The sequence below is a fragment of the Tateyamaria sp. syn59 genome (assembly GCF_007995245.1).
In the GTDB taxonomy this organism is placed as follows: Bacteria; Pseudomonadota; Alphaproteobacteria; order Rhodobacterales; family Rhodobacteraceae; genus Tateyamaria.
Map to the genome: position 1 here is coordinate 97256 of NZ_VCBA01000003.1, position 57671 is coordinate 154926.

52 protein-coding genes, 1 tRNA gene and 1 rRNA gene (1 of these 54 cut by a window edge) are annotated in these 57671 nt (G+C 61.8%); 29 read left to right on the top strand and 25 right to left on the bottom strand.

The features are described 5' to 3' along the window. The first annotated feature begins 194 nt into the window (after window positions 1-194). The 4 genes from rrf (at window position 195) to FD715_RS06575 (ending at window position 3425) form a co-directional block, all read left to right on the top strand. Window positions 195-309, top strand: a 5S ribosomal RNA gene (rrf, locus tag FD715_RS06560). Window positions 310-429: 120 nt separating this feature from the next. Beyond that, window positions 430-1209 carry an Fpg/Nei family DNA glycosylase gene (locus tag FD715_RS06565; protein ID WP_147107010.1) on the top strand — a complete coding sequence of 260 codons (780 nt, stop codon included), beginning with the start codon at window positions 430-432 and terminating at the stop codon, window positions 1207-1209. Window positions 1210-1350: 141 nt separating this feature from the next. Further along, entirely contained in the window at window positions 1351-3267 is a 1917-nt protein-coding gene (locus FD715_RS06570) for a calcineurin-like phosphoesterase family protein (RefSeq protein WP_189799429.1), read from the top strand. Between the two features lie 81 nt (window positions 3268-3348). Continuing rightward, window positions 3349-3425, top strand: a tRNA-Met gene (locus tag FD715_RS06575). A gap of 34 nt (window positions 3426-3459) precedes the next feature. Here FD715_RS06575 and FD715_RS06580 read toward each other — a convergent pair. Beyond that, window positions 3460-4356 carry a hydrogen peroxide-inducible genes activator gene (locus FD715_RS06580; RefSeq protein WP_223274786.1) on the bottom strand — a complete coding sequence of 299 codons (897 nt, stop codon included), beginning with the start codon at window positions 4354-4356 and terminating at the stop codon, window positions 3460-3462. A gap of 227 nt (window positions 4357-4583) precedes the next feature. Here FD715_RS06580 and katG point away from each other — a divergent pair, with 227 nt between their 5' ends. Then, window positions 4584-6758: a catalase/peroxidase HPI gene (gene katG, locus FD715_RS06585; RefSeq protein WP_147107019.1), complete on the top strand. Its 2175-nt coding sequence runs from the start codon at window positions 4584-4586 to the stop codon at window positions 6756-6758. Between the two features lie 53 nt (window positions 6759-6811). Here the strand turns inward: katG and pcaG are convergent, their stop codons facing one another. The 3 genes from pcaG to pcaC are packed head-to-tail and all read right to left on the bottom strand — an operon-like array spanning window position 6812 to window position 8479. Continuing rightward, entirely contained in the window at window positions 6812-7381 is a 570-nt protein-coding gene (gene pcaG, locus FD715_RS06590; RefSeq protein WP_147107022.1) for a protocatechuate 3,4-dioxygenase subunit alpha, read from the bottom strand. Continuing rightward, complete coding sequence (gene pcaH, locus FD715_RS06595) at window positions 7381-8124, bottom strand: protocatechuate 3,4-dioxygenase subunit beta (RefSeq protein WP_147107024.1); 744 nt, start codon at window positions 8122-8124, stop codon at window positions 7381-7383. The genes pcaG and pcaH overlap by 1 nt, the downstream gene beginning before the upstream one ends. Continuing rightward, the gene (pcaC, locus tag FD715_RS06600) at window positions 8096-8479 is read right to left on the bottom strand and encodes a 4-carboxymuconolactone decarboxylase (protein ID WP_147107027.1); all 384 of its coding nucleotides are present in this window, start codon (window positions 8477-8479) and stop codon (window positions 8096-8098) included. The genes pcaH and pcaC overlap by 29 nt, the downstream gene beginning before the upstream one ends. A gap of 118 nt (window positions 8480-8597) precedes the next feature. Between pcaC and aspS the strand changes: the two genes are divergently transcribed. From aspS to FD715_RS06620, 4 genes are all read left to right on the top strand, one after another. Beyond that, the gene (gene aspS, locus FD715_RS06605) at window positions 8598-10544 is read left to right on the top strand and encodes an aspartate--tRNA ligase (protein ID WP_147107030.1); all 1947 of its coding nucleotides are present in this window, start codon (window positions 8598-8600) and stop codon (window positions 10542-10544) included. Between the two features lie 67 nt (window positions 10545-10611). After that, a complete protein-coding gene (locus FD715_RS06610; protein ID WP_223274758.1) occupies window positions 10612-12030 on the top strand; it encodes a DUF1800 family protein in 1419 nt (472 codons plus the stop codon). A gap of 9 nt (window positions 12031-12039) precedes the next feature. Further along, window positions 12040-13212, top strand: a complete 1173-nt coding sequence (locus FD715_RS06615; protein WP_147107033.1) for a DUF1501 domain-containing protein — start codon at window positions 12040-12042, stop codon at window positions 13210-13212. Window positions 13213-13263: 51 nt separating this feature from the next. Next, complete coding sequence (locus tag FD715_RS06620) at window positions 13264-13992, top strand: GNAT family N-acetyltransferase (RefSeq protein ID WP_147107035.1); 729 nt, start codon at window positions 13264-13266, stop codon at window positions 13990-13992. Between the two features lie 7 nt (window positions 13993-13999). On the opposite strand, the gene FD715_RS06625 is transcribed toward FD715_RS06620, so the two are convergent. Further along, window positions 14000-14719, bottom strand: coding sequence for a response regulator (locus tag FD715_RS06625; RefSeq protein ID WP_147107038.1), 720 nt, complete (start codon window positions 14717-14719; stop codon window positions 14000-14002). A 129-nt stretch (window positions 14720-14848) separates the two neighbouring features. On the opposite strand from FD715_RS06625, the gene mce reads away from it, so the two are divergent. Together mce and FD715_RS06635 are read left to right on the top strand one after the other, a co-directional pair. Further along, window positions 14849-15253 (top strand): methylmalonyl-CoA epimerase, encoded by a 405-nt coding sequence (gene mce / locus FD715_RS06630; RefSeq protein WP_147107041.1) that lies wholly within the window; start codon window positions 14849-14851, stop codon window positions 15251-15253. Beyond that, complete coding sequence (locus tag FD715_RS06635; RefSeq protein ID WP_147107044.1) at window positions 15253-15528, top strand: DUF1467 family protein; 276 nt, start codon at window positions 15253-15255, stop codon at window positions 15526-15528. The genes mce and FD715_RS06635 overlap by 1 nt, the downstream gene beginning before the upstream one ends. Here the strand turns inward: FD715_RS06635 and FD715_RS06640 are convergent. The 6 genes from FD715_RS06640 to trpS all read right to left on the bottom strand — a co-directional run bounded on the left by FD715_RS06640 (window position 15479) and on the right by trpS (window position 20529). Continuing rightward, the gene (locus tag FD715_RS06640) at window positions 15479-16204 is read right to left on the bottom strand and encodes an EI24 domain-containing protein (protein ID WP_147107047.1); all 726 of its coding nucleotides are present in this window, start codon (window positions 16202-16204) and stop codon (window positions 15479-15481) included. The two genes, FD715_RS06635 and FD715_RS06640, sit on opposite strands and share 50 nt — an antisense overlap. Next, window positions 16201-16779 (bottom strand): nitroreductase family protein, encoded by a 579-nt coding sequence (locus FD715_RS06645; RefSeq protein WP_147107050.1) that lies wholly within the window; start codon window positions 16777-16779, stop codon window positions 16201-16203. Before FD715_RS06645 ends, FD715_RS06640 begins: the two co-directional genes overlap by 4 nt. 61 nt (window positions 16780-16840) lie before the next feature. Continuing rightward, window positions 16841-17947, bottom strand: coding sequence for a class II histone deacetylase (locus FD715_RS06650; protein WP_147107054.1), 1107 nt, complete (start codon window positions 17945-17947; stop codon window positions 16841-16843). Between the two features lie 277 nt (window positions 17948-18224). Next, window positions 18225-18713: a VOC family protein gene (locus FD715_RS06655; protein ID WP_147107057.1), complete on the bottom strand. Its 489-nt coding sequence runs from the start codon at window positions 18711-18713 to the stop codon at window positions 18225-18227. Between the two features lie 184 nt (window positions 18714-18897). After that, entirely contained in the window at window positions 18898-19419 is a 522-nt protein-coding gene (locus FD715_RS06660; RefSeq protein WP_147107060.1) for a 2'-5' RNA ligase family protein, read from the bottom strand. A gap of 87 nt (window positions 19420-19506) precedes the next feature. Then, the gene (gene trpS, locus FD715_RS06665) at window positions 19507-20529 is read right to left on the bottom strand and encodes a tryptophan--tRNA ligase (RefSeq protein ID WP_147107062.1); all 1023 of its coding nucleotides are present in this window, start codon (window positions 20527-20529) and stop codon (window positions 19507-19509) included. 72 nt (window positions 20530-20601) lie between these two features. On the opposite strand from trpS, the gene FD715_RS06670 reads away from it, so the two are divergent. Then, window positions 20602-21285: a rhomboid family intramembrane serine protease gene (locus tag FD715_RS06670; RefSeq protein ID WP_147107064.1), complete on the top strand. Its 684-nt coding sequence runs from the start codon at window positions 20602-20604 to the stop codon at window positions 21283-21285. Here the strand turns inward: FD715_RS06670 and murJ are convergent. Next, window positions 21282-22820: a murein biosynthesis integral membrane protein MurJ gene (murJ, locus tag FD715_RS06675; protein ID WP_147107067.1), complete on the bottom strand. Its 1539-nt coding sequence runs from the start codon at window positions 22818-22820 to the stop codon at window positions 21282-21284. The two genes, FD715_RS06670 and murJ, sit on opposite strands and share 4 nt — an antisense overlap. A 129-nt stretch (window positions 22821-22949) precedes the next feature. Continuing rightward, the gene (locus FD715_RS06680; RefSeq protein WP_147107070.1) at window positions 22950-23450 is read right to left on the bottom strand and encodes a hypothetical protein; all 501 of its coding nucleotides are present in this window, start codon (window positions 23448-23450) and stop codon (window positions 22950-22952) included. A gap of 285 nt (window positions 23451-23735) precedes the next feature. Between FD715_RS06680 and FD715_RS06685 the strand changes: the two genes are divergently transcribed. The 7 genes from FD715_RS06685 (at window position 23736) to FD715_RS06715 (ending at window position 35041) form a co-directional block, all read left to right on the top strand. Then, window positions 23736-24650, top strand: coding sequence for a jacalin-like lectin (locus FD715_RS06685; RefSeq protein ID WP_147107073.1), 915 nt, complete (start codon window positions 23736-23738; stop codon window positions 24648-24650). A 159-nt stretch (window positions 24651-24809) separates the two neighbouring features. Continuing rightward, window positions 24810-26399 carry an alpha-glucosidase gene (locus tag FD715_RS06690; protein WP_147107076.1) on the top strand — a complete coding sequence of 530 codons (1590 nt, stop codon included), beginning with the start codon at window positions 24810-24812 and terminating at the stop codon, window positions 26397-26399. Window positions 26400-26419: 20 nt separating this feature from the next. Continuing rightward, window positions 26420-28591: a 1,4-alpha-glucan branching protein GlgB gene (glgB, locus tag FD715_RS06695; protein ID WP_147107079.1), complete on the top strand. Its 2172-nt coding sequence runs from the start codon at window positions 26420-26422 to the stop codon at window positions 28589-28591. Window positions 28592-28603: 12 nt separating this feature from the next. Next, the gene (glgC, locus tag FD715_RS06700) at window positions 28604-29863 is read left to right on the top strand and encodes a glucose-1-phosphate adenylyltransferase (protein WP_147107082.1); all 1260 of its coding nucleotides are present in this window, start codon (window positions 28604-28606) and stop codon (window positions 29861-29863) included. Further along, on the top strand, window positions 29860-31284 hold the full coding sequence (gene glgA / locus FD715_RS06705; protein WP_147107085.1) for a glycogen synthase GlgA: 1425 nt from the start codon (window positions 29860-29862) through the stop codon (window positions 31282-31284). The genes glgC and glgA overlap by 4 nt, the downstream gene beginning before the upstream one ends. Next, entirely contained in the window at window positions 31281-33413 is a 2133-nt protein-coding gene (gene glgX, locus FD715_RS06710) for a glycogen debranching protein GlgX (protein WP_147107088.1), read from the top strand. Before glgA ends, glgX begins: the two co-directional genes overlap by 4 nt. Next, window positions 33410-35041, top strand: coding sequence for an alpha-D-glucose phosphate-specific phosphoglucomutase (locus FD715_RS06715; protein WP_147107091.1), 1632 nt, complete (start codon window positions 33410-33412; stop codon window positions 35039-35041). The genes glgX and FD715_RS06715 overlap by 4 nt, the downstream gene beginning before the upstream one ends. 15 nt (window positions 35042-35056) lie before the next feature. Here the strand turns inward: FD715_RS06715 and FD715_RS06720 are convergent, their stop codons facing one another. Both FD715_RS06720 and FD715_RS06725 read right to left on the bottom strand, forming a co-directional pair. Continuing rightward, on the bottom strand, window positions 35057-37810 hold the full coding sequence (locus FD715_RS06720; protein ID WP_370455359.1) for a [protein-PII] uridylyltransferase: 2754 nt from the start codon (window positions 37808-37810) through the stop codon (window positions 35057-35059). 28 nt (window positions 37811-37838) lie between these two features. After that, complete coding sequence (locus tag FD715_RS06725; RefSeq protein WP_147107094.1) at window positions 37839-39026, bottom strand: penicillin-binding protein activator; 1188 nt, start codon at window positions 39024-39026, stop codon at window positions 37839-37841. A 90-nt stretch (window positions 39027-39116) separates the two neighbouring features. Between FD715_RS06725 and rsmI the strand changes: the two genes are divergently transcribed. The 4 genes from rsmI (at window position 39117) to FD715_RS06745 (ending at window position 42348) form a co-directional block, all read left to right on the top strand. Further along, window positions 39117-39995: a 16S rRNA (cytidine(1402)-2'-O)-methyltransferase gene (gene rsmI, locus FD715_RS06730; RefSeq protein WP_147107097.1), complete on the top strand. Its 879-nt coding sequence runs from the start codon at window positions 39117-39119 to the stop codon at window positions 39993-39995. Next, the gene (locus FD715_RS06735) at window positions 39995-40408 is read left to right on the top strand and encodes a YraN family protein (RefSeq protein ID WP_147107100.1); all 414 of its coding nucleotides are present in this window, start codon (window positions 39995-39997) and stop codon (window positions 40406-40408) included. The genes rsmI and FD715_RS06735 overlap by 1 nt, the downstream gene beginning before the upstream one ends. Window positions 40409-40507: 99 nt before the next feature. Beyond that, entirely contained in the window at window positions 40508-41443 is a 936-nt protein-coding gene (gshB, locus tag FD715_RS06740; RefSeq protein WP_147107103.1) for a glutathione synthase, read from the top strand. Then, on the top strand, window positions 41440-42348 hold the full coding sequence (locus FD715_RS06745) for an alpha/beta hydrolase (protein ID WP_147107106.1): 909 nt from the start codon (window positions 41440-41442) through the stop codon (window positions 42346-42348). Before gshB ends, FD715_RS06745 begins: the two co-directional genes overlap by 4 nt. Here FD715_RS06745 and FD715_RS06750 read toward each other — a convergent pair. The 4 genes from FD715_RS06750 to cobU form a co-directional block, all read right to left on the bottom strand. After that, window positions 42318-43829 carry a YifB family Mg chelatase-like AAA ATPase gene (locus tag FD715_RS06750; protein ID WP_147107109.1) on the bottom strand — a complete coding sequence of 504 codons (1512 nt, stop codon included), beginning with the start codon at window positions 43827-43829 and terminating at the stop codon, window positions 42318-42320. The two genes, FD715_RS06745 and FD715_RS06750, sit on opposite strands and share 31 nt — an antisense overlap. Before the next feature lie 123 nt (window positions 43830-43952). Continuing rightward, complete coding sequence (locus tag FD715_RS06755) at window positions 43953-44630, bottom strand: glutathione S-transferase (protein WP_147107112.1); 678 nt, start codon at window positions 44628-44630, stop codon at window positions 43953-43955. 60 nt (window positions 44631-44690) lie between these two features. Then, window positions 44691-45263, bottom strand: coding sequence for a histidine phosphatase family protein (locus FD715_RS06760; RefSeq protein WP_147107116.1), 573 nt, complete (start codon window positions 45261-45263; stop codon window positions 44691-44693). Next, window positions 45260-45856, bottom strand: a complete 597-nt coding sequence (gene cobU / locus FD715_RS06765; protein ID WP_370455360.1) for a bifunctional adenosylcobinamide kinase/adenosylcobinamide-phosphate guanylyltransferase — start codon at window positions 45854-45856, stop codon at window positions 45260-45262. The genes FD715_RS06760 and cobU overlap by 4 nt, the downstream gene beginning before the upstream one ends. A 15-nt stretch (window positions 45857-45871) precedes the next feature. On the opposite strand from cobU, the gene FD715_RS06770 reads away from it, so the two are divergent. From FD715_RS06770 to FD715_RS06795, 6 genes are all read left to right on the top strand, one after another. Next, a complete protein-coding gene (locus FD715_RS06770) occupies window positions 45872-46750 on the top strand; it encodes an RNA polymerase factor sigma-32 (protein ID WP_147107122.1) in 879 nt (292 codons plus the stop codon). A 20-nt stretch (window positions 46751-46770) separates the two neighbouring features. Beyond that, window positions 46771-47544, top strand: a complete 774-nt coding sequence (locus FD715_RS06775; protein WP_223274759.1) for a ChaN family lipoprotein — start codon at window positions 46771-46773, stop codon at window positions 47542-47544. A gap of 149 nt (window positions 47545-47693) precedes the next feature. Beyond that, a complete protein-coding gene (gene coaBC, locus FD715_RS06780; protein ID WP_147107130.1) occupies window positions 47694-48887 on the top strand; it encodes a bifunctional phosphopantothenoylcysteine decarboxylase/phosphopantothenate--cysteine ligase CoaBC in 1194 nt (397 codons plus the stop codon). 46 nt (window positions 48888-48933) lie between these two features. Beyond that, window positions 48934-49395, top strand: coding sequence for a dUTP diphosphatase (gene dut, locus FD715_RS06785; RefSeq protein ID WP_147107133.1), 462 nt, complete (start codon window positions 48934-48936; stop codon window positions 49393-49395). Continuing rightward, window positions 49395-50453, top strand: coding sequence for a molybdopterin-synthase adenylyltransferase MoeB (locus tag FD715_RS06790; protein WP_147107135.1), 1059 nt, complete (start codon window positions 49395-49397; stop codon window positions 50451-50453). The genes dut and FD715_RS06790 overlap by 1 nt, the downstream gene beginning before the upstream one ends. Before the next feature lie 37 nt (window positions 50454-50490). Next, window positions 50491-52503, top strand: a complete 2013-nt coding sequence (locus FD715_RS06795; protein ID WP_147107139.1) for a M3 family metallopeptidase — start codon at window positions 50491-50493, stop codon at window positions 52501-52503. Here the strand turns inward: FD715_RS06795 and FD715_RS06800 are convergent. The 6 genes from FD715_RS06800 to mrdA form a co-directional block, all read right to left on the bottom strand. Beyond that, window positions 52500-53216, bottom strand: a complete 717-nt coding sequence (locus FD715_RS06800; RefSeq protein ID WP_147107142.1) for a class I SAM-dependent methyltransferase — start codon at window positions 53214-53216, stop codon at window positions 52500-52502. The two genes, FD715_RS06795 and FD715_RS06800, sit on opposite strands and share 4 nt — an antisense overlap. A 72-nt stretch (window positions 53217-53288) precedes the next feature. After that, window positions 53289-54221: a glyoxylate/hydroxypyruvate reductase A gene (locus tag FD715_RS06805; RefSeq protein WP_147107145.1), complete on the bottom strand. Its 933-nt coding sequence runs from the start codon at window positions 54219-54221 to the stop codon at window positions 53289-53291. Continuing rightward, complete coding sequence (locus FD715_RS06810) at window positions 54218-54628, bottom strand: VOC family protein (protein ID WP_147107148.1); 411 nt, start codon at window positions 54626-54628, stop codon at window positions 54218-54220. The genes FD715_RS06805 and FD715_RS06810 overlap by 4 nt, the downstream gene beginning before the upstream one ends. A 102-nt stretch (window positions 54629-54730) precedes the next feature. Beyond that, a complete protein-coding gene (locus tag FD715_RS06815) occupies window positions 54731-55201 on the bottom strand; it encodes a hypothetical protein (protein ID WP_147107151.1) in 471 nt (156 codons plus the stop codon). Further along, entirely contained in the window at window positions 55201-56349 is a 1149-nt protein-coding gene (gene rodA / locus FD715_RS06820) for a rod shape-determining protein RodA (protein WP_147107154.1), read from the bottom strand. Before rodA ends, FD715_RS06815 begins: the two co-directional genes overlap by 1 nt. Beyond that, window positions 56346-57671 carry the 3' portion of a penicillin-binding protein 2 gene (gene mrdA, locus FD715_RS06825; RefSeq protein ID WP_147107156.1) on the bottom strand. 618 nt of this gene lie beyond the right edge of the window, so only the last 1326 of its 1944 coding nucleotides appear in the window; its start codon lies beyond the right edge, outside the window — the gene reads right to left on this strand; its stop codon occupies window positions 56346-56348. The genes rodA and mrdA overlap by 4 nt, the downstream gene beginning before the upstream one ends.

Consider the following 57671-nt stretch of genomic DNA (forward strand, 5'->3'; position numbering starts at 1 on the left):
TGAGGGCCGTGGTAGACCACCACGTCGATAGGCCAGAGATGTAAGCGCAGTAATGCGTTCAGTTGACTGGTACTAATTGCCCGATAGGCTTGATTTGATCCAGTAGAAGCAAGACTTCACTGATCAAAGCATACACATCACAAAGTCGTACGCGACTTGGACACATTGTTGATCGTTCTGAGCGGTTTTTTCGGTTTGGTGGTCATAGCGCAAGCAAAACACCCGGTCCCATCCCGAACCCGGCCGTTAAGTGCTGTAGCGCCGATGGTACTGCATCTTAAGGTGTGGGAGAGTAGGTCACTGCCAAACCTAAAAAGCCGCTCGAGAGTATCTCTCTTACGATGACACACTCCCTACAGTTCAGCCTTTAATCGCAGACACTTCGCGTTATGTCGCTGTGTCTGAGCAAGACTGTTTTGTGAGACTTCCATGCCCGAAGGCCATACGATCCACCGCGCTGCGCAAGACCAGCGCCCCATGCTCGTAGGCAAGCGCATCGCTGCGACGTCACCCCAGGGCCGGTTTGCAGATGGCGCCGCGATGATTGACGGGCGGACATGCGTCGCGATCGACGCTTTGGGCAAGCATTTGCTTTATCACTTCGACAGTGGTGAGCACCTGCACATCCATCTTGGGCTTGCCGGGCGCATTTATCGCAGTGCGCAACCGGCTGATCCGCCGCGTGACGTGGTTCGGATCCGCATGGAATCCTTGTCGCATGTGATCGACATCACGGGCCCGGCCATTTGTGAGATTTTAACTGACGCGGAACTTGCTGCATTTCGGATGAAATACGGGCCCGATCTGCTGGCAGAACCGGACGAGCCAGAACGCGCTATTGCCCGCATCCGCAAGAGCCGCTCGCCGATTGCCACGCTCTTGATGAACCAACAGGTTATCTCCGGGATCGGGAATATCTATCGCACTGAAATCCTTTGGCTTTTGGGTCTGAACCCGTTTATGCGAGGGTGTGACGTGCCTGAGGAGACGTTGCATAAGCTGTGGGCCGAGATGCGTGCGCTTATGCAGATTGGCGTCAAATACAACTCCATCATCACAAACGGAGAGTTGCCCGCTGCCGGTCAGGACATTCAGGAGCGGGTGAATATCTACGCGGAAGCGGCTTGCCCGACCTGCAAGTCCGAGATTGGTGTCACCAAGATTTCAGCCCGCACGTTGTACTACTGCGCCCGCTGTCAGAGCGTTTGACCGCGTCGGTCGGCAAGCCGCCGCCTGTCACGAATCTGTCGTTCAAAATTCACGCTATGATTGAAGGCCCGTCACCGACTCAGTGCACGGTGTCCGTCGCACGTTTCAGCGAAAGGCTTTCTGATGCATCGACTTCTGACCATGACTGCCATTTGTACCCTCGCAGGGGCCGCGATGGCCAAGGACCCTACTTATATCGGTGGCGTTCACGTCGTCCGCGGCGACGCGGACGGCGCCGATATGGCGCGGGGAACTGTATTTCTGGATGAAAACCGGAATGCGCAGTTCGATGAGGGCGAACCTGGGCTACCTGATGTCATGGTTTCGAACGGACGGGAGGTTGTTCTGACGGCCGAAGACGGCAGTTATGAGTTGCCCGCCTATGATGATATGAACCTGATGATCACGAAGCCAGCGGGTTATGCGACACCGCTGAATGCCCAGATGGTTCCGCAGTTTGCTTATATCCATAAGGAAGCTGGGTCGCCTGAGTTGCGTTTTGGCGGGCTCGAACCCACTGGACCACTGCCAGAGGCCGTCAACTTTCCGCTTATCGAAGATGAAGTTGGGTCCGAGTTCAATTGTCTCATCTTTGGCGATGCGCAGGCCTACACCAACCGTGAGATTGGCTATGTCCGCGACACGGCGGGGCAGATGCTGGCCACTGCTGACCTGTCGGATACCGAATGCCTGATCTTTGTTGGCGATGTGATGGGGGATGATCTGACCCTGTATCCCCGATTTCAGTCGATCATCGCCGTGGGCCGGACGCCGCAATACTTTGTGGGCGGCAACCACGACATTGATTTCGATGCGGCTGAGGACAAGGATAGTTTCGATACGTTCCGCCGCGCGTGGGGGCCAGAATACTATTCCTTTGAGATTGGTAACGTGCATTTCGTTGCCTTGGACAACGTACGCTACCCCTGTAACGGCGTGGACACCCATGACTTTTGTGCGCTAGAGGCGCGGACCACATATAACGGGATGGTCACCGAACGGCAGTTGGAGTGGCTGGCGAACACGCTGGAGAACGTGCCCGAGGACAAGCTGATTGTTCTGAGTGCGCATATCCCCTTCCAGACCTTTACCGACAATACCGCGGCCAAGCACCAGACCGACAACCTTGATGAGCTGGTTGCTATCTTGAGTGATCGGCAGGTGGTGAGCTTGGCGGGGCACACGCATACCACTGAAAACATTGAAGAAGGTGAGTATTTCGATGGGTGGGAAGCGGCCACGAATGTCGGTCCTGCGCCGTTTCATCACATCATTGCGGGGGCCTTGTCCGGCAGCTGGTGGGCCGGTGATCTGAACGCTCAAGGGGTGCCGCATGCCACGCAGCGGCTGGGCAGCCCGCGCGGTTTTTATGAGTTGGCGTTCAATGGGCCTGAGTTTGTGGAAACCTTTCGGACCTTTCATACGGATGCGGACGAGCAGTTTCATGCCTCGTTCAACACACCGCGTTTTCGCGACTGGGCAGAGCGTTTGCTGACCTATCGCGCGCTCTATGATCGGGAGTTTGATCAGACCCCACCGGTCGTGCGTCGCGATTTGGGTGACATGCTGATGTTGACGACGGATGATCTAGCCGAAGGCACGTGGCTAGCGGTGAATGTGTGGGGTGGATCGGCCTCATCCACTGTCGTTGCAAGCATCAATGGCGGGGATGCAATGGAAGCGACGCGGACCCAATCCGGCACCGGCGAAGAGAAGCGCGAGGGCGTCGAATATGCCGATCCGCTGGCGCTTGCCGTGCAATCGACCCAAGGGTCCATTGCGGCGCGATCCGTGGATGGCGGGGATGAGACGGCGGGTTTCAGCACATGGCAGGGCACATCTTGGACTGGGAAAGTTAACCCGTTTCAGGGGTGGATGCTGACCGACAACAGCAGCCATTTGTGGCGTGTCGACATGCCAAGCGACCTGCCCGTCGGTGTGCATAAGATTGAGATCACCGTGACCGACCGCCATGACCGTGTGTTCCGTGACACGATTGCGTTCGAGGTGGTCGAGGAATTGCCGAACCTGGAGTGGCAGGCGGAATTCTGGGAGTAGCTGCGCGAATTTATGACGGCAAATGTGGGGGATGGTCTTGCGGTCCCCCGCGACTTGGCGTACATCACCCGAACCAATTGGCGCGGGATGGAGCAGCCCGGTAGCTCGTCAGGCTCATAACCTGAAGGTCGTAGGTTCAAATCCTACTCCCGCAACCAAAAAACGCCGTCCTTCGGGGCGGCGTTTCCCGTTTCAGCCCTTGTGCCCGGCGGCCTGTTGCACCAGCGGAACGAGGTCTTGCAAGGCGGGTCCCATGGGGTTGGTTGCGCGCCAGACCATGCCGATAGATCGGCTGGGCGCGGTCCCCGCGAAACGGTTGATGCATACGGGTGCGGAGCGTGTTTCCACATCAATGGCCATGTCCGGGATCAGCGTCACACCGATGCCCGCGCCCACCATCTGAACCAGAGTGCCCAACGAGCTGCCGTCCAGTCCACCGCGCGGGCGGTTCGGGTTGATGTTGCAGAACGACATGGCCTGATCGCGGAAACAGTGCCCTTCCTCCAGCAGGAGCAGGCGCAACTGCGCCAGTTCGTCCACGGTTACGGGCGGTGCAGCCGCGTCGGTCTTGGGGCGGATCAGCACCATTTCTTCGGAAAATAGAGGGGTTTCGACGAGGCCCGGTTCGTCGAGGGGTAGGGCGACGATGGCGGCGTCCAGTTGCCCGTCTATCAGCTCGTCGATCAGCCGAGGTGTCACCGTCTCGCGCACGTGTAGGTCGGTTTGTGGGTGCGCCTTCGTCACCTGACTGATCAGGTTGGGCAGCAGATAGGGCGCAATGGTTGGGATAATGCCAAGGCGCAGGCGGCTAAGCGTGGTGCCGCGCGCCGATGTGGCCCAGTCGCCCAACTCGTCCATGGCGCGCAGGATGGCTGTCGCGCGGATTTCAAAGTCTTCGCCCTTTGGCGTCAGCCGCAGAGCGCGGGGTTGCCGCTCGAACAATTCAAGGCCAAGGGTTTGCTCCAGATCGCGGATTTGCACGGACAACGCGGGCTGGGAAATGGCACATCTGTCCGCTGCCCGACCGAAGTGCAGGTCCTGCGCGAGCGCCTTGAAGTATCGCAATTGACGGAGGGTGATATTCATAATTTTTACTTATGAACATGATTTAAAAATGCAACTTCTATTAATCTGAACTGCACCTTACTTTGCCGTTACACGCGGACGGTTCGGCAAATGCAAATCCGAATCGAAGGCATCCAGATGCTTGGCACCGGGACGGCAAATGAATCTGAAGACAAGTCTAGAATGATTCTTAACTGGCCTTAGATGTGCAAGCAGCATCGACACCAACGCAGCAAAGAACGGAGACTGACATGGACGGCAACGATATTGGCAAATGCCCCGTCATGCATGGCGCAAGCCTTGCCAGCACATTCGGCGGACGCACCAACAAGGATTGGTGGCCAAACGCCCTGAAGGTCGAGGTGCTGCACCAGCACGGCGCACGGATTGATCCGATGGACGCCGATTTCGACTATCGCGAAGCGGTGAAGGGACTGGATTTCGACGCTGTCAAAGCCGACCTGCACGCCCTGATGACAGACAGCCAGCCATGGTGGCCCGCTGACTGGGGTCACTACGGTGGCTTCATGATCCGGATGGCGTGGCACGCGGCCGGTACTTATCGGATGCAGGATGGTCGCGGCGGCGGCTCGGCCGGTGACCAGCGCTTTGCCCCGCTGAACTCGTGGCCGGACAACGCCAGCCTCGACAAAGCCCGCCGTCTGCTGTGGCCGGTGAAGAAGAAGTACGGCAACGCTCTGTCCTGGGCGGACCTGATGCTGCTTGCGGGCAATATTGCTTATGAATCCATGGGCTTGAAGACGTTTGGCTTTGGCTTTGGCCGTGCCGATACGTGGGCACCGGGCATCGACATCAACTGGGGGGAAGAGACCGAGTGGCTCGCTCCGTCCGAGAACCGGTATGAGGATCTGGACGATGCATCGACCATGGCCAATCCTCTGGCGGCTGTGCACATGGGCCTGATCTATGTGAACCCCGAAGGTGTGAACGGCAATCCGGACCCGGCCCGCAGCGCGCTGCACGTGCGCGAGACATTTGCCCGGATGGCGATGAATGACGAAGAAACCGCGGCTCTGACCTGTGGTGGCCATACAGTTGGCAAGGCCCACGGCAACGGTGATGCAGAAGCGCTGGGAGCCGAGCCCGAAGGCGCTGGTATCGTGGATCAGGGCATGGGCTGGACCAACCCGAACCAGACCGACAAGGCGGATTCGCTGGTCACATCGGGCATTGAAGGTGCCTGGACAACCGAGCCCACCAAGTTCGACATGGGCTATTTCAAGCTGCTCTTCGGCTATGAGTGGGAGCTGACCAAGTCGCCTGCCGGCGCGCATCAGTGGAAGCCCATCGACATCAAGGAAGAGGACATGCCCGTTGATGCCGGTGACGGCACGACCCGCACCATGCCCATGATGACGGACGCTGACATGGCGATGAAGGTCGATCCGATCTATCGCGAGATCTGCGAGAAGTTCATGGCGGACGAAGAGTACTTCCGCGACACCTTTGCCCGCGCATGGTTCAAGCTGACCCACCGCGACATGGGTCCGCGCGCCAATTACATCGGCCCCGATGTGCCTGCCGAGGATCTGATCTGGCAAGACCCGATCCCTGCTGGCAACACCGGCTATGACGTGGATGCGGTGAAGGCGAAGATCGCGGCGAGCGGCGTTTCGCATGCTGACCTGATCGCGACCGCCTGGGACAGCGCCCGGACCTTCCGTGGTTCGGATAAGCGAGGGGGTGCCAATGGCGCGCGCATCCGTCTGGCCCCGCAACGCACTTGGGAAGGAAACGAGCCCGAGCGTCTGGATGCCGTGCTGGCAGTGCTTGAGCCGATTGCGGCAGAGACCGGTGCCTCGGTCGCGGACGCGATCGTGTTGGCGGGCAACGTGGGTGTTGAAGCGGCTGCGAAGGCGGCTGGTTTCGACGTCACCGTGTCGTTTACGCCCGGTCGCGGCGATGCCACGGACGAGATGACAGACGCCGATAGCTTTGACGTGCTGGAGCCTCATGCCGATGGTTTCCGCAACTTTGCCAAGGATGGTCTGGCCATCAGTGCCGAGGAAATGACGCTCGACAAGGCGCAGCTTCTGGGTCTGAACGCGCAGGAGATGACTGTGCTGCTGGGCGGGATGCGTGTGCTGGGCACGAACCATGGCGGGTCGAACCACGGTGTGTTCACCAACCGCGTGGGCCAGTTGACGCAGGACTTCTTCGTCAACCTGACCGACATGGCCTACAGCTGGCACGCGATCGACGACGGCACCTATGAGCTGCGGGACCGTGCGACGGGCCAGATCAAGTTCACTGCGACGAGTGCTGATCTGGTCTTTGGCTCCAACTCGATCCTGCGTGCCTATGCTGAGGTTTATGCTCAGGACGACAATGCCGAGAAGTTCGTGAAGGACTTTGTCGCCGCATGGACTAAGGTGATGGACAACGACCGTTTCGATCTGCTGTAAGCGGTTGTAAATGATCTGAGACGCGGGTCCATTGTGGCCCGCGTTTTGCGTTTTCAGGCGTCGAAGAAGACGGTTTCGTTTGGGCCTTGTAGGTGGATGTTGAACTGGAAATGCCCGTCCGCGACCTGTTTGGCGATGAGGGTGTCGCGTCGCGTATTTTCAACAAGTGACAGCCACGGATCGCTTGGCAGCAGTGGGTCGTCAGGGAAGTACATGCGGGTGTGCAGGCCGACATTGATGCCGCGCGCGACGATCCAGAACGTGATCTGTGCCGCGCCATCGCCGGTTACGCCGGGGCGGATCGTGTCAAACCGCCAAGCGCCTGTTTCCTGATCCGCAGGGCATCGACCCCATCCTGTAAAACCGTTGTTTGTCGCATTGAAACGCCCGGTGGCGTCCGCTTGCCAGATCTCGATCAGTGCATCGGTCAGAGGCGCACCCTCTCCGTCAAACACGGTACCCGTGACAGTGATCCGCTCTCCGATCACACTGTCACTTATCATCACCGTGCCGGGGTCACTGTCGTAAACGCCCGTGATGCCAGCAAAATTGGGTGTGCAACCGATATGCACGTAAGGCCCGGCCGTTTGCGATGGGCTTTCCTTGCGCCGTTTTGCTGTCATCAATTCCCCTCCATTCGGTTTTCGAACGGGGTCGACCCGCGCCCGCGCAGGATGATGTCGAAGCGGTAGGCGAGTGCGTCCATTGGGGCCGTTGCGTCCATGTCCAGACGGGCGGTCAACTGGTCGATGGCGGCGGGGTCAGAGATGGCGCGGACGATGGGACAGAGGGGGATCAGTGGGTCCCCTTCGAAATACATCTGGGTGATCAGGCGCTGGGCAAAGCTGTGGCCGAAGACGGAGAAGTGGATGTGGGCGGGGCGCCATGAGTTGGGGCCGTTGGGCCACGGGTAGGGGCCGGGCTGGACCGTTATGAAGCGATATGCGCCGTCGTCATCGGTGACCATCCGCCCGCAGCCACCGAAGTTCGGGTCGAGGGGGGCGAGGTATCCTTCCTTGGCGTGGCGATAGCGTCCGCCTGCGTTGGCCTGCCAGACCTCGATCAGTACGCCGGGCATTGGCCGGGCGTTTTCGTCCAAGACACGCCCTTTTACGATCATGCGCGGGCCAATCGCCATTTCGTCCAGTGCGGCGAAGTTGCGGATCAAGTCGTTATCAAGGGGGCCGAGCATGTCATGGCCAAAGACCGGGCCATGGTCCTCGCTAGGGGACGGCGGCGCCTTGACCAGCGGTTTTTGCGGGGATCGGAGGAGGCTGGATTTATACTCGGGGAAGTATGCCGCCGGGTGCCAGTTGCGGTCCCTTGGGTAAAGGGGGTCAGCCACTCTCGGCCTCCATCTCAGCATATGTCTCCTTCGCGATCTGCAATGCGCGGTTGGCGCGGGGAACGCCAGCATAGATCGCGACGTGCTGGAACGCTTCGGCCACGTCGCTCGGCGTGGCGCCCGTTCGGGCCGTGGCGCGGATGTGCATGGGGATTTCGTCGAAATTCCCGGTGGCGGCGAGCAGGGCGAGGGTGAGCATGGACCTTTCCCGCAGGCTGATCGCGTCGCTGGCCCAGACGGTGCCCCAGGCCCCTTCGGTGATCAGCTCCTGAAAGGGCGCGTCGAACGCGGTTTTCACCGCTTGTGCCCGGTCCACATGTGCATCGCCGAGCACGGTCCGGCGCACGCCCATGCCCTTGGCCCATTTATCGTCCATCGCAGCCTCCCTTTTCATCGGTGATAGCATGGCCCAAACCGCGTTGTCGCCTTGACTTTCCACCCCCTGCCCGGTGTATCTGCGCCGATCAAAACCGCAGCCCCGAAGGGACACGACCATGCATGCTTACCGCTCTCACTCCTGCGCCGCTCTGACCTCGGCCAATGTGGGTGATAACGTGCGTCTGTCGGGCTGGGTCCACCGGGTGCGCGACCATGGCGGCGTGCTGTTTATCGACCTGCGTGACCATTACGGCGTGACGCAGGTACTGTGCGACCCCGACAGCCCGGTGTTCTCGGACGTCGAGAAGGTGCGCAGCGAATGGTGCATCCGCATCGATGGCAACGTGAAGGCGCGGGACGAGAGCCTGATCAACCCCATGCTGCCCACGGGGGAGATTGAGGTCTATATCCGCGACATGGAAGTGCTGGGCCACGCGGCGGAACTGCCGCTGATGGTGTTTGGCGATCAGGAATACCCGGAAGAAACGCGCCTGACCTACCGCTACCTCGACTTGCGTCGCCAGAAGATGCAAGAGAACATGAAGCTGCGGTCGGACGTCGTTTCGTCGATCCGCAAGCGCATGTGGGATCAGGAATTCCGCGAGTACCAGACGCCGATCATCACGGCATCCTCGCCCGAAGGCGCGCGCGACTTCCTCGTGCCGTCGCGTCTGCATCCCGGCAAGTTCTATGCGCTGCCGCAGGCGCCGCAGCAGTTCAAACAGCTGTTGATGGTGTCGGGCTTTGACAAGTATTTCCAGATTGCGCCGTGCTTCCGGGACGAAGACCCGCGCGCCGATCGCTCGCCCACCGACTTCTACCAGTTGGACATCGAGATGTCTTTCGTTGAGCAGCAGGACGTGTTCGACACGATTGCCCCCGTGCTGGCCGGTGTGTTCGAAGAGTTCGGTGGCGGCAAGAAAGTCGATGCGCCCGAGACGTGGGAGCAGATCAGCTACCGCGATGCGGCACTTTGGTACGGCTCGGACAAGCCCGACCTGCGCAACCCGATCAAGATGCAGGTGGTGTCCGACCACTTCCGGGGTTCTGGTTTTGCGATCTTTGCTAAGTTGTTGGAGCAGGACGGCACGGAAATCCGCGCAATCCCGGCACCCACCGGCGGCAGCCGCAAATTCTGTGACCGGATGAATGCTTATGCGCAGAAAGAAGGGCTGCCTGGGATGGGCTACATCTTCTGGCGCGCCAGTGGTGGTAATAAAGAGCTGGAAGCGCTTCTAATCCAAAAGAAGAATTTGGCCACAAGTTATGCGCCTGGGGACAACGTTTCTTTCCGATTTGATTTGACCGGGGAGAAGGTCTCTGGCGAGCGTGATGAAGTTCTTGCTGACTTGGACGCAAGGATCAGTGCTCTGGATTTTGAATTGGAGGCCGCCGGCCCGCTGGCCAAGAACATCGGCCCGGAACGCACCGAGGCTATCCGCCAGCAACTGGGCCTTGGCGTGGGCGACGCTGCGTTCTTCCTTGGCGGCAAACCCAAGGCGTTTGAGGCAATCGCAGGCCGTGCCCGCAACGTGATCGGCGAAGAGCTCAAGTTGATTGACGAGGACCGCTTTGCCTTCGCCTGGATCGTGGATTTCCCGATCTATGAGGCGGACGAGGAAACCGGCAAGATCGACTTTGAACACAACCCGTTCTCCATGCCGCAGGGTGGTATGGAGGCGCTGGACGGCGATCCGCTTAAGGTGTTGGGCTATCAATACGATCTGGCGTGCAACGGCTATGAGCTGGTGTCTGGTGCCATCCGGAACCACCGGCCCGAGATCATGTTCAAGGCGTTCGAGATCGCGGGTTATGACGAGACCGAAGTCCGCAAGCGGTTCGGCGGTATGGTGAACGCGTTCCAATACGGTGCCCCGCCCCACGGTGGCTGTGCGGCTGGAATCGACCGGATCGTGATGCTGCTGGCGGGCGAACAGAACATCCGCGAGGTGATCCTGTTCCCGATGAACCAGCGGGCCGAAGATCTGATGATGGACGCGCCAAGCGATCCGACGAGCGACCAGCTGATGGAACTGGGTCTGCGCATCATTCCGCAAGACTAGGCAAAGAAACGCACATGTTATTGCGGGCGGCGGTGCAAAAGGACGCCCGCGATGCTATCTTTGTCCGGTGAATCCACAGCACCGGGTGATTGTCGTGCGGTCCTTCGACCCTCAGCTTGCGGAAATTCGTTTTGGCTACGGCGTGTCGCCGGAATATCCAGCGCCACCGGATGTACAGGCCATGCTGTCGGGACTGACAGAGCCAGACGTGATAGCCGAAAGGTTTCCGATCCAAAGCTTTCATGACTTTCGATCCCGCATGGTCGAAGTCAGTGAACAGGTCACAATTCGCAGGAAAAACAGGGGCACACCGCTGGCGGCCGAAGCGCGCAAGCGCCGGAACGTGCTGAACAAGGAAGCGCGCGAGGATGTGGCCGTCTGGCTGGGCCACACGATGCTGCGCCGTGCCCATACCGAGACCGCATTCCGCGAGAGGATCGTGGCCTTTTGGGCCGATCATTTCACGGCCATGGGCAAGCGCGGCGTGATCCGGCGTGGTACATCGCCCTACATCGAAGACGCCATTCGCCCCTTTATCGCGGGCAAATTCGAAGAGCTGCTCACCGAGGCCGTGACGCATCCGCTGATGGTGGACTACCTCGATCAACGTGTCTCCATTGGGCCAAACAGCCAGCGTGCGGAGCGGATTGGCGAAAACCGTAAGGTCGGTCTGAACGAAAACCTCGCCCGCGAATTGCTCGAACTGCATACGCTGGGCGTGGATGGACCCTACAGCCAAACCGACGTAACCGAACTGGCTGAATTGCTGACCGGGCTGACCTTTGACGCGCGCAACGGGATGAAGTTTCAAAAGCGACTGGCGGAACCGGGGGCAGAGACTGTTCTGGGTGTCACCTATAGCGAGACCGCGAATTTGGACACAGTTCGCAGCGTCTTGGCGGATCTCGCACGTCATCCTGCGACGGCCCGCCATATCGCGACCAAACTGGCCGTACATTTCGGCAGCGACACACCTGATCCGGCGTTGATTGATGCGATGGAGGCGGCGTTCATTGCACATGATGGCGCCTTGATGCCCGTGTATGAGGCGCTCCTGTCGCATCCGTCCGTATGGACGCGCGAGTTGTCCAATATCAAGCCGCCCATTGATTTCATGTCCTCTGCGATCCGGGCATTGGCCGTGCCGCCAGCAGCATTCGCTGATCGTGAGCAGCGGTGGATCAGACGCATTTTCATGCAGCCGCTATTTAACATGGGACAGCGGTGGGAAACCCCAAGCGGTCCTGACGGATGGGCCGAAGAAGATCCGGAATGGATCACGCCGCAAGGGCTTGCCCTGCGCGTGACGTGGGCGATGGCCTTTCCAGGCGAGTTGGTGGACCCGCTGCCCGATCCGCGCGATTTTGTGGACCATGCGCTTGGTGATTTTGCTACAGAGCCGGTGCGCTTTGCGGCTGCTGCTGCGGAAACACGTTCCGAAGCCATCGGCCTTGTCCTGATGTCCCCGGCATTTCAGCGCAGATAGGAGAACGTGATGCCCTCTTCCGTCTCTCGCCGCGACTTTCTGGCCCGGACCGGGCTGATCGGCTGTTCACTGGCGGCCAGTCCCCTGCTGACGCCGGTCAGTTTCGCGGCGGCGCCTTGGGACACCCGCTTTGTTGTGATTATTCTGCGTGGCGGGATGGACGGGCTGGACGTGGTCAGGCCCTATGGCGATCCCGCGTTCCGCGCGCTGCGGCGTAATATGTCCCCGGGTCCGGAGGGTGGTGCCCTGGATCTGGATGGTTACTTTGCCCTGCATCCCAGCCTCGCGCCGTTGATGCCGATGTGGGATGCGGGCCAGTTGTCGTTCGTGCATGCCGTGTCGACCCCCTACCGTGACAAGCGCAGCCACTTCGACGGGCAGGACCTGCTTGAGGCCGGAACGACCAGTATGGCAGGCGTGCGGGACGGGTGGTTGAACCGCATGTTGCAAGCGGTGCCGGGAGTGACGTCGCAGACTGCGTTTGCCCTTGGCCACAGCGACATGCGTCTGGTCCAAGGTAGCGCAGAGGTCGCGAATTGGTCGCCGGACGCTGATCTCGACATCAGCCCGCAAGCCGTTCGCTTGCTGGAACTTGTCACAGAAAGCGATCCGGCACTGCATGCAGCGCTGGCCGAGGCACAGGTTTTGTCACAGGTCAGTGGTGGCGACACTGAACAGTTGAAGGGCGAGCATCTGGAGATTGCGCAATTCGCTGCGGCTCGTCTTTCAGAGGATGCGCGCATCGCCGCGTTCTCGCTCAATGGCTGGGACACGCATGCCGGGCAGGAAAGGCATCTGGACAGGGCTTTGACACGGTTGGCTGAAACGCTTGTGACCCTGCGCGGAAAGATGCGCGGCAATACGTGGAGTAAGACGGCCGTTGTGGCGATGACTGAATTTGGCCGCACCGCCCGCCAGAACGGCACCCGAGGTACGGATCATGGCACCGGCGGTCTGATGGTCCTTGCCGGTGGTGCGATCAAAGGCGGGCAAGTCTTTGGCCAATGGCCGGGTCTGGGCGATGGTGACCTTTATCAGCAGCGCGATCTGATGCCGACCGGCGATGTCCGCGCCCATGCGGCCTGGATCATGCGTGGGCTGACGGGTCTGGACCGCAGCGTTCTGGAAGGTGCGGTTTTCCCCGGCGTGGATATGGGGGGCGATCCTGGCCTTCTGCTCTGAACCGCGACAATCGCTCTTGGCCTTCTCCAAAACCTTGCCTACCGTCCCGGCATGACTGCGATCTATTCCGTGAATGCTGCGCCGGTTCCAAACTGGACGCCGCCAACCGTGCCCGACGACACGCTGGTTTTGAAGGGTCGCCACGCGCGCCTTGAACCCTTGTTTGCGGACACGCACGCGGCATTGCTGTACCGCGCTTATGTCGGCCACGATACCGTGTGGGATTTTCTGCCTTACGGACCGTTTTCCTCGTCATCCCAGTACCACCGCTGGGTGCGCGACATGGAGCAGGACCCGTCCCTGCAGTTCTACGCGGTCTTCAACATTGAGACAGCATGCTATGAAGGTGTCGCGAGTTTCCTGCGCATCGCACCGGAGGCAGGCAGCATCGAGGTTGGGCACATCAATTTCAGCCCGGGCCTCCAAAAAACACGGGCCGCGACAGAGGCGTTGTACCTGATGATGGGCTGGGCGTTCGAGGCCGGGTATCGCAGGTTCGAATGGAAGTGCGATGCGTTGAATGCGGGATCCCGCCGGGCCGCTCAACGGCTGGGGTTGAGTTACGAAGGGATTTTCCGGCAGGCTACAGTCGTCAAAGGGCGCAACCGGGACACGGCCTGGTTTGCCGCAATTGATGCGGAATGGTCCTCGCTCAAGGAAGCCTTTGGCGCCTGGCTGGCTGACAGCAATTTCGACGCGGACGGAGCGCAGCAGGAACGCTTGTCGGACTTGACCCGGTTGGTGCGGGTGGCCGATGATCCGATGGGCGCAGCAGAGTAAGTCGCGATCAGATCGCGATCTTTTCGGCCAGACGCGCCTGTACCAATCCGGCAATCACCGCCGTCTCCGATGCTGCGGCATCGCCGCGTGCGCGCTTTGCTGCCAGCGCATCGGTTGCGTGTAAGAGTTCGGTGTCTTGCGCGCTGCGTGCAACGCCCGCCAGGAATTGCACGATGTAGTCCAGCGCTCGCGTGTCCTGCGCATCCTCAAGGACGTCAGCCACATGGACCATGTCGTCGCGGTAAGCAATGGGATCGGGTTCAACCTCTCCCTCAGGCAAAGCGCGCGGGCCAAGCGGCTGGCGATCGTCCGGCAGGTGGCTCAGGATCGCCTCCTGAAACAGGGCGAGTGACACAACCGGCTTTTCCATGAAACCGTCGGCCCCGGCATCAAGTGCACGATGTTCGCTGTCGGCATCCCCTGAAATCCCAAGAATCACATCTGGGCGTTGCGCGGCGCCTGCAAGCTCATGGATCAGATCGGCCCCGTTCCCATCGGGCAGGCCCAGATCGACAATCACCACTGACGGGCGATAAACCTGCAAGTGTCGCCGGGCAGCGCGCATCGTATCGGCCCGCCGGATTCGGGCACCGCTGCGCAGGCACAGCAACCGCATCGCCTCACAGGCATAGCGGCTGTCTTCGATCACCAGAACCGTGAGGCCCAGCAGGGGACGCAAGGGCGTAGGGGCAGGGTAGTTTGGCTTGAACGGGTCCGTCGTGTCCATCAGATCCTCCGAAACTCTCTTGCGACTCATCGTTACGTGCCCATGCCTAACAGCGCGTTAACGTCACATTGCACCTCGCCCGATGCTTGGCGATAAGGGCGCACACGCGAGCCAAAGGAGCCCCAGAACATGATCGGTCGCCTGAACCACGTCGCCATTGCCGTCCCGGACTTAGACGCTGCCGCTGCGCAGTATCGCAGCGCGCTGGGCGCCAATGTGGGTGAGCCGCAGGATGAACCCGACCACGGTGTCACCGTCATCTTCATAGAGTTGCCGAACACCAAGATTGAGCTTCTGTACCCTTTGGGCGAAAACTCCCCCATCCAAGGTTTTCTCGACAAGAACCCGGCCGGTGGCATCCACCACGTCTGCTATGAAGTCGAAGATATTCTTGCCGCTCGCGACCATCTGAAGGCCAGCGGTCTGCGGATTCTGGGCGATGGAGAGCCCAAGATCGGCGCGCATGGCAAGCCGGTTTTGTTCCTGCATCCCAAGGACATGAACGGCACCCTGACCGAGCTTGAGCAGGTCTGATGGGCATCACATCGGCCCTTGTTCTCTATGCGGTGATCTGGTGGCTGTGCTTCCTGATTGCCCTGCCTATCAAGGTGCAGACCCAAGGCGATCTGGGGGAGATCGAGCCGGGCACTCATGCAGGTGCGCCCGAGCATCATCATACTCGCCGCAAGGCGTGGATCGTGACCTGGGTTGCGCTGGTTTTGTGGATCATCATCGCCGGCATCATCTTTTCCGGCTGGATCAGTCTGGACGATATGAACTTCTTTGATCGGGCGCTGCAGCCGCTGTAACCCCATGGAATATATGGGTGAACGTGGCTGCCCCGATGATCGGGATCAACAGGTTCACGAGCGGCACCGACAGCGGGATCGCCATCAGCGTGCCCGCCAGCCAGATGGTGCCGTTGTGGGCGCGGCGTAGCTCTTTGGCGCGCGCGCGCCCTACGCGGCGCATGGCTGCGAGGGTGAAGTATTCACGGCCCAGAAGGAACCCGTTCAGCCCCCAGAAGATGAAGGGGGCAGCAGGGGCGAAGATCACATAGAGGATCAGCGCCAATATGTTGGCGCCGATCAGCACGCCAAGGAAGTTGATTGTGTCCACGATGGCGTCGCCGATGGGCACATTCCGTGCCGGTGGCAGGCGTGGATAATGTTTGTCTTCAACGGCTTGCGCGACTTCATCGAGGAACATCGACGTGATGGCCGAGGCGACCGGCATCATCAGGAAGATGGACAGCACGAAGAACAGGAAGAACGAGCTCCATGTGATGATGTCGCCCAGCCATGTGATGGTGCCGATCCATGGGACGGACACGCCATCGGCTGTGAGCCAGCCGATGAACCATACAAGGCCCGATGTTGCTGCGATGAGCAGGGCGATCGTGAGTGCTATGCCGAGCAGCAGTACACGGCGGAAGCGCCGGTCGCTGATCTGGCCGAGGGCCGTGAAGAAGGCGGTGAGGATCATGCGTCGACCCATGTTGTGATGGCGGGCACGTCCGGTCTTGGGCGTTCCGGCGGGGCAGAAGTTTCGGTTCCGATGTGGATGAAACCGGCGATGCGTTCGTTGTCGGCGAGGTTCAGGGCGTCGGTCATGAAGCCTCGGTCATGACTCGGCCAGCCGCTGAGCCAATTGGCGCCCCAGCCTGCGGCAAGGGCGGCGTTCAGGAGGGAGAGGCAGACGGCGCCTGCTGAGTAAGTCATTTCCAGTGTTGGGATTTTCTCGACATCACGGGTGATTTCGATAACGGCAACGGCGAGGTGCCCTTGGTCAAATTGGCTGCGCCCTTTGGTGATTTGATCGGGGTCGAGGTTCAGCGCGTGGCCGCGTTTTTCGGCGGTCTCTGCGAGACGTGGCATGGCGCCTTTGCCCAGCACGATGAAGCGCCAGGGTTCGAGCTTTCCATGGTCTGGCGTGCGGGCGGCGGCGGTTAGAAGCTGTTCGAGGGTTGCCCGGTCTGGGATGGGTTCGGAGAGCGTCTTGGCGGGGCGGGACCGGCGGGTGAGCAGGAAATCGAGGGCGGCTTGGTTTTTCGCGGGCATATGTTACGCCTTTTTACATGTTGAGGGTCATGTCGTGGCGTTGTGCTGCGACGTCAAGGGGTTAGAGGTTAAGTTGTTGCGCCATATGGTCAATTTCGGCGCGCAGGAAAGCGTCGAACCTTGGGCCCGGTTGGCGGTTGTTCAAGGCGCGGGCCATGGGGTCTGGCGCGGTGATTTTGCTGCCGGAGAGGGCTTCGAGCGTGGCGTGCCCGCAGAAGGGGACGTAGATTTCGGAGTAGCCGCCCTCGTGGCTGAGGACGAGTTTGCCGTCGCAGATCCTCTCTGCTAACGCTTTGATTTTGAGCGTCATTTCGCGGAAGGTCTCGGCCGTGGCGAGCATACGGGCGAGGGGGTCAACGGCGCCTGCGTCGAAGCCGCAGGCGACGATGATCAGGTCGGGGTTGAAGGCTTCGATGGCGGGGGCGACAACCCGGTCGATGGCGTGGAGATAGGCGGTGTGACCGGTGCCTGCGGGGAGCGGAAGGTTGAGGTTTGTGCCCTCTCCTGCGCCTGTTCCGCGGTCAGTTAAGTATCCGGTTTCTAAAGGATAATTGCCTGCCTGGTGGAGCGAGATGGTGAGCACATCTGGGCGTTCACGAAAGATGGATTCCGTGCCATTGCCGTGGTGGACGTCCCAGTCGAGGACGGCGACGCGCAGGTCGGGGCGGGTGGCTTTGGCGGCCTCGATGGCGATGCCGATGTTGGCCATTAGACAGAAGCCCATTGGAGTGGCCGCTTCGCAATGGTGGCCCGGTGGGCGGGCGAGGGCGTAGGCGTTCTCGTAGGCGCCTGTCAGCACGGCCTCGACAGCGGCGGTGGTGAGGCCCGCGGCGAGGGCAGCGATCTCGTAGCCGCCTTTTGCAAAGGGGGCGTGGTGGCCGATTTCGCCGCCCTGATCATCGGACATCGCTTTGAACTTGCTCAGGTATTCTTGCGGGTGGACGCGCAGGAGTTGTTCGGTTGTGGCCGCGTCGGCAGAGGTCACGTGCAGGTCGTTTGTAAGGCCGGTGACGTCCATCAGGTTCTTCATCCGGCGCTTGGTTTCGGGGCTTTCGGGCAGGCCACCAGCAGCCAGCGGTTGCACCAATCCGCCCAAGGGAACGGTGAAAGCATAGTTGCCGCCGCCGTGCCACATGGTGCGTTCGTCCCAGAAAAATGCGGTGCTCATCCGACCCTCCGATTTGGGGACAAGGTGGCGGAGGGACGGGGTGTTGTCCATGGCAGCGTGCGGTCTGTTAACCGGGGTTTTGGGCGCTGATTTCGGGCGGTGGCGCGGCCCGGAAATTGGCAAACTGCACATTTTGCCGGTGAAACTGCGTGTTTTCGGGCCGTGACATCCGGGCCATTTCGGCCTGATTTGGCAAAACTGCATATTTTGCGCCCGAAACTGCGCGTTTTGGCATTTGAGCGGGCAAACTAGCCCGGAAAAGGGTTAACGCAGGCAATTATGCCGCACCTTCGGCGCGCAGGGCGTTGATGTCGAGCGGCTGGTTGATCATTGCAAGCGCGCCGTCCGGGTCGCGGGGCCAGTCGGCCTCGGGCCGGTCGCGGTAAAGCTCGATCCCGTTGCCATCGGGATCGCGGAAGTAGACCGCTTCTGAGACGCCGTGATCGGCGGCGCCTTCGAGCGGGGTGCCGTGGTCGAGCACCCGGTTGAGGGCGGCCCCAAGCGAGGCGCGGTCAGGGAAGAGGAAGGCCACGTGGTAGAGACCTGCCGCCCGATCCGGCGCGGGGCCTGCGCCACGGGAATGCCAGGTGTTGAGGCCGATGTGGTGGTGATAGCCGCCTGCGGACAGGAACGCCGCCTGATCGCCGTAGCGCTGGGTAAGGGTAAAGCCGAGCACGTCGCCGTAGAATGCGATGGCGCGGTCGAGGTCGGTGACCTTGAGGTGGATGTGGCCGACGCTTGTGTCGGCGGGGACTTTTGCGGGCATGGTGCGGCTCCTTTGCTTGGGAAGCTAGGGAGTGCGGGTTTTGGTTGCTAGGCGCAGGGGTGCACAGGGGTGGTGCAGTTGTACGGGCAAGCTTGTGTTGTGCTCGATCAAGGATCTGCTCGTGGTCAGGGGGGTGTTCAGCTGCAATGACCACCCGAGGCTCCGGCAAGCTTCGAGTCCATATCTACGTGATCAAGGATGCTGTTTTTAGCGTTGTCAGCTCGCCGTCTTCCAATTGAACCAGCGCCAATGAGCATACCTGTCCTTTGATGGGGAAGTGTCCGAGAGCGGAAATATCGACCTGCTCTGCCTCCGTTTGTGCGGTATAGGAGCCAATAGTCATATGCGGTGTGAACGGATACGCGGCGTTGAATTCCGAGCGATGCGGGCCGTCATAAAGTTTGTCGTGCAGCGCGGTTATCGCGGCACAGCCCTCATCACATAGCAGGAAAGTTTTGTATGTCTTTTCAAAGGGGTCCAACTCAGTCACATGTCCGTCAAATGTGACCGGGAGTGTACTGGTTTGCTCACAAACGACGTCGACCAGCCGGGATAACCTTTCAAGATGCGTCTGCGCAACGCCAAAGACCAAGGTGATGTGGGGCGCGACCAACCGAGCTCTTTGCGCCTCATGGGTCTCTCTGAAAGCGCGGATCAGCACGGTACTGCGTTCGTCGAAAACGGGATAGACCAGGACGTAGATCATGCGGCGATTGTGTCGTGCCGATGCGAGTTATTCAAAGGCTTCGTCCCGCACAGCTGACGTTGACACGTCGCCAATGGAGTTTCTCCCCTACGCGCCGACCATGCCCACGATTTCGTAGGTTTTCTTCAGGATTGGCTGTGTGATCTCGCGTGCTTGTTCTGCACCACGGGCGAGCAGCCTATCGATCTCGGGGACGTCGTTCAGAAGCCGGGTCATTTCGGAGGCGATGGGGCTGAGTTTTTCGACCGCTAGCTCAGCCAGCGCCGGTTTGAAGGTGCCGAATTGCGCGCCGCCGTGGTCGGCCAGCACCTGGTCCACGCTGATGTCGGCCAGCGCCGCGTAGATGTTGACGAGGTTGCGCGCCTCGGGCCGGTCGTCGAGGCCCTTGTATTCGGAGGGCAGGGGCTCGGGGTCGGTTTTGGCCTTGCGGATTTTCTTGGCGATCGTGTCGGCGTCGTCCGTCATGTTGATGCGGGAGGCGTCGGAGGTGTCGGATTTCGACATCTTCTTGGACCCGTCGCGCAGGGACATGACGCGCGTGGCCGCCCCCTTGATCACCGGTTCGGTGATGGGGAAGAAATCGACGCCGTAGTCGTGGTTGAACTTGGTCGCGATGTCGCGCGTCAGCTCAAGATGCTGTTTCTGGTCGTCACCCACCGGCACATGGGTGGCGTGGTAGACGAGGATGTCTGCCGCCATCAGGGCCGGGTAGGCGAAGAGGCCGAGCGAGGCGTTTTGCGCGTTCTTGCCCGCCTTGTCCTTGAACTGCGTCATGCGCTGCATCCAGCCCATGCGCGCGACCGTGTTGAAGATCCACGCAAGCTGCGTGTGCTCGGGCACCTGGGACTGGTTGATCAGGATGGACTTTTCCGGGTCCACGCCTGCGGCGATGTAGGCGGCGGCGAGTTCGCGTGTCTTCGACGCAAGCTCGGCAGGATCCTGCCAGACGGTGATCGCGTGCAGATCGACCATGCAGTAGATCGTCTCGTATGTGCCTTCGTTCTGCATTTCCACGTAGCGCTTGAGCGCGCCGAGGTAGTTGCCCAGCGTCAGACCGCCCGAGGGCTGCATGCCCGAGAACACGCGGGGTGTGAATTGGCTGTCTGACATTGTGGAACCTCTGGGCAAATTTGCGTGGTTGGCTTACCCATGGGGGTAACAAGCGTCAAGCAGGCAGGCCCCATGTCAGAGCAGTATGATCCGAGCCCCGTGAACCCTTTGCCGCCCGCGGTGTGGCTGCTGTTTGCTGCCATTGCGTTGCCGGAGTTGGCGTTTTCGCTGGGGGAGGCGAATTTGATTGGCGGGCCTGCCGCCGTGGGCTGGCGGTTGCAGGCGTTGAACGACTACGGGTTTTCGGGGGAAGCCTTTGATTTCATGCTGGGCAATGGGGTGCTGTTGCCGGAGCACATGCTGCGGTTTTTGACCTATCCATTCGTGCATGGGGCGTTCACCTCGACCCTGTTTGCGGGGGTGATCCTGCTGGCGATGGGCAAGATGGTGGCGGAGGTGATGGGCGGCTGGGCCGTGATCCTGCTGTTCGTGCTGTGCGGGGTGTTCGGGGCGCTGGTCTTTGCCCTCGTGACCGATCAGGCGTGGCTGTTTGGGGCGTATCCCAGTGTGTATGGGCTGATTGGCGTCTTTACCTTTTTGTTGTGGCAGAAGTTGGCGGCGACGGGTGGGCCGCAGGCGCGGGCCTTTACCTTGATTGGCGTGCTGATGGGGCTGCAGCTGCTGTTCGGCATGTTTTTTCAGGTGGGCTATGCCTGGGTGGCGGAGCTGTCGGGGTTTTGCGCGGGCTTTGCGCTTACGGCCTTTGTCATGCCCGGTGGATGGACGCGGGTTTTGGCGACCCTGCGCAAGCGTTAGCCGCGCCGCACCGCGCCTTTGATGTCCGAGAGGCGCATGGCCCCGATGGCGTGAGCGATGCCGAAATAACCTGCGCCGCCGACGGCGATGAGTGCCAGAAGTGCGATGTAGCGGACGCCGTCGGTGCCGAGGGCGGGTTTTAGCACGGTGGCGAGGACGCCTAGCAGCACGCCCATGGCGACAGAGGCGGCGATGATGCGGGGCAGGCGCTTGCGGTAGCGGTCGTCGGTTTTGACCACGTCGCCCATGCCGCGCACACCGACGTAGAGAAGCCCGAGCATGGCCCAGCCTGCCGCCGTCGTTGCGATGGCCGGGGCGATCCAGCCGAGGATGGGGGAGAGGCCGATGGCCGCGGCGGCGTTGATGACCATAGCGACGAGCGCGAAGTAGAACGGCGTTTTCGTGTCGCCGCGCGCGAAGTACTGGGGTTGCAGCACCTTTTGCAGAACGAAGGCCGGCAGGCCCGCGCCGTAGATTGCGACGGCGGTGGCGATGGCGGCGGCGTCATCCGCGCCTGTTGCGCCGCGCTGGAACAGGACCGACACCAGCGGCAGGGGGATCACCATGAGCGCCACGGCGCTGGGCAGTGTGAGCGCCATGGAAAACTCGGTCGCGCGGGAATAGGCGTTGCGGGCGCCTGCCATATCCTCGGCCTTGAGCCGTCGTGACAGGTCGGGCAGCAGGACGATGCCCACGGCGATGCCGACGACGCCAAGCGGCAATTGATAGAGACGGTCGGCGGCAAATAGCCAGCTGACCGCGTTGTCGTAGTTTGAGGCTACAAGCTGGCCCACGACGAGGTTGATCTGCATGACCCCTGTCGCGAGCGCGGCGGGGACGGCTGTGCGGACCATCTGGGACATGTCCGGCGTCCAGCGGGGCAGGGCGGGTTTGAGGGCGAACCCGGCTTGCGCGGCAGCGCCCCATGTGAGGGCCAGTTGCGCGACGCCTGCGACCGGGATGGTCCAGATCAGCCAGGTGATTGCTTCGGCCCCCGTGGCCCAGGCGAGGGTCATTGCGGTGATCACCAGGACGTTCAGCAGGACGGGGGCGGCGGCGGCGGCGGCGAAGCGGCCGGTGGCGTTGAGCACGCCCGAGAACAGCGCCGAGAGCGACATGAAGAATATGTAGGGGAACATGATCCGCCCATAGCCCACGGCGAGGTCGAAGCGTTCCTGTCCGAACCCACCCGCTGTGGCCCAGACCAGCGCGGGCATGAAGATCATGGCGAGGGCTGTGAGCAGCATGGTGACCAGCGCCAGCCCGTTCAGGGCGTCGCGGCCAAATTTCGCCGCGTCCTCTCCTCCTTCGAGCTTGCCCGAGAACATCGGCACAAAGGCGGCGTTGAACGCGCCCTCGGCAAAGAAGCGGCGGAACATGTTGGGCAGGCGGAAGGCGGCGACAAAGGCGTCCATCACCGGGCCCGGGCCGATCAGCGACAGGAGCATCACCTCGCGCACGAAGCCGAAGATACGGCTGAGCAGCGTCCAGACGCCCACGGTCAGGAAGCCGGTGATGAGACGGATCGGTTTCATTTGGGATGGGGTAGCGGGCGGCGCGCGCGCGCGCAATGGGCGCTGTTACGTGCAGCGCGTTAGCGTGTCGGCTGTGCCGCGCCGGGAGGCAAGGGCCAGTGACCTGACCCTTGCGTGGTTTTCATCGGATCAGAACAGGAAGCCGTCCCCGAGGCCAAGATCGGGGCCCGGATCGAAGGAGGGTGCCTGCGTCTGGCCATAGCTGCCGTCCCCGTTGGAGTAGAAGGTGAACGTGTCGCCATCGCCTGTGGTGTAAGACCCTGAATAGGCATCAGGGTCGCTTACGTCGCTTGAGACGAAGTACGTCATGTTTTGATCTGCCTCAGCAGCGGCTTCCAGCCACGCCTCGACCGTTTGCAGCGTGGGCGCTTCGCCGTCGTTGAAGGGATCACCGTCTTCGGCAAAGTCTTCCTGTCCTTCGGACGGTTCCTTGGGCTGATCAGAGCGTACTTTTGGCGGCTCGCTGAACGGGTCCGTGACGGTGCCCTGGCCCCAGACCGGCTGGGGGGCACCAAATATGGCGGCGTGCAGGTCAAACTGGCCGACCGCATAAAGGTCGTCGGGGGAAATGCTTTGCACCCATGGGTCTTGCGGGCGCGATCCTGTGACGATGATGTTGTTGTCGGTCATAAATTTCTCCAAAAATCAGTTAACGATGCGGGGACGGTAACTTGACGCTGCGTCAGGGCAATCTGCGGCCGGATTGCTCGCGATTTTCTGCCATTTGAGGGTGTCCAGGGCGGCAGCGTCCCGCCGTTTTGGGGTGGGGCGCGATTTTCTTCAAAGCACCATCGGCAAATTTTTTCCCGTACCGCGCGAATAAACCCCGGGGGTCGGTCGTTACCTTTGTGCAAGGCCGACACGGTGTCGGTGCTGACAACACCAAACGCAGATTACGCAAAAAGGAGACTTGAAATGAGCATTCAGACAGTTGCCATCGGTGGAGACCACGGCGAGGATTTCGACATTGAGCACATCAACTCCATCGGCTTTCGCGGCGACGATATGGTGGAAGGCGTGCGCATCAACGGCACGTATCATGGCGATGTGCAGGGCAAGGAAACCGTCGTTCTGAACTTTCAGCAGGACGAATACATCAATGAGCTTGTCGTTTACGAAAGCCACGACAAGAAGAAGAAAGAGGACCGCATTCGCGGGGTCGAGCTGACGACCAACCTAGGCCGGAGCATCAAGTGCGGTACATTCGCGGGCCCCAAGCGTGTTCTGAAGAACATCCGGGTTCTGGGCATCGGCGGCAATGCGGGCCACATGCTGTTCAAGCTGCGCGTCTATCACATCGCGGACTATGTGGAATCGTCTGTGGTCGAGACCGGGGTGTTCGCCGTGACTAATGTCATTCCGCAAGGCCAGACCTTTGAACGGATGGTGTCAAGCCGGGTGGCCCGGATGGACAGCACGCGCCTGTTCTTTGAAACGGTGACAAGCTTGACGCAGACCAACGAGGCGGGTGCGGCCATGGGGGAGTTTTCTGCAAAGGCCAGCACGACCTTTGGCTTGACGGTGACCACACAGGCCGAGTTCAACTCGGTCGTGGAAGAAGAGCGGAAGCAGAGCGAAACGATCACATATGCGCCGCCAGCCAATCATGTGGGCATCGAGGTGGTTGTGATGGACGTGTTCGAGGCGAAGGACGGGACCATCTGGTTCTTTCCGACATCCGAGCCGAACATCATTTCTGCCGCCGTGTCGGGTGACAGTGTGATCACCGCCGATCTCTATGACATGACCGGGGTGCTGGAGCTGCACCTGCCGTACATGTCCCAGCAGACCTTTGACTACGACAGTTTCGCCAAACGTATTGCGGCGTGACCTGAGCCTTTTTCACCATTTCATTTCAGCACTTTCGAGGCCCCTGCTGATGGCGGGGGTCTTTTTTCGTGTGCGTGAATCATTTGCGTTATGGGCGGCTGGCCCGTAACAAAGCGCTTTGAGTGTTAGTGCTAACATCTGGCAATAGGGGCTTTGACGATGGCAGACGGACAAGACTGGTGGCGCGGGTCGGTGACGTATCAGATCTATCCCCGGTCCTTTATGGACGCGGATGGGGATGGCATTGGCGACATCAGGGGCATCATGGACCGGTTGGAGCATGTGGCGTCGCTGGGTGTCGATGCGATCTGGCTGAGCCCGGTGTTTCCGTCGCCGATGGCGGATATGGGGTATGACGTTTCGGATTATCTGGACATTGATCCGTCTTTCGGGACGCTGGCCGAGTTTGATGCGATGGTGGCGAAGGCGCATGATCTGGGCCTGAAGGTCATTATTGATCAGGTGCTGAGCCATGCGTCGGATCAGCATGCGTTGTTTGCCGAGAGCCGTGCGAGCCGGGATAATGCCAAGGCTGATTGGTTTGTCTGGGCTGATCCGAAGCCGGACGGCACGCCGCCAAACAACTGGTTGTCGATCTTTGGTGGCCCGGCCTGGACCTGGGATTCGCGGCGGCGGCAGTACTACATGCATAACTTCCTGAAGGAGCAGCCGGATTGGAATTTCCATAACCCGGAGGTTCAGGATTACTTGCTGGATTGCGTGCGCTTCTGGTTGGAGCGGGGTGTGGATGGGTTCCGGTTGGATACCGTGAACTTCTATTTCCACGACGATCTGTTGCGCGACAATGCCGCCAACCCGTCGGATTGGGCGCAGGATGCCGTGCGTCCGTTCGAGATGCAGTACACGCTGTTTTCGAAGAACAGGCCGGAGAACCTGGTGTTCCTGAAGCGGTTGCGGGCGTTGCTGGATGAGTATGATGCGCGGACCATGGTGGGTGAGGTGGGGGATAGCCACCATGCTATTGATATCATGGGGCAATACACCTCCGGCCATCGTCTGCACATGGCCTACAGTTTCGAGATGCTTGGGCCGGATTTCAGCCCCAAGCACTTCCGTGAGCGGATCGAGGCGTTTTTCCGCGATGCGCCGGAGGGGTGGCCGTGCTGGGCGTTTTCGAACCATGACGTGCCGCGCCATGTGGGGCGCTGGCTGGAGCATGGGGTGGATCAGGATGCCTTGGCCAAGCAGGCGGCGGCGCTGCTCTTGAGCTTTGAAGGGTCGATCTGCATCTATCAGGGCGAGGAGTTGGGGCAGGTTGATACTGTGCTGAGCTTTGATGAGTTGACCGACCCCGAGGGCATCAATTTCTGGCCCGAGAAGACGGGGCGTGATGGATGCCGGACGCCGATGGTGTGGGAGGCGGATGCGCCGAATGGTGGGTTTTCGCAGGCGAACCGGACGTGGTTGCCAGTGAAGGAGCCGCAGCGGGCGCGGGCGGTGTCGGCGCAGGGCGAGAATTCGGTGCTGGCTTTCTATCGCGAGATGCTGGCGCTGCGCCGCGGGTCGGAGGATTTGCGGGCGGGCAAGACGGTGTTTCTTGATCTGCCGGAACCCGTGTTAGGGTTCAGGCGTGGAGAGAATATGATGTGTGTTTACAACCTTTCGCCTGAGCCTGTGAGCGTGGAATTGCCCCATTCGGTGACGTCTGTTCTGGATCAATCGGCGGAGGTGGATGGTGCGCAGGTGACGTTTGGCGGCAGCGGGTTTTTGATCGGGCGCATCGCCTGATGGGTGGGGCGGAGAACAAGATGCTGCCGCCCCATATGACCCAAGGGGACGTTGATGCGTTGCTGGAGGCGCGGCATGACCGCCCCTTTGACGTGCTTGGTGTCCATAAGACCGGTCGCGCCGCGTGGTGCGTGGCGTTGGTGCCGGACGCTGCTGAGGTTGTGGCCGTTGTTGGCCGCAAGTCTATCCCGCTGGACCGGGTGGAGGGGCCGCTCTTTGCCGGGCAGGTGCCCAATTCGAAGTTTGCGCATTCTTTGAAGGCGCGTTTTTCGGACGGGGCCGAATGGTCCTTTTACGACCCCTATCGCTTTGGTCCGGTGCTGACGGATGTGGATCAGTATCTGATCGGCGAAGGCTCGCACCGGCAGTTGTGGCAGGCGCTGGGCGCGCATGTCACAGAACTGGATGGCGTGGCCGGTACGCATTTTGCGGTCTGGGCGCCGAATGCTGTGCGTGTGTCTGTTGTCGGGGACTTCAACGTCTGGGACGGGCGGCGGCATCCGATGCGGCGCATGGGCGAGACGGGGGTTTGGGAGATATTCCTGCCGAGTCTGGGTGAGGGTGATCTCTATAAGTATGAGATTGCGCCGCGCGACGGGGCGCCATTCTTGAAGGCTGATCCGGTGGGGTTTGGGGCGCAGCATCCGCCTGAGACATCGTCGGTTGTGCGGGACATTTCGGGCTATGGCTGGGACGATGCCGACTGGATGGCGTCGCGGGGTCAGGCGCAGAGCCGGGACAAGCCGATTTCGATCTACGAGGTGCATCTGGGGTCTTGGCGGCATACCGCAGACGGGCGGCGGCTGAGCTACAAGGAGTTGGCTGTCGAGTTGGTGGACTATGCCAAGTGGATGGGCTTCACCCATCTGGAGTTTCTGCCGATCAGTGAGTTTCCCTTTGACGGGTCATGGGGCTATCAGCCGCTTGGTCTTTACGCTCCGACCATCCGATTTGGTCCGCCGCATGAGTTTCGTGATCTGGTGGAGGCGGCGCATAAGGCGGGGCTGGGGGTTATCCTCGACTGGGTGCCGGGGCATTTTCCATCGGATGCCCATGGGCTGGCGCAGTTTGATGGCACGCATCTCTATGAGCACGCCGACCCGCGGGAGGGGTTCCATCAGGACTGGAACACGCTGATCTACAATTACGGGCGGCGTGAGGTGAAGAACCACCTGACTGCCAATGCGCTCTATTGGTTTAAGGAATACCATATCGACGGGCTGCGCGTGGATGCGGTGGCGTCGATGCTCTACCGCGATTACTCCCGCGCCGATGGCGAATGGGTGCCCAACAAGGATGGTGGGCGTGAGAATTACGAGGCGATTGATTTCCTCAAGGAGATGAACACCGTCTGCTATGGCGAGGTTGAGGGGATCATGACCGTGGCCGAGGAAAGCACCGCCTTTCCGGGCGTGTCGACGCCGGTGGACGCGGGCGGCCTAGGGTTCGGGTACAAGTGGAACATGGGGTGGATGAATGACACCCTGCGGTACATCGAGAAGGACCCCATTCACCGGCAATACGATCATCATCTGATGACCTTTCCGATTGATTACTCGTTCTCGGAAAACTTCGTGCTGCCGATTAGCCATGACGAGGTGGTGCATGGCAAGGGGTCGATGATTGCCAAGATGCCGGGCGATGAGTGGGAGAAGTTTGCCAACCTGCGCGCTTACTATGGCTTCATGTGGGGGCATCCGGGCAAGAAGCTGCTGTTCATGGGCTGCGAGTTTGGGCAGTGGGCGGAGTGGAACCATGATGCGGCTTTGGATTGGGACGCGCTGCACGAGGACCGGCAGAAGGGGTTGCAGGCGTGGGTGCGCGATTTGAACCACGTCTATTGTGACACGCCTGCACTGCATCGGCGCGATTGTGATCCGTCGGGGTTTGCGTGGATAGCCAATGATCCGGAGCACTCGCTGACTGCCTTTGTGCGGATGGGGGACGAGGGCGATGCGCCTGCGGTGGTGGTCTGCAACTTCACGCCGGTGGAGCGTCAGTGGCGCATTGGTGTGCCTGCTGCCGGGGCATGGGCGGAGGTTCTGAACAGTGATGCTGCTGTTTATGGCGGCGGGAACCGGGGCAATGGGGGCGCCGTTCACTCTCAGGCGGGGGAGTGGGACGGGTTGCCGCAATTTGTGGACGTCACCGTGCCGCCCTTGGCGACGGTGATGTTCCGACATGGAATTTAGGGAGGATTGGATATGGTGGACACGACACGGCTGTCGCAGCGGTCAATGGCCTTCGTTTTGGCGGGCGGGCGCGGGTCGCGGCTGAAGGAGTTGACCGACCGGCGGGTGAAGCCTGCGGTGTTTTTTGGCGGCAAGACGCGGATCGTGGATTTTGCCCTGTCCAATGCGGTGAACTCCGGCATTCGGCGCATGGCGCTGGCGACGCAATACAAGGCGCATTCGCTGATCCGTCATTGCCAGCGCGGGTGGAGTTTTTTCCGCGCCGAGCGGAACGAATTTCTGGATATTCTGCCTGCATCTCAGCGGGTGTCGGAAGAGATGTGGTATCGGGGGACTGCCGATGCGGTGACCCAGAACATTGATATCGTGGACAGCTATGACATTGAATATATTGTCATTCTGGCGGGCGATCACATCTACAAGATGGATTACGAGGTGATGCTGCGCCAGCATGTGGAGCAGGGAGCGGATGTCACTGTCGGTTGTCTGACTGTACCGCGTGAGGAGGCGAGTGCCTTTGGCGTGATGGCGGTGGATGAGACCAGCCGCATTACGTCGTTCCTGGAAAAGCCGGCTGATCCGCCCGGCACGCCTGAGGATGCGACCAAGGCGCTGGCGTCGATGGGGATTTATGTCTTTAGCTGGAAGTTCCTGCGCGAGTTGCTGATCAAGGATGCGGAGGATCCAAATTCCAGCCATGACTTCGGCCATGATCTGATCCCGGACATCGTGAAGAATGGGAAGGCAGTGGCGCATCGGTTTGATGACTCTTGCGTGCGGGCGGAAGGCGCGCCGAGTTATTGGCGGGATGTGGGGACGCTGGATGCGTTTTGGGAAGCCAACATTGATCTGACCGATTTCACGCCGGAACTGGACTTGTGGGATCAGCAGTGGCCGATCTGGACCTATTCGGAAAGCGCGCCGCCTGCGAAGTTTATCCATGATGAGAAAGACCGGCGCGGGGTTGCGATCTCGTCCATGGTGTCGGGGGGCTGTATCATTTCGGGGACGGAGGTGCGCAACTCCCTCCTGTTCACGCAGGTGCATACCAATTCCTATGCGGTGCTGGATCATTCCGTGGTGCTGCCAAACGTGGTCATCAACCGCTCGGCCCGGTTGCGGAAATGCGTGATTGACCGGGGGGTGGAGATTCCCACCGGGCTGGTGGTCGGTGAGGACCCGGCGGAGGATGCCAAGTTTTTCCGTGTGAGCGAGAAGGGGACGACCCTGATCACCAAAGAGATGATCGACGCCTGGCAGGCGGCCCAATGACATGTGTGCTGTCCGTTGCGTCCGAGTGTGCGCCCTTGGTGAAGACCGGGGGCCTTGCGGATGTGGCGGGCGCGTTGCCGGGGGCGCTGGCGCCTTTGGGGATGGACATGCGCACGTTGTTGCCGGGCTATCCAGCCGTGATGGCGGCGTTGGAGGGCGCTGAGAGCGTCGCCGAGTTTACCAGCCTTTTTGGCGGGGATGCGCGGCTTTTGTCGGGCGAGGCGGCGGGGCTGGACCTGTTCGTGCTGGACGCGCCGCATTTGTTTGATCGGGCCCCCGGGATTTACCTGAATGACGAAGGCGTTGATTGGCCGGACAACCCGGAACGGTATGCGGCGCTGTGTCAGGTCGCCAAAGATGTTGCGGCGGGGACGCTCGGCACCTGGCGCCCGGACGTCGTGCACTGCCACGACTGGCAGGCGGGGTTGGTGCCATATTACCTGAAGCGTGGTGGCGTTGATGTGCCCAGCGTGCTCACAATTCACAACATCGCATTTCAAGGGCTGCTGCCGATGGCGCGCGCGAAGGCGATGGGCATTGCCAAGGCGGACCTGACACGTGATGGCGTGGAATACTGGGGACAGATTTCGGCGCTGAAGGCGGGGCTCGTCTGGGCGGATCGGTTGACCACCGTGTCGCCCACCTATGCCCGCGAGTTGATGACGCCGGAGTTTGGCATGGGTCTGGATGGCGTGTTGCAGATGCGGAAGGCGGACCTGTCAGGCATTCTGAACGGTATTGATCTGGATGTCTGGTCGCCAGAGGTGGATGACCATATCCGGACGTACAAGACGCCAAAGGGGAAGGCGGCGAACAAGGCCGCGCTGCGGGCGGAGTTTGGCTTGCCTGAGGCCGATGGGCCGCTCTGTGTGGTGGTGTCGCGGTTGACCGAGCAGAAGGGTCTCGACCTGCTTCTGGATGCTTTGCCAGCGCTTTTGGATCGCGGTGGGCAAATGGCGCTGCTTGGCTCTGGTGATCTGGCGCTTGAGGGGGCCTTTGCCAGCCATGCGCATCCCGGCGTGGCGGTTCGGATCGGCTATGACGAGGCGTTGTCGCATCGGATGATGGCGGGGGGCGATGCGATTCTGGTGCCGTCGCGGTTTGAACCCTGCGGTCTGACGCAGCTTTACGGCCTGCGCTATGGGACTTTGCCCGTAGTTGCGTTGACCGGGGGGCTGGCCGACACCGTCATTCCGGCCACGCCTGCCACCATGGCCAAAGGCGTCGCGACAGGCCTGCAGTTTCATCCGGTGACGGCGGATGCGCTCTCAAACGCCTTGATCCAGCTTTGTGACCTTTTCGCCGCGCCCAAGCTGTGGTCAAAGATGCAGCGAAATGCGATGGCGCAGCCCGTGGGGTGGGCGCCGTCGGCTGCGGCCTATGCTGCGCTGTACGACGACCTGGTGAAGGCTGCTGAATGACACCATTCCAACTGAGCGCCGGGCGCCCCCATCCCTTGGGCGCTACGTTCGACGGCGAGGGCGTGAACTTTGCCGTGTTCTCGCAGCACGCGACCCGCGTGGTGCTGTGCCTGTGCGACGATCAGGGGCGCGAGGTGTACCTCGTCGATCTGGCCGAGCGGGAGGGACATATCTGGCATGGCTATATCGCGGGCCTGCGTCCGGGGCAGCAATACGGCTACCGGGTGCACGGGCCCTACGCCCCGCGTGAGGGGCATCGGTTCAACCCCTATAAGCTGCTCATGGACCCCTATGCCAAGCGGTTGACGGGCCATGTGCAGTGGCATGACGCGCTTTACGGCTACGAGATCGGGCACAAGGACAAGGATCTGAGCTACGACACCCGCGACAGCGCGGAATACATGCCGCGCTCGGTTGTCGTCGATCCGGCCTTTACCTGGGGGCGGAATGAACAGATGCGGTTGGAGACGCGGTGGTCTGACACCGTCATCTACGAAGCGCACGTCAAAGGGCTGACCGCGCAGCGCAAGGATGTGCCCCATGCGGGCAAGTTTCTGGGAATGGCGTCGGATCAGATGCTGGAGCATTTGACTGATCTGGGAGTGACGGCCATTGAGCTGTTGCCCGCGCAGGCCGCCGTCGATGACCGGTTTCTGGTCGACAAGGGGCTGAGCAACTACTGGGGCTACATGACCTACGGGTTCTTTGCACCTGAACCCAAATATCTGAGCGACCACGATGTTTCCGAGTTCCAGCAGATGGTGGCTCGGTTCCACTCAGCCGGGATCGAGGTGATCATGGATGTGGTTTACAACCACACAGCCGAAGGCGATCAGCACGGGCCGACCCTGAGTTTCCGTGGTTTTGACAATGCGAGTTATTACCGGTTGGCGGATGACCGGCGTTACTACGTGGACGACACCGGGTGCGGCAATACGCTGGATCTGGACCATCCGTTTGTGCTGCGCATGGTGATGGACTCGCTGCGCTATTGGGTCGAGGTCATGCATGTGGATGGGTTCCGCTTCGATCTGGCGTCGAGCCTTGCACGGACCTCGGGCGGGTTTGACCGGGATGGGCCGTTTTGTCGGGCCATTCGGCAGGACCCGGTGCTGAACAAGGTGAAGATGATTGCCGAGCCTTGGGATGTGGGGCCGGGCGGCTATCAGCTGGGCGCCTTTCCGACGCCCTTTACCGAGTGGAACGACAAGTATCGCGACACGGTGCGTCGGTTTTGGCGTGGCGATGCCTGCATGATCCGGAAGCTGGCGGGGAATGTGACCGGCAGTGCCTTGCGCTTTGACCATGATGGGCGGCCTGCGACCTCGTCTCTGAACTTCATCACTGCCCATGACGGCTTCACGCTGATGGATACGGTCAGCTACAACGACAAGCACAATGCGGCCAATGGTGAGGACAATCGCGACGGGCATGATCACAATTGTTCGGACAATTGCGGGGTCGAGGGGCCGACGGATGATCCGCAGATCATGGCGCTGCGGGCGCAGCGGCGGCGGAACATGCTGGCGACGCTGATGCTGAGCCAGGGGACGCCGATGATTTTGGCCGGCGATGAGTTGGGGAATTCGCAAGCTGGCAACAACAATGCCTATTGTCAGGACAACGAGATTGGCTGGGTGAACTGGGACGAGGCGGACCCGGATTTTCTGGCGTTCTGCCGTCAGATTATTGCCTTGCGCAAGTCGAGCCCGATCCTGCGCCAGAAGCGGTTTTTGCATGCGGGCAAGCGGGCGGTCGATGGCAAGCCGGATGTGTTCTGGCGCAAGGCGGATGGCACCGCGATGCTGGATGAGGATTGGCAGCGTTCGGAACTGAAGTTCCTTGGCGTCGAGATGCGCATGGCGCGCGGCACGCCCGCTTACGAGCCGCGGCTGGGCGCGATTTATCTGCTGTTCAATGCGGGTGAGAAGACTGTTGCGTCACTGCCCGAGACATTGCCGGGCCATCGCTGGATGCGCGTCATTGATACCTCGGGTCAGGTGGCCGAGGCTGTGCGCCCCGGCGCTGTGTCTGTCGCGCCCAACAGTGTTGTGGCGTTGGAATTGTGCCCTGTGGACGGGATGTCCGAGGGCGAAACAGATTTTCAAAACAGGAAGATTGAAGCATGAGCATTCGAACCGTTCAGACCACCCCGATTGCGGGGCAGAAGCCGGGCACCAGCGGGCTGCGCAAGAAGACCGCCGTGTTCATGGAGCCGGGATATCTGGAGAACTACACGCAGGCCATTTTTGACGGCATTGGTGGCGTTCAACGCAAGACGCTCGTTGTGGGCGGTGATGGCCGGTACTTCAACGATGTCGCCATCGGGACGATCCTGCGCATGGCGGCGGCCAATGGGGCTGCCAAGTGCATCGTGGGGCAGGGTGGGCTGTTGTCGACCCCGGCGGCCTCGCACCTGATCCGGAAGCGCAAGGCCGATGGTGGTTTGATCCTGTCGGCCAGTCACAACCCCGGCGGGCCGAAGGCGGACTTTGGGCTGAAGTATAACGGGCCGAATGGCGGGCCTGCGACCGAGGGCGTGACGGAGAAGATCTTTGCCCGGACGCAAGAGATTGACGTCTATCGCATTCTGGATGCTGGTGAGGTTGATCTTGGTACGCTGGGGGATAGCGTGCTGGGCGACATGCAGATCGAGATTGTTGATCCTGTTGCCGACTATGCCGAGCTGATGGGTGAGCTGTTTGACCTTGATGCCATCGCGGGGCTGTTCAAGGGCGGGTTCCGGATGTGCTTTGACGCCATGCACGCGGTGACCGGACCCTATGCGCATGAGATTTTGGAGAACCGGTTGGGGGCGCCCGCAGGTACCGTCATGAACGGCGTGCCGAGCCCGGATTTCGGCGGGGGGCATCCGGACCCGAACCCGGTCTGGGCCAAGGCGTTGATGGACATCATGTATGCCGATGATGCGCCGGATTTTGGGGCTGCGTCGGACGGGGACGGTGACCGCAACATGATTGTGGGCGCGCATTGTTACGTCAGCCCCTCGGACAGTCTGGCGCTGCTGGCGGACAAGGCTGACCTGGCGCCGGGTTATGCCGGTGGTCTGGCTGGGGTGGCGCGGTCGATGCCGACCTCTGCCGCCGCAGACCGGGTGGCTGAGGCGAAGGGTATGGCCTCTTTCGAGACGCCGACGGGGTGGAAGTTCTTTGGCAACTTGCTGGATGCCGGGAAGGTGACGCTGTGCGGCGAGGAGAGTGCGGGCACCGGGTCAAACCATGTGCGCGAGAAGGACGGGCTGTGGGCGGTTCTGTTGTGGCTGAACATTCTGGCCAAGACGGGCAAGTCCGTGTCCGACCTGATGGCGGATCATTGGGCGAGCTATGGGCGGAACTACTACTCGCGCCATGATTACGAGGCGGTGGATTCCGGCGCTGCGAATGATCTGATCGCGAATCTACGCGGGCGTCTGGGTGACTTGGCTGGGCAGACTGTCGGAGACCTTACGGTGTCGGGGGCAGACGAGTTTTCCTATGACGATCCGGTGGATGGCTCGACATCCTCTGGCCAGGGCATCCGCATTTACTTCGAGGGCGGTGGGCGTGTGGTGTTCCGGCTGTCGGGCACGGGCACGGATGGGGCCACGTTGCGCGTCTATCTGGAGCAGTTGGAGACGGATGCGGGCGCGCTGGGCAAGGACCCGCAAGAGGCGCTGGCGGGTATCATTGCTGCCGCCGATGCGTTGGCCGAGATCAAAGTGCGCACGGGGCGCGATGGGCCAGACGTGATCACCTGATGTGCGTATGGGCGGCTAGTCTGCCGCCCGTTCCGCCCCTTCGATGATCGCGGCCCGCAGCTTTTTCTCCAGCGTCTTCTGCTTGGACTCTGAGTAGTATTTCAGGCCGAACATGTCCTTGACGTAGAAAGTATCGACCACCTGCTCGCCGTAGGTCGCGATGACTGCGTTGGCGATGTAGACGTTGCTTGCCGCCAGCGTGCGCGTCAGGTCGTGCAGCAGGCCGGGACGGTCGCGGGTGTCCACCTCGATGATCGTGTAGATGTCGGACCCTTCGTTGTCGAAGGTGATGTGCGTGGGGACCCTGAACGCCTTTTCGCGCTTCTTGACCTTGTCGCGGTCCTTGATTGCCTCGCGGGTGACGACTTCGCCTGCAAGCGTGCGCTCGATCATCTTGCGCAGGCGGGGCAGGCGGGCGGCGTCATAGGGGTTGCCGTCGGCGTCCTGGATCCAGAACGCATCGGTCACAAAACCATCGGATGTGGTGTAGCTGCGGGCGTCGACCACATTGGCGCCGACCAGCGCCAGCGCGCCGGTGAGACGAGCGAAGATGCCTGGGTGGTCGGGCATGACAAAGCAGGCGCGGGTGGCGTCGCGGTCCTCATCCGGATGCAGGTCCATGACGATCTCGTTCTCGCCGATGTCCTTGAGCAGCTTGGCAAAGACCACGTGGGCCGTGACGTGCAGACCCTGCCAGTAGGCGTTGTAATGGCGTGCAACTTCGGTTTGCAGGTCCTTGCGGGCCCAATCTGCCAGTTCGGCGCGGAGCGCTTTCTTGGCCTCCGCCCCACGATTGTCGCGCGTGAGCGCCTCCATCCCGTCCTCAAGCGCGCGGCGTGTCTGACGATAGAGCGCGCGGATCAGCACGGCCTTCCAGTTGTTCCATGTATTGGGGCCAACGCCACGGATGTCGCAGACGGTCAGAACGCAGAGCAGGTCGAGCCGTTTGACTGTCTGCACCGCCTTGGCAAAGTCGCGCACGGTGCGCGGGTCAGCGATGTCGCGTTTCTGGGCCATGTCGGACATTAGCAGGTGGTAACGCACCAGCCACTCAGCCGTGTCGACCTCGTCCTGTTTCAGGCCGAGGCGTGAGGCGATCTTGCGGACCAACTGTGCGCCCAGGATCGAATGGTCTTCCTCCCGCCCCTTGCCGATGTCGTGTAGCAAGAGGGCGACGTAGAGCACCTTGCGGTTGACGCCTTCCTTAAGGATCGAAGAGGCTACGGGCAGGTCTTCTTCCAACTCGTCGCGTTCGATCATCGCAAGCTGCGCGATGCACTGGATGATGTGTTCGTCCACCGTGTAGGAGTGGTACATGTTGAACTGCATCATCGCGACGATGGGTTCGAATTCAGGGATAAAAGCAGCGAGCATTCCCAGCTCGTTCATCCGTCGCAGGGCGCGCTCCGGGTTGCCGTGTCTCAACAGCAGGTCGAGGAAAATGCGCTGCGCCTCGGGGTTGTTGCGCATGTCATCATCGACCAGGTCCAGATGCGATTTGATCAGCCTCATCGCATCAGGGTGGATCAGCATCCCGGTGCGCAACGCTTCCTCGAAAATGCGCAGGAGGTTCAGCTTGTCGGTCAGGAACTGCGCGTCATCGTCGATGGCAAGGCGGTTGTTGATCACCTGATAACCTGCCCTGGCCCGTGGCTTGCGCTTGAACAGCCGGTCCAGCAGCGGCTCGGCCTTCAGATGATCGGCCTCCAGCTTGGTCAGGAAGATGCGGGTCAGGTCGCCGACTTCGGTGGCGTGCAGAAAATAGTCCTGCATGAACCGTTCCACGCCGCGTCGTCCCGCCGCGTCTTCGTATCCCATGGCATCTGCGACGGCGACCTGCATGTCGAAGGTCAGTTGTTCGGTCGCGCGGCCAGAGAGTAGGTGCAGGTGGCATCTTGTGGCCCAGAGGAAGTCCTCGGCCGCGACGAAGGCGTCGAATTCCTCATCCGTGAACAGGCCCAAGGGTACAAGTTCCGCGGCATCCTGAACCTTGTGGATGTACTTGCCGATCCAAAACAGAGATTGCAGGTCGCGCAGCCCGCCCTTGCCCTCTTTGACATTGGGTTCGACCACGTAGCGTTGGCCTTGGCGCACGTGCCGCGCATCCCGTTCGGCCAGCTTTGCTTCGATAAAGTCGCGCTCGCTGCCTTCGAACAGATCCGTGCGCAGCTTGGTGTCCAGCTCAGCTGCGAGGGCCGCGTCGCCAAAAAGGAACCGGTGTTCCAGCATCGCGGTGCGGATCGTGAAATCCTCGGCCCCCAAGCGCAGGCAGTCACGTACCGTGCGGCTGGAATGCCCTACTTTTAGCTTCAGGTCCCAGAGGATGTAGAGCGTTGATTCAATCACGCTCTCGGCCCAGGGGGTGATCTTGTAGGGCGTCAGAAACAGCAGATCGACATCGGAAAACGGCGCCATCTCGCCCCGACCATAGCCGCCGACCGCCAGCACGGCGAGCCGCTCGCTGTTCGTGGGGGTCGGGTTGGGGTGCATGCGCGTTTGAGCGGTGCGCAGTGCGGCATTGACCAGGCAATCGGTCAGATAGGTGTAGGACTGCGTCGTGGGCCGCGCCGCAAACGGTGCTGCGCTAAAAGCGGTTGCGATAGTGTCGCGACCTGCTTTCTGTGCGGCCTTCAGGTGCGCCACAACCGCTGTCCTGTCCGGATTGGTGGCCAACAACGCATCAAAAGCGCCGCCATCGAAAATGTCGGTGGCGGCGCAGATCAGGTGCTGATCAGGCAGATCATTTGCCTGAAGGGCGGTGCTGCTCAAGATGCTCTCCGTTCCGAGCGGGCGGGCATCAGAGCCCGGCGCCGCCAAAGGCACGCGGCGCCGGATCAATCACCACAACCTGATTGTCACGGACCGTTGCGATGGCCAGCCCGCGTTGGTTGCTCCCGTCGGGACGCAGGCGGAAGATGCCGGAGGCGCCCTGGAAGCCGGACCCTTGGGTCAATGCGGCGCCGGTCAGCGCGCGCGCATTGCCCTGTGCAGCCAGCGCGCCGATGGCGGCAATGCCGTCAAAGGCAAGCCCTGCCAACGGGTGTGGGGCACTGCCATAGGCGGCCTCGTATTGGGCGCGGAATGCATTCGCGCGGTTCGGGTCAGGCAGAGCAAACCAGCCGCCCTGGATGCCGGGCAAATCGAGGGTCTGGCGCGGAATATCCCAGCGTGTCATGCCGATGTATTGCGTGACCGACGGGTCCACTCCCGTTTCGGGCAGAAGTTGCGACAAAAGCGGCAGGCCGCCAGCCGGGGCTGCCGTCATGAAAACGGCGTTTGCCCCGGCGTTGTCGACAGCCGACTTCACCCGTGGCACCGCAGCAATCAGCCCTTGCTGCGACAGTGGGTAGTCCACCGTGCCCGTGACCGTGGCTCCGCTGCGCGACGCGGCTTGCTGGATGGCGTTGCGTCCCAGCTGGCCTGCCACATCCTGAGCGTGGACCACAACGATCCGGTTCTTGCCCTGCCGGGCGGCGTAGCTGACCAGCCGGTCTGCCGTGTTGTCAAAGGTCGAGCCCAGCACGAAGACATTGCCGCCTGCGATGGTGGTGTTGTTGGAAAAGGCCAGCACATTCACGTTGCGCGGGGCGACAGCCACGCCCGCAGCATTCGCGGCCTCGGCGTACAGCGGACCCACGATGATTTGCGCGCCATCGTTCACGGCCTGTGTCGCCTGGGCTGCAGCGGTTTGCGCGTTGCCTGCTGTGCCATAGACGCGCAGGTCAATCTCAACCCCGGCGAGGTCACGCATGGCGAGGCGCGCGGCGTTTTCCAGGTTGGTCGCAAGCAGTTCGTCACTGCCCTGGCCCGAGCCGCGCGGCACCAAAAGCGCCACTGGCACCGGTTGGCTCGTGTCGATCCGTGGCCCACTGCCTGCGGTGATCCCGCCAATTGCCGCTGGATCACAGGCCGCCAGCGCGAGGGCCGCTACGGGCAACAGAGCCCGCCGCACCGACTTGCGCAGCGATTTGAAAAACGCAAACATGAACCGTCACTCCCATTGGTGCCGGGCATGACATTGGCCGGCCCGGTTATTTTGGGCGGATAATAGAGGTAAGGCAGGGCGGGTCCAGCTTTGAATCATGTCAAGACGACGCTGCGCCCGGGGATTTGGTTTGTCGGCGTGCCCATCGGTACGGCGCGGGACATCACCTTGCGGGCGCTTGATGTGCTGGCCTCGGCCGATGTGCTGGCCGCCGAAGACACGCGCAGCCTGCGCAAATTGATGGACATCCACGGTGTGCCGCTGGATGGCCGCCGGATCGAGGCACTGCACGAGCATTCCAAGGAGACGCAGGTTGCACGGCTCGTGGAACGTGCGGCGCATCAGAGCGTGGCTTACGCGTCCGAGGCTGGTATGCCGCTCATCGCGGATCCGGGCTTTGAGCTGGCACGGTCTGCGCGTACGGCGGGCGTTCCGGTGACCTGCGCGCCGGGTCCGTCCGCTGTTTTGACGGCTCTGGTGCTCGGCGGATTGCCGACGGATGCCTTCCATTTTGGCGGCTTCCTGCCCGCGACGCGCAGTGCGCGGCAGCGTGCGCTGGAAGAACTGGCCGGGATCAAGGCCACGCTGGTGTTGTACGAATCGCCTAAACGGCTTGGTGCGCTGCTCGCTGATGCGGCGGATCGGCTGGGGGCAGAGCGCCCGGCGGCGGTGTGCCGGGAACTGACAAAACGGTTCGAAGATATCAGGCCTGGCACACTCCGCGCGCTGGCCGAGACCTATGCGGACGAGGCACCCAAAGGTGAAATCGTCGTTCTGATCGGACGGGGTGTGGTGACGGACGTTAAGGAAAAAGACATTGATAGTGCGCTACAGTCGGCCTTGAGCGATATGACGGTCAAGGATGCGGCTGCGTTTGTGGCCGAAAGCCTGGATTTGCCCAGGCGACGTGTCTACCAGCGCGCGTTGGATATGGCGCGCGACATGAAACAGGACGATGAGGCAGAGTGATGGCGCGGCACGAACGGTTTTTTGATCCCGCACAACCGGTGGATGCGCGTATTGCGCGTGGCCGGATGGCGTATCATGCTGGTCTGGCTGCCGAAGAGATTGTCGCACGCGCCTATCGCGCCGCCGGTTACACCTTGGTGGCCGAACGCTGGCGTGGCCGTCGCGGTGAAATTGACCTGGTGTTTTCGACCGCGCTGGGGATCGTCATGGTTGAGGTCAAGGCCAGCAAGACATTGGCCGGTGCTGCGGACCATCTGACCCCGGCCCAGATCGCGCGCCTGTACAGGACGGCGGATGAATACCTTGGCACCTTGCCCAACGGTTCCCTGACGGATGTCCGCTTTGATGTGGCACTGGTCGATCAGTCGGGTCGCTTGAACATCCTCGAGAATGCCTTCGCCGGGTACATGTGACCCCCGCGCAGCCCGTTCTGCACTCTCGCACAGACCCCTGCCATTGCGCCCCCCGCCGCTCTGCGCCATCAAAGGCGCGGACGACAGCAGAGGTGTGCCATGAAAATTGCCTTCCAGATGGACCCGATCGGGGCGGTGGATATCAACGCGGACAGCAGTTTCCGGCTGGCCGAGGAAGCGCAGGCGCGTGGGCACAGCCTGTTTTTCTATTCGCCGGACCACTTGGCTTATCAGGAGGGTCGTATTACCGCACGCGGCCATGATTTCACTGTGCAGCGGGTGCAGGGCGACCATGCGCGGCTGAGCGAGCTGCGCGAGGTCGATCTCGCCGATTTCGACGTGATCTGGCTGCGCCAGGATCCGCCATTTGACATGCACTACATCACGTCTACCCATCTTCTGGACCGGCTGAAGGATGACGTTGTTGTGGTCAATGACCCGTTCTGGGTCCGGAACTACCCCGAAAAGCTGCTGGTGCTGGATTTCCCCGACCTGACCCCGCCAACGACAATTGCGCGCGATCTGGACACCATAAAAGCCTTCAAGGCCAAGCACGGCGATGTCATTCTGAAGCCGCTTTACGGAAACGGCGGTGCTGGTGTGTTTCGCCTCGATGCCAGTGACCGCAACCTGACCTCGCTGCACGAGCTGTTCACGGGGTTCAGCCGCGAGCCGTTGATTGTGCAGAAGTTCTTGCCGGATGTCTCCAACGGCGACAAGCGCGTGATCCTTGTCGATGGCGCGCCCGTTGGCGCCATCAATCGCGTGCCCGCCGAAGGCGAGACCCGGTCCAACATGCATGTGGGCGGGCGCCCCGAAAAGATCGGCTTGACCGATCGGGACCGTGAGATTTGCGATGCCATCGGCCCGCTCCTGAAGGAAAAGGGCCAGGTGTTCGTAGGGATCGACGTCATCGGCGACTACCTGACCGAGATCAACGTGACCTCGCCCACCGGCATTCAAGAGCTCGAGCGTTTTGATGATGTGAACATCGCCGAAAAGATCTGGCAGGCCATCGAGGTAAAGATCGCTTGAGCCTGTTGCGCTCCATTCTGAACCAGTACCTGCGGCTGACGGAAAAGCCGCATATGCGCCGCGCGCTGCATCCCGAAGACCTGCGCCGCAGCTTTGAAGCCAAGGCGCGTCTGTTCTTTCACGCGCCGTGGTCGATGCAGTTTGAATGGGACGCGCTGGCCGGTGAAGACGCACTGTGGGCCAGGCCGCGCCGCCGGGCGAGCAACCTGACCATCCTGTACTTTCACGGCGGTGGCTACGTGTTCGGCTCGCCCCGCACGCATGGTGCGATGCTGGCATCGCTGGCCCACCGTGCCGGGGCGCACGCGGTGCTGCCGCGCTATCCATTGGCGCCCGAGCATCCCTTTCCCGCATCCGTGGACCATGCCCGCGCAGTGTACGACGCGTGTCGTGCCATGGACGGACCCTTGGTGATTGGCGGTGACAGTGCCGGGGGCGGTTTGGCGCTGTCGCTGCTTGGATCTCTGTTGGCGGATGGCGCGCCGTTGCCAGCCGGCGTCTTTGCTTTTTCTCCGCTGACAGATCTGACCTTTTCCGGCGCCAGCATCCGCGAACATGCAGAAACCGAGGTTGTCTTGCCCGCCGAGCGCGTGGATGAAATGGCGGATCTATACCTTGCAGGTGCTGACCCGACGGACCCGCGTGCCAGCCCGCTCTTTGCCGACTTTACCGGCGCGCCGCCGGTTTGGATCACAACAGGTGACACAGAGATCCTGTGCGACGACAGCCGACGCATCGTGCAACGGATGCAAGAGCAGGATGTGCCTGTGACCTATATCGAGGAGCGGGACCTGCCCCATGTATGGCCCATATTCCACAACACGCTGCCCGAGGCCCGCACTACGCTCGGTACTCTGGCCAACTGGATCACGGCTCAAACCGGGGCAAGCGCGCCCACGCGGTAGCTGACCGCCTCTGCCACGTGGGGCTTACGAACATCCTCTGATCCGTCGAGATCGGCAATAGTGCGCGCGACCCGCAGAACGCGGTGGTAGCCACGCGCCGACAGGCCAAAGCGGTCCGCCACCTTCGTCAGCAATGCGCGCCCCTCGGCATCCGGCGCTGCAAAATCATCAAGTGCGCCGCCCGACAGGTCGGCATTGCTGCGCATCCCCGTCCCTTCCAGCCGCGCGCGCTGTACTTTGCGCGCAGCGTCAACGCGTGCTGCGATCATGGCAGAGCTGTCGCCCGTGGCTGGCAGATCGAGGTCGGAATAGGTTACCGGCGGCACATCGACCCGCAGGTCGAAGCGGTCCATGAGTGGGCCGGAGATGCGGCCCATGTAGTCGTCTCCGCAGGCCGGTGCCCGCCCGCAGGCGCGCGAGGCGTCTGACAGGTAGCCACATTTGCAGGGGTTGGCTGCGGCCACCAGCATGAAGCGGCAGGGATATTTTACATGGTTGTTGGCGCGTGCGACCATAACCTCGCCGGTCTCGATGGGTTGGCGCAGGGTTTCGAGGACGGTGCGGGGGAATTCGGGAAACTCGTCCATGAACAGGACTCCGTTATGGGCCAGCGACACCTCACCCGGTTTGGCGCCGCGCCCGCCGCCGATGATGGCGGCCATGGAGGCCGTGTGGTGTGGCTCGCGAAACGGGCGGTCCATGGAGATGCCGCCTGCGTCCAAAAGTCCGGCGAGCGAGTGTATCATGGAGGTTTCAAGCGCCTCCATCGCCGACAGGGGCGGCAGGATGCCAGGCAAGCGCGCGGCCAGCATGGATTTGCCCGAGCCCGGTGTGCCGACCATCAGGAAATGGTGCCGTCCGGCGGCGGCCACTTCCATGGCGCGCTTGGCGCGTTCCTGTCCCTTTACGTCGCGCAGGTCGGGCAGGCCGGTGCCGCTGGCGATTTGGCCTGCCTTGGCCGGTTCCAGCGGGACTTGCCCGGTGTAGTGGCGGACCACGTCGCCAAGGGAGGCGGCGGCGATCACCTTGGTTGCGTCGACCCATGCGGCTTCTGCTCCGGAGCCCGCTGGGCAGAGGAGGCCGCGATCCTGTTCTGCTGCGGCCATTGCTGCGGGCAATGCGCCGAGTACGGGGACCAGCGTGCCGTCTAGGGATAGCTCACCGAGGGCGACCGTGCCTTCCACCGTATCTTCGGGCAGGATGCCGAGCGCCGCGAGCAGGGACAGTGCGATAGGCAGGTCGAAATGGGAGCCTTCCTTGGGCAGATCGGCAGGGGACAGATTGATCGTGATCCGCTTTGACGGCAGCGCGATGGACATGGCGGTCAGAGCCGCGCGGACCCGGTCGCGGGCTTCGGACACCGCCTTGTCCGGCAGGCCGACGATAGAGAATGCGGGCAGGCCCGGTGTCATGGCGCATTGCACCTCGACCTCGCGCGCGTCAACGCCCTGAAATGCCACCGTGTAGGCGCGTGCCACCATGTTTCCACCTCTTCAAAGCTGGTTAATGGCTAGCGACCTGCGGTTTACGATTGGTTAACGGGCGCGGTTTGCGCGCGCCGTCATGGTGCATATTTGGGGAACAATGAAGGTCAGTGCGCAGCGCTAGGCAGGCCATGCGCCTTGGGGCAGGCCCATGTCATAGGGGAAGGGGTCATAGGTGATTTTTTGCCCCTCTGCCCGCCATGCCTGGAAGGCTGTATCCGTGATCGTTGTCATGCAATAGCTCCGCGTCGCCTCGGACACCGGCAGGTCGTAACCCACCATGCGTGCGCAGACCGGGGCATAGAACACGTCCGCCAATGAATACGCGCCTAAGAGCCAAGGGCCATCGGTCTTGAACTTGGCCGCATGTGCCCAGAGCGTTTCGATCCGATCCAGATCGCGCTGCACGTCGTCGGAGACGGCAAAACCCTGGTTCACGCGGTTCAGTTGCATGGGGCATGCGCTGCGTAGCGCGGTGAAGCCGCCGACCATCTCTGCACAGAGCCAACGCGCCGTGGCGCGCGCCGCCGGTGCCTCAGGCCAGAGGCCAGCCTCCGGGTGCCGTTCGGCCAACGTTTCGGCCATGGCGAGGCTTTCGCCCACCACCGTGCCGTCCGGCAGCTTCAGGGCCGGTACCAGCCGTGCGGGGGCAAGCGGTGCCATGTCTTCGGCCATGGTGCCGGAGTAAAGGCCAATCATATGGGTGTGGTGGGGCAGGCCGAATTTCTCGAGCATGAGCCACCCGCGGAGCGACCAGCTCGAAAAGGTGCGGTCGCCGATATAGAGGTCGTAAGTCATAAAGCGCACGCTATGCGCGGCCCATGCGATTTGCCCAACGCAGATTTGTGGCGGGTGCCATCACGGTAGGTGATTGATGACCTCTGCCGTGCTCGTGGCACGGTTGAGTGTGGTGACGGACAGGGGTTCGATTTTGTGTGCCAGAACCTCCTGCGCGCTGACCCCAAGAACCGCCTGCACCTGCGTCAGGATCACTCCGAAATGGGCGACAGCGATGATATGGCGACCGGGATGCGCCGCTTCGATCCGCTGCACGGCCATCGCCACCCGCGCAGCAGAGGTGTTCCAGCTTTCGCCGCCGGGCGGGGTGTGGTCGCCAGGCTGTTCCCAATAGGCGCGGCTGAGATCCGGGTGCCATTCTGCCACGGTCGAAAAGTGTACCCCGTCCCAGACACCAAAGTGGAACTCGCGCAGGGCCGGATCATGGGGCAGGCGGGTGCGTGTGCCCTGTAGTGCGGACGCTGTGTTCACCGACCGGGTCAGATCCGATGAGACCACGAGCGCATCTTTGGGGAGGTGCTGTGCCAGCCGTGCGATAGCCGCCTTGTCACTCAAATCCGCGGGTACGTCTCGCCAGCCGGTGAACGTCTTCTGATGCGTCGGCCCGTGCCGAACCCAATGCCATGTGGTCATGGGGCGTCGCCCTTGCGCAGCTGCGGCAGCCCCGCCAACACGTGCCAGACCGTATCCGCCTGTGCGGCGAGCGCGATGTTCAACCGTCCCTGTGCCTCGCGGAACCGCCGGGCCAGCGCGTTTTCTGGAACGATGCCCTGACCAACCTCATTCGTGACCACCACAACAGGTGCCGCACAGGTGTCCAGCGCACCCATCAGAGCGGTTTGACCTTCGATCAAATCGGCGTCGTCCATCATCACGTTTGCGAGCCACATCGTGGCGCAATCCAGCAGCACCGATTGACCTTCCTTCGCCGCCGCCAAGCCGTCCTCGACCCCGTTGGATGCGTCAACTGTCACCCATTCTGTACCCCGCCTTGCTTTGTGCAGATCAACCTTGGCTTGCATTTCATCATCCCAGATCCGGGAGGTTGCGAGGTAAACTGGACTTAAACCACTGTTTAATATCAGAGATTCTGCCCACTGCGACTTCCCCGAAGCGGCTCCACCTAGGACGAGGGTCAGCGCTGGCAACATTTTTTCATCCCAAGAGTGAACCAATCGGCGGTGTGCTGCGTACAGAGGACAAGTGCGCAAAACAAGCATAACCATCCAGGGGGATGACACATGGCGTTAGATAATGTTCGGGACATGTCGCTGTCGCGCACAGCAATGAAGGCCGAATTGCTTGATGCAGAGACAGAGTTGCGACTGGCCTATGCCTGGCGGGACGAGCGCGATGAAGCGGCTCTGCACCGCTTGATCACTGCCTATATGCGCCTCGCAATTTCGATGGCATCAAAGTTCAAACGCTATGGCGCCCCCATGAACGACCTCATCCAGGAAGCGGGTCTTGGCTTGATGAAAGCCGCCGATAAATTTGACCCGGACCGCGGCGTGCGCTTTTCGACCTACGCCGTGTGGTGGATCAAAGCATCGATTCAAGACTACGTGATGCGCAATTGGTCGATGGTTCGTACCGGTTCTACATCTTCGCAGAAGTCCCTGTTTTTCAACATGCGCCGAGTACAAGCGCGTCTGGAGCGCGAAAGTGCAGCAGCAGGCGAGACGCTGGACAAACACCAGCTGCGCCAGATGATCTCGACCGAGATTGGCGTGCCCCTCCACGATGTCGAGATGATGGAAGGGCGGCTCAGCGGGTCGGACTACTCCCTGAACGCTACGCAGTCTGTGGATGATGAGGGTCGCGAGTGGATTGATGCGCTGGAAGATGACAGCGCGCAGGCGGCCGAAACGGTCGAACATTCCCACGACACCGAGCAGCTGCGTGAATGGCTTCTCACAGCGCTCAATGGTTTGAATGAACGGGAACGCTTTATCGTGCGCGAACGTAAACTGCGCGAAGACCCCCGCACGCTAGAAAGTCTGGGTCAGGAGTTGAGCCTGTCCAAGGAGCGTGTGCGGCAGCTCGAAGCCGCCGCGTTCACAAAGATGCGCAAGGCACTGGAAAATCAGAGCCGCGAGGTCCATCATTTCCTCGTATGAGGATAGTCCTGAAAACAGCCATGCTTGCCGCCGCCGCGATCCTGTCGCAGGCGGCAATCGTGTTTTCAGCCACAGATTGGCGTGATTTTGGCGGGGACGTGCTGATCCTTGGCGAATTTCACGACAATCCGACGCATCATGCCGAACAGACCAAGGCATTGCAGGCCATCGCGCCCAAGGCGGTCATCTACGAGATGCTTACACCCGAGGAGGGAGCATCACTTGCGGACATTCCGCGCAATCCCGACAGCATGAAGGCGGCGGTTGAAGGGTTCCACTGGTCCAATATCGCAGACTACGTGCAGGTTCTGGCCGCAAGCCCCGTGATTGTCGGCACCGCCCTTCCGCGCGCCGACATGCGCGGCGCCTTCACCGACGGCGCGGCCGCTACGTTTGGCGAAGGCGCGGACACATACGGCCTCGCCACACCGTTGCCCGAAGACGAACAGGCCATACGCGAAGAGGCTCAGTTCGCCGCTCATTGCGAAGCTATGCCGCTCGAGACGATGGGTGGCATGGTCGAGGCACAGCGCCTGCGTGACGCAGCCTTTGCCCGGACCGTCATCGACGCAATCGACACATATGGCAGCCCGATTGTGCTGATCACCGGTAATGGCCACGCGCGGATGGACTGGGGCGTACCGGTCTACCTGTCGCGCGTCCGCCCCGATCTGGACGTGACCAGCGTGGGCCAGGGCGAACGGCAGGAGCCGCCTGAGGGTGTGTATTCCTGGACCTTGAACGGCGCACCAAGTCCCGACCGCGGCTATCCTTGCGCCGTCTTCACTCAATAGCCCCAACCGGTCCATCTTCCCTGTTTCAAAAAATCCCGGGGGAGAGGCCGCAAGGCCGAGGGGGCTGGCCCCCTCATGGCTCAAGGGCTGGTTCTCGGTGCCGCGTCCGCCTATTGTCGCTCTGACCACAGCCAGCCGGACGCGCCAACATGCTGCAAGACAAACGAATTCTGCTGATCCTGACGGGCGGGATCGCGGCCTACAAGGGGCTCGACCTGATCCGGCGGCTGCGCGAACGCGGGGCGGCAGTGACGCCGGTTTTGACCCGCGCAGCAGAGCAGTTCGTAACGCCGCTTTCGGTGTCCGCACTGGCCGGGGAAAAGGTTTACCGTGACCTCTTCGATCTGACGGACGAAGCAGAGATGGGGCATATCCAGCTCTCCCGTTCCGCGGATCTGATCCTCGTGGCCCCCGCGACGGCCGACATCATCGCCAAGATGGCGCAGGGGCGGGCGGATGATCTGGCCTCCACCCTGCTGCTGGCCACGGACACGCCGGTAATGACCGCGCCAGCGATGAATGTACGCATGTGGGACCATCCGGCCACGCAACGCAATCTGGCACAGATTGCAAGCGACGGCGTTGCAGTCGTCGGCCCGAATGACGGCGACATGGCCTGCGGCGAGTTCGGACCGGGCCGCGTGTCGGAGCCGTTAGAGATTGTAGCAGCGGTCGAGGCGCATTTCGGCCCCAAGCCGCTGACCGGTAAGCATATCCTTGTCACCTCTGGCCCAACCCATGAACCGATTGATCCCGTGCGCTACATCGCCAACCGCTCTTCGGGCGCGCAGGGCACGGCCCTGGCCCGCGCCCTCATCGCGGCGGGTGCGCGCGTGACCTTTGTCACTGGTCCTGCTGACGTCGCGCCCCCCGCCGGGGCAGATGTCGTGGCTGTTGAAACGGCCCAGCAGATGCACGACGCGGTGCATGCAGCGTTGCCCGCTGATGCGGCTGTTTTTGCCGCTGCTGTTGCCGACTGGCGCATGGCGACGGCCAGCAATCGCAAGCTCAAAAAGTCGAAGGACGGCCTGCCGGTGCTGGAGTTCGCAGAGAACCCCGACATCCTTGCCGCTGTGGCGCAGATGACCGAGGGCCGCCCTGGCCTTGTCGTCGGCTTTGCGGCCGAAACCGATGACGTCCAGGCGCACGCCACCGCCAAGCGTGCGCGCAAGGGCTGCGACTGGATCGTCGCCAATGACGTATCGCCCGAAACCGGCATCATGGGCGGATCGGAGAACGCCGTCATCCTGATTTCCGAAGCGGGCGCCGAGACGTGGCCACGCATGTCGAAGGACGAGGTGGCGGCGCGTCTGGCGCAGCGGATCGCGGATGCGCTGACCTGATCGCGTCTGGTCACGGTGGGATTTGAGTTTATTTGGCCAAGTGAAGATGAACAGTGTGCCCCTGAAAATCATGCGTGTCGCGGGATCGGACCCGGAGATTGCCTTGCCTGCCTATGAAACCGCAGGTGCTGCGGGTGCAGACCTGCGTGCCAATTTCCCGGACCGTGAGGGCGCGACCCTCGCCCCCTCTGAACGCGCGCTGATCCCCACGGGTCTGGCCATGGCGATCCCGCAGGGGTTCGAAGTGCAGGTCCGCCCCCGCTCCGGCCTCGCGCTGAAGCATGGTATTGCGCTGGTCAACAGCCCCGGCACCATCGACAGCGACTACCGGGGCGAGGTCGGGGTGATCGTGCTCAACACCTCCACCGAACCGTTCGAAATCACCCACGGCATGCGCATCGCGCAGATGGTGTTGGCGCCCGTGGTGCAGGCGGCATTCGCCGTGGTTGACACACTCGATGACACCGACCGCGGCGCGGGCGGGTTCGGATCGACGGGGCGCGGCTGATGCTTTTGGTGTTTCTGCTGGCGGGCGTGCTCTGGGGCATTGGCGCAATGATGAAAACACCGCATTCGGCGCGCTGGCTCATGATCGGGCTGTTGTACGTCGTTGTGCTGGCGATCCAGGTCGCCTTGCCCGAGGGTAACGCCCTGCGCATGGCCACGGGGGAGAGCCCCGCGCTATGGCTGATCCTCGGCGGCTTCGCCCTCATCGCGCTCGGCTACCGGACGGTGCTGCGCAAGCTGCGCGGCCGCGCGCAGGAGGAAGAGGCCAAGACTGCGCCCGTGATACAAGAGGGGCCATTCTCCGACACGGAACTTAACCGCTACGCCCGCCACATCGTGCTGCGCGAGGTTGGCGGTGTCGGACAAAAGCGGCTCAAGGACGGCAAGGTGCTGGTGGTGGGCGCGGGCGGCCTTGGCGCACCGGTGCTGCAATATCTGGCCGCCGCCGGGGTCGGCACCATCGGGGTGATCGACGATGATCGGGTCGAAAACGCCAACCTGCAACGCCAGACCATCCACACCGACGACCGCATCGGCATGCCCAAAGTGTTTTCCGCCAAAGCGGCAATGGAGGCGCAGAACCCCTTTGTCACCGTGCGCCCCTACCACCGCCGCCTGACCGATGACATCGTCGATGATCTGGTGGTCGAATACGATCTGATCATCGACGGCACCGACAATTTCGACACGCGCTACCGGGTCAATGCGGCGGCCGTGCGCGCGGGCATTCCGCTGATCTCGGGTGCCCTTACACAATGGGAAGGGCAAGTCAGCGTCTTCGATCCGGCCCAGAACGCACCTTGTTACCGTTGCATCTTCCCCGAAGCGCCCGCGCCCGAGCTTGCCCCCAACTGCGCCGAGGCGGGTGTGATCGGCCCGCTGCCGGGCGTTGTGGGGTCGATGATGGCGGTCGAGGCGGTCAAACTGCTCAGCGGCGCGGGCACGCCCCTGCGCGGCGAGATGGTGATTTACGATGCACTCTACGGTGAAAGTCGGAAGATCACGCTTGCCCGCCGCCCCGACTGCGAAACCTGCGGCAAGCAGGTGGTGGCAGGCTGACCTCCGCCCTACATTTATGATCAAAGGAGACCTGCCCATGACCAACGTGCTGCTCAGCCAGTGGGACACGCCGTTCCAGATCGCCCCCTTTGACGCCATTTCCGACGATGATTTCGCCCCCGCGCTCGAGGTCGCGCTTGAAAATCACAAGGCCGAGATCGCCGCCATCGCCGACAGCGATGATGCCCCCACCTTCGCCAACACCATCGAGGCGCTCGAAGCATCGGGCGAGGATCTGGACAAGGTCCTCGGCACATTTTTCAGCGTCGCAGGCGCTGACAGCAGTCCCAAGCGCGAGGAACTGCAGCGCGACTTCTCGCCAAAACTCGCCGCGCACTTCGCCGAGATTTCCAGTAACAAGGCGCTCTTTGCCCGCATCGCCGCCGTGTGGGACGCGCGGGACGCACTCGATTTGACCGACGAACAACAGCGCGTCCTGATGCTGACCCACCGCAACTATGTCCGCGCGGGGGCTGCATTGGACGGCGCAGACGACGCACGGATGAAAGAGATCAAGGGCAGGCTTGCCGAGCTTGGCACGGCCTTCACCCAGAACCTGCTGGCGGATGAACGCGATTGGTACATGACGCTGGACGAGGGCGACATGGCCGGTCTACCCCCCTTTGTCGTCGACGCCGTCCGCGCCGCAGGCGAAGAGAAAGAGGCGGGCGGCCCCGTTGTCACCCTGTCACGGTCGATCATCGTGCCCTTCCTGCAATTTTCCACCCGCCGCGATCTGCGCGAAAAAACCTACCGTGCGTGGACCGCGCGCGGGGCCAACGGCGGGGCGACCGACAACCGCGAAATCGCCGCCGAAATCCTCAAGCTGCGCGAAGAACGCGCCAAGCTGCTTGGCTACAAGAACTTCGCCAACTTCAAGCTGGAAACCGAGATGGCCAAGACGCCGCAGGCCGTGCGTGATCTGCTCATGTCCGTGTGGGAACCGGCCAAGGGTCAGGCCAACGCCGACGCCTGGGTGCTCGAACAGATGCTCAAGGCCGATGGCATCGACGGCCCACTCGAACCCTGGGACTGGTGGTTCTACGCCGAACGGCGGCGCAAGGAATTGCACGATCTGGATGAGGCCGAGGTAAAGCCGTATTTCCAACTCGACCGGATGATCGAGGCATCCTTTGATTGCGCCACGCGCCTATTCGGCCTTGAGTTTACACCGCTGGACGTCCCGCTCTACCACTCCGATTGCCGCGCGTGGGAGGTCACGCGGGGTGGCAAGCATGTGGCGGTTTTCATCGGCGACTACTTCGCACGTGGGTCCAAACGGTCGGGTGCCTGGTGTTCTGCTATGCGCAGTCAGGCCAAGTTCCCCGAAGCGCAGACACCCATCGTCATCAATGTCTGCAACTTCGCAAAGGGCGATCCGGCGCTTCTGTCCTACGACGACGCACGCACGCTGTTTCACGAATTCGGCCACGCCCTGCACCAGATGCTCTCCAACGTGACCTACGAGTCGATCAGCGGCACCTCCGTCGCCCGCGATTTTGTCGAACTGCCCAGCCAGCTTTACGAACACTGGCTGGAGGTGCCGCAGGTGCTGCACGAATTTGCCACTCATGCCGAGACGGGCGAGGCGATGCCGCAGGCGCTGCTCGACAACGTGCTCGCCGCAGCAACCTACAACATGGGCTTCCAAACGGTCGAGTATGTGGCCTCCGCACTCGTCGATCTGGAGTTCCACGACGGCCCGGCCCCAGCCGATCCGATGCAGAAACAGGCCGAGGTGCTTGAGCGGCTGGAAATGCCCCACGCCATCAGCATGCGCCACGCAACACCGCATTTCGCGCATGTGTTCGCCGGGGATGGCTACTCCTCCGGCTATTACAGCTACATGTGGTCGGAAGTGATGGACGCTGACGCCTTCGCCGCGTTTGAAGAGGCCGACGGTCCCTTCGATCCCGAAAAAGCAGCCGCGTTGGAACAGCATATCCTCAGCACCGGCGGATCCGAGGACGCCGCAGAGCTTTACAAAGCGTTCCGGGGGCGGTTGCCGGGGGTTGAGGCGCTGCTCAAGGGGCGGGGGTTGGCGGCCTAGCCTGCCTTTTCGAAGACACCGGCATAGAACGGCCCGTCAGATGGGCCGACGGACTTGATACGCCATCCGGCAGCGTTTGCGAGTTTGGCCAGCTCGTTCGGTTCCGGGTGGTACCACGGCACCCAGTCGCCGACGGCCCCTTCATACTCAAACCGCATCCGGATCTCGCCGCGCGGGCGCCCCTTATCGAGGTTACGCCGATGATAGGCGAGGTGGTGTTCCTGATCCGTCTTGGCAACGTCCAGCCCTGTCACCAAAAGCCGTGCGCCCGGCGCGGCTGCATGGGCAAGGTGGCGCAACAACGTCTCCGCCCCTTCATAGGTACCGCCGATCCCGATATTGTTGCCGAAGACGACAATGGTTCTGAACGGACCGCCCTGACGGGTCAGATCATCGGTCATCGCGTCAGCCAGCATCACATCCTCGCAGCCACGGTCGCGGCACACGTCGACCGCGCCGGGTGACAGGTCGATGCCCGTTGCTGCCACGCTTTGTCCGGCCAGCCAAAGAAGCGTCCGACCCGCGCCGCACCCGACATCCAGAACCGGCCCCTCGACCATGTTCAGCAGCGCGACTTCATGGGCAAACGGCTCCGGCATGAAGTAAAGCGCCGGATCGTGCCGGTCGACATGCCCGTCGTCGCGCCTGATGGTCAGCATGCGACCCGTGAGCCCAGCCTGTCTGTCGCGAAGGGCATCGCCAAAGATATCCATGGCGCGACGGTAAGCGCCTTATCCCAAGACGAACAGATTGCACCATTTTATCCGCAGCAATCCGCCAGCGGGTCAGTAGCCTGCCGTCCGGTCCACCAGATGCAGGAACGGCTCACCTGCCTCCCCACGCCGGATATTCTCGGCGATGGTCTTGCTGGAATAAGCCGGGCGCGTCTCGGACGCTATGTGCGGTGTCACGGTCACCCGCGGATGGGTCCAATACGGGTCATCCTCGGGCAGCGGCTCGATGCGGAACACGTCCAGCGTCGCGTGGTCGATATGGCCCGCATCTAGCGCCGCCAGCAGCGCAGCATCATCAATCAACGGCCCGCGTCCGGGGTTCAGGATGCGCGCGCCCTTGGGCATCAGCGCCAGCGTGCGCGCGTTCAGCGTGTTTTCGGTGGCGGGGGTCTTGGGCAACAGCAGCACGCAGTAATCGGCGACGGCCAAAGCCTCATCCAGCCCAGCATCCCCCGACAGGCAGGTGATGCCCGCAATGTCCTTTTGCGACCGGCTCCACCCCGTCACCTGAAACCCAAGCCCGGCCAGCGCCGTGGCACAGGCGGCACCCAACTCGCCCAGCCCCAGCACCGTCACGTGCGTGTCAAAGGACAGGGGCGGCGCCCCCGGCGCCCACGTCCCCGCAGGGGCATTGATATGCGCATCCATGCCCAGATGCAGGCGCAGGATATGCCCAGTCACCCACTCGACCATCCCTTGGGTCAGCGCCGGATCCACCATGCGGCAGAGCGGCAGGTGCAGGGTCGGATTGCCCACGACGGCCTCCACCCCGGCCCACAGGTTCAGCACCGCCTTGGCGCGCGTGAACGGCGTGAAATCCTGCACCTCCGAATTCGGGGAATAGACGAGGTAATCGACTTGGTCGGCGGGAATGTCGGTCGCGATATGCGCTTCGACCCCAATGGCGGCGATCTCCTTGCGCAACGGCGCTTCGTAGTCTCTCCAGCGTTCTTCGGCCAGGGCAAACAGGACATTCACGGTCATGTGTCGAACGCCCCGCCGAGGTCAGTCATCCCCTTGATCTCGATCGGGTTGCCCGACGGATCCATGAAGAACATGGTCGACTGCTCGCCTGGTTCCCCCTCGAACCGGATCTGCGGGTCCAGTACAAACTCCAACCCCTCGGCCACCAGCCGATCCGCCAGTGTCCGCCAGTCGGCCATTGGCAAAACGACCCCAAAATGCGGCATGGGAACGTCATGATCCCCTACCTTACCCGTGGGCGCGCTGTTGAACGGTTTGCCCAGATGGCAGCTGAGCTGATGTCCAAAGAAATCGAAGTCCACCCAGGTGTCGGTGCTGCGCCCTTCGGCACAGCCCAGAAGGCCACTGTAAAACGCCCGCGTCGCGTCCAGATCAGTCACGTTAAAGGCAAGGTGAAACAAGGCCATAAGGCACCTCCGGTCAGTGTCTGCCCAAGGTGTAGCGACACAGGTATCAAATGGGAAACAACAGAGTGTGATGGCGCCGACACGGATCAGCGATGAAAGGCGTCAGGCGTGGCTGTCCATGTAGCGGGCAAGTCGTTCGGCCGGTGTGCCGCCGTCACTCAGAACAGTATCGGTCCATGCCTGCGTTTCATGGATGACGATGTTCATCTCCCACACGCAGCCAACGATCTCTGCCCTGCCGTCGCCAAAAGCGGTCGGCGTATCCCAACTGGCGCGCATCTGGTGGATATGCGCCAGCACGCTGCCCCAGTGCCAGTAGAACACGGGCGAGACGACAGCTGTCTCGGCGAAGTGGATGATCTGAAACCCTACCCCGTGATTTCCTGTCCCATCCTCAAACGATCCGGGCGGTGGCAACCGGCGAAACGCCTCGGCAGTGGCGGCATCCGTGACCGCATCGGACAGTTCGCGGCCATCGGCCAATATGGCGTATCGCTTCAGGTGCCAGCCGTCCCGCTGTACCGCTGGCAGGGTCAGAACCGTGCGCGCCTCATACGGGGCCAGATGTGACATCAATACCCCTGCCGCGGCCTGTGCACATGCGCGCTTTGCGCCAGGCCAAAGGCCAGCATCAGCACCAGCATGGCCGACCCGCCAAAGCTCACCAGCGGCAGCGGCACGCCCACGACCGGGGCGAGGCCCATCACCATCGACATGTTCACCGCAAAGAACAGGAAGAAGTTGAGCGCGATGCCCAGCGTCAGAAGGGAAGCAAACCGATCCTTGTTCGCCAACGCCGACACCACGCAAAATACGATGATCAGGGCGTAAAGCGTGAGCAGCGAAAACGCCCCGATGAACCCGAACTCCTCGGCCAGCGTGGTAAAGATGAAGTCGGTGTGCTTTTCGGGCAGGAAGTTCAGCCGCGACTGCGTGCCCTGCATGAAGCCGCGCCCCGTCCAGCCGCCAGACCCAAGCGCGATCTTCGATTGCGTGATGTGATAGCCCGCTCCCAGCGGGTCAGAGGCCGGATCAAGAAAGGTGTCGATCCGCCGATACTGATAGTCCTTCAGAAGCTGCCACTCGGTCCCACGGAACTGGAACACGGCTGTGATTAAACCCACGCCGGCGCCAATCACCGCCGCGAAATAGGCCCAGTGCACACCCGCCAGAAACATCATGCCACCCCCCGCCGCGAGCAGCAGGATCGAGGTGCCAAGATCTGGCTGCCGCAGCACCATCGCCACCGGCACAAGGATCAGTACAACCGGGATCAGCACCCAGAACGGGCGCGATTTTTTGTGACTGGGCAGCCAGTCGTAGTAGGCGGCCAGGATCATTACCAACGTGATCTTTGCCAGCTCTGACGGCTGAAGCCGCATGAACCCAAGGTCGATCCACCGCTGCGCGCCCTTGCCGACAGAGCCAAAGAATTCCACGCCCAGCAGCAACAACAGTGTCCCGGCAAAGGCAACGCCCGCCATGTTGCGCCAGAACCAGATCGGCACCATGGCGACGATCAGCATCAGGACAAAGCCCATGACAAACCGCTTCATCTGCGGCTCGGCCCAGGGGCTGAACGACCCGCCGGCCACGGAATAGAGCATCAGGAAGCCGACGCAGGCGACAGCGGCCAGCAGCAAGGCAAGCGGCCAGTTCAGATACAGGATCTTGCGCGGCCCCGACGGGACATGTTTGACCGTGTACTCAAGATAACTCATGCCTGATCACGCCCCGCGAAATTGGCGACAGGCTGGATGCCGCGCAGAACCTGCTGCTGCTGCTCGATCCGGTCGCGGTCCTTGGTCGGGTAGGCTTCAAGCGGCGGCTCGCCACCGTAAAGCGCCTGCAAGGTCACGTCGCGGGCAATAGGAGCAGCCGCCTTGGACCCGCCGCCGCCATGTTCGACGATGACGGCCACCGCGATTTTGGGGTCGTCATAGGGCGCGAAGTTCACGAACAGCGCATGGTCACGACGCTCCCACGGCAGGTCTTCGTTTCGGACCACCCCGGCGCGTCGTTCGGCGGCGGTGATGTTGCGGACCTGGCTGGTGCCTGTCTTGCCCGCCATGCGCACGGCATCTTCGATGATCCGGCTGCCATAGGCCGTGCCGCGCCGGTCATTGACGGTGGCGTACATGGCCCGTCGCATCTTGCGCAGGTTGTTTTCATTCATGCCCAGGCTCGGCCCCGCGCCGGAGGGTTGTTCGATCCCGTCGATGGTCTTGATCAGACGGGGCTTCACCGCCGTGCCGGAGGCCAGCCGCGCCGTCATCACCGCCAGTTGCAGGGGCGAGGACAGCAAGAACCCTTGCCCGATTGAGGCGTTGACCGTGTCACCCACCACCCAGCTTTGACCGTGCACGCGGCTTTTCCAGTCCATGGTTGGCATCAGCCCCTGCGCGACGGCAGACATCGGAATGTCGTGCCGTTCGCCAAGGCCAAAGCGGCGGGCCATGGCGCTGATCTTTTCGATCCCGACCTTCACGGCCAGATCATAGTAGTAGACGTCGCAGGATTGCTTGAGCGAGTTCTGCAGGTCGACCCATCCGTGGCCCGCGCGTTTCCAGCAGTGAAAGCGGCGACCGGCCACTTCCATGTGGCCGGGGCAGTAGACAGTCTCGTCCGGCCCGATCAGTCCTTCTTCGAGCGCGGCCATCGCCGTAATCATCTTAAAGGTCGAGCCTGGCGGGTACGTGCCCTGTACCGATTTTGAGGCCAGCGGACGGTACTTGTTGTCCGTCAACATTTTGTAATCACGCGTGGAAATGCCGCGCACGAACAGGTTGGGGTCGTAAGTCGGCGCTGACGCGATGGACAAGAGATCGCCGTTTTCGACATCCATCACGATTGCGCTGGCGCTTTCGCCGTTCAACCGGGCTTGAACATAGCTTTGCAGCTTGCTGTCGATGGTGAGCTGCAAGTCAGAGCCGGGCGTTCCCTCGCGCCGGTCCAGCTCGCGCATGACACGTCCCGCGGCGTTCACCTCGACCCGGCGGGCTCCGGCCTTGCCGCGCAGGTTCTCCTCGATCTTGGCCTCGAC

Coding starts and splice junctions, on each gene's coding strand:
- cobU (WP_370455360.1), bottom strand. CDS start 45,856: ATGGTTATGCTTGTTTTGCGCACTTGTCCTCTGTACGCAGCACACCGC.
- FD715_RS06805 (WP_147107145.1), bottom strand. CDS start 54,221: ATGACCGTGAATGTCCTGTTTGCCCTGGCCGAAGAACGCTGGAGAGAC.
- glgA (WP_147107085.1), top strand. CDS start 29,860: ATGACATGTGTGCTGTCCGTTGCGTCCGAGTGTGCGCCCTTGGTGAAG.
- trpS (WP_147107062.1), bottom strand. CDS start 20,529: ATGTCAGACAGCCAATTCACACCCCGCGTGTTCTCGGGCATGCAGCCC.
- FD715_RS06725 (WP_147107094.1), bottom strand. CDS start 39,026: ATGTTTGCGTTTTTCAAATCGCTGCGCAAGTCGGTGCGGCGGGCTCTG.
- FD715_RS06655 (WP_147107057.1), bottom strand. CDS start 18,713: ATGCCCGCAAAAGTCCCCGCCGACACAAGCGTCGGCCACATCCACCTC.
- FD715_RS06685 (WP_147107073.1), top strand. CDS start 23,736: ATGAGCATTCAGACAGTTGCCATCGGTGGAGACCACGGCGAGGATTTC.
- FD715_RS06670 (WP_147107064.1), top strand. CDS start 20,602: ATGTCAGAGCAGTATGATCCGAGCCCCGTGAACCCTTTGCCGCCCGCG.
- FD715_RS06565 (WP_147107010.1), top strand. CDS start 430: ATGCCCGAAGGCCATACGATCCACCGCGCTGCGCAAGACCAGCGCCCC.
- FD715_RS06635 (WP_147107044.1), top strand. CDS start 15,253: ATGGGCATCACATCGGCCCTTGTTCTCTATGCGGTGATCTGGTGGCTG.
- gshB (WP_147107103.1), top strand. CDS start 40,508: ATGAAAATTGCCTTCCAGATGGACCCGATCGGGGCGGTGGATATCAAC.
- FD715_RS06715 (WP_147107091.1), top strand. CDS start 33,410: ATGAGCATTCGAACCGTTCAGACCACCCCGATTGCGGGGCAGAAGCCG.
- FD715_RS06815 (WP_147107151.1), bottom strand. CDS start 55,201: ATGTCACATCTGGCCCCGTATGAGGCGCGCACGGTTCTGACCCTGCCA.
- FD715_RS06775 (WP_223274759.1), top strand. CDS start 46,771: ATGCTTGCCGCCGCCGCGATCCTGTCGCAGGCGGCAATCGTGTTTTCA.
- FD715_RS06810 (WP_147107148.1), bottom strand. CDS start 54,628: ATGGCCTTGTTTCACCTTGCCTTTAACGTGACTGATCTGGACGCGACG.
- coaBC (WP_147107130.1), top strand. CDS start 47,694: ATGCTGCAAGACAAACGAATTCTGCTGATCCTGACGGGCGGGATCGCG.
- FD715_RS06625 (WP_147107038.1), bottom strand. CDS start 14,719: ATGGACACGACGGACCCGTTCAAGCCAAACTACCCTGCCCCTACGCCC.
- FD715_RS06690 (WP_147107076.1), top strand. CDS start 24,810: ATGGCAGACGGACAAGACTGGTGGCGCGGGTCGGTGACGTATCAGATC.
- glgX (WP_147107088.1), top strand. CDS start 31,281: ATGACACCATTCCAACTGAGCGCCGGGCGCCCCCATCCCTTGGGCGCT.
- FD715_RS06615 (WP_147107033.1), top strand. CDS start 12,040: ATGCCCTCTTCCGTCTCTCGCCGCGACTTTCTGGCCCGGACCGGGCTG.
- murJ (WP_147107067.1), bottom strand. CDS start 22,820: ATGAAACCGATCCGTCTCATCACCGGCTTCCTGACCGTGGGCGTCTGG.
- pcaG (WP_147107022.1), bottom strand. CDS start 7,381: ATGACAGCAAAACGGCGCAAGGAAAGCCCATCGCAAACGGCCGGGCCT.
- pcaC (WP_147107027.1), bottom strand. CDS start 8,479: ATGGACGATAAATGGGCCAAGGGCATGGGCGTGCGCCGGACCGTGCTC.
- aspS (WP_147107030.1), top strand. CDS start 8,598: ATGCATGCTTACCGCTCTCACTCCTGCGCCGCTCTGACCTCGGCCAAT.
- FD715_RS06735 (WP_147107100.1), top strand. CDS start 39,995: ATGGCGCGGCACGAACGGTTTTTTGATCCCGCACAACCGGTGGATGCG.
- FD715_RS06640 (WP_147107047.1), bottom strand. CDS start 16,204: ATGATCCTCACCGCCTTCTTCACGGCCCTCGGCCAGATCAGCGACCGG.
- FD715_RS06800 (WP_147107142.1), bottom strand. CDS start 53,216: ATGGATATCTTTGGCGATGCCCTTCGCGACAGACAGGCTGGGCTCACG.
- FD715_RS06650 (WP_147107054.1), bottom strand. CDS start 17,947: ATGAGCACCGCATTTTTCTGGGACGAACGCACCATGTGGCACGGCGGC.
- FD715_RS06750 (WP_147107109.1), bottom strand. CDS start 43,829: ATGGTGGCACGCGCCTACACGGTGGCATTTCAGGGCGTTGACGCGCGC.
- FD715_RS06755 (WP_147107112.1), bottom strand. CDS start 44,630: ATGACTTACGACCTCTATATCGGCGACCGCACCTTTTCGAGCTGGTCG.
- mce (WP_147107041.1), top strand. CDS start 14,849: ATGATCGGTCGCCTGAACCACGTCGCCATTGCCGTCCCGGACTTAGAC.
- dut (WP_147107133.1), top strand. CDS start 48,934: ATGAACAGTGTGCCCCTGAAAATCATGCGTGTCGCGGGATCGGACCCG.
- FD715_RS06790 (WP_147107135.1), top strand. CDS start 49,395: ATGCTTTTGGTGTTTCTGCTGGCGGGCGTGCTCTGGGGCATTGGCGCA.
- FD715_RS06795 (WP_147107139.1), top strand. CDS start 50,491: ATGACCAACGTGCTGCTCAGCCAGTGGGACACGCCGTTCCAGATCGCC.
- FD715_RS06760 (WP_147107116.1), bottom strand. CDS start 45,263: ATGACCACATGGCATTGGGTTCGGCACGGGCCGACGCATCAGAAGACG.
- glgB (WP_147107079.1), top strand. CDS start 26,420: ATGCTGCCGCCCCATATGACCCAAGGGGACGTTGATGCGTTGCTGGAG.
- FD715_RS06680 (WP_147107070.1), bottom strand. CDS start 23,450: ATGACCGACAACAACATCATCGTCACAGGATCGCGCCCGCAAGACCCA.
- pcaH (WP_147107024.1), bottom strand. CDS start 8,124: ATGCTGAGATGGAGGCCGAGAGTGGCTGACCCCCTTTACCCAAGGGAC.
- FD715_RS06770 (WP_147107122.1), top strand. CDS start 45,872: ATGGCGTTAGATAATGTTCGGGACATGTCGCTGTCGCGCACAGCAATG.
- FD715_RS06660 (WP_147107060.1), bottom strand. CDS start 19,419: ATGATCTACGTCCTGGTCTATCCCGTTTTCGACGAACGCAGTACCGTG.
- FD715_RS06645 (WP_147107050.1), bottom strand. CDS start 16,779: ATGCCCGCGAAAAACCAAGCCGCCCTCGATTTCCTGCTCACCCGCCGG.
- glgC (WP_147107082.1), top strand. CDS start 28,604: ATGGTGGACACGACACGGCTGTCGCAGCGGTCAATGGCCTTCGTTTTG.
- katG (WP_147107019.1), top strand. CDS start 4,584: ATGGACGGCAACGATATTGGCAAATGCCCCGTCATGCATGGCGCAAGC.
- FD715_RS06570 (WP_189799429.1), top strand. CDS start 1,351: ATGACTGCCATTTGTACCCTCGCAGGGGCCGCGATGGCCAAGGACCCT.
- FD715_RS06620 (WP_147107035.1), top strand. CDS start 13,264: ATGACTGCGATCTATTCCGTGAATGCTGCGCCGGTTCCAAACTGGACG.
- rodA (WP_147107154.1), bottom strand. CDS start 56,349: ATGAGTTATCTTGAGTACACGGTCAAACATGTCCCGTCGGGGCCGCGC.